This is a genomic window from Marivivens donghaensis (assembly GCF_030410045.1).
Lineage (GTDB): Bacteria > Pseudomonadota > Alphaproteobacteria > Rhodobacterales > Rhodobacteraceae > Marivivens > Marivivens donghaensis.
The window spans coordinates 111,420-167,827 of sequence record NZ_JAUFRA010000006.1 but is presented as its reverse complement, the minus strand read 5'-3'; the positions used below and the strand labels follow the sequence as shown (position 1 = coordinate 167,827).

General features: G+C 56.0%; 56 protein-coding genes and 1 tRNA gene (2 of these 57 cut by a window edge). 19 read left to right on the top strand and 38 right to left on the bottom strand.

Going from position 1 to position 56,408, the window contains the following annotated elements; translation table 11 throughout:
• A protein-coding gene (locus tag QWY83_RS10365) for a fibronectin type III domain-containing protein (RefSeq protein WP_249946244.1) crosses the window boundary here: on the top strand, window positions 1–668 show its end. The gene continues 1,537 nt to the left of window position 1, outside the view; only the last 668 of its 2,205 coding nucleotides appear in the window; its start codon lies off the left edge, out of view; it ends in the stop codon at window positions 666–668.
• Between the two features lie 176 nt (window positions 669–844).
• Window positions 845–2,095 (top strand): hypothetical protein, encoded by a 1,251-nt coding sequence (locus QWY83_RS10360; RefSeq protein WP_249945943.1) that lies wholly within the window; start codon window positions 845–847, stop codon window positions 2,093–2,095.
• Window positions 2,096–2,111: 16 nt separating this feature from the next.
• On the opposite strand, the gene QWY83_RS10355 is transcribed toward QWY83_RS10360, so the two are convergent.
• From QWY83_RS10355 to hemC, 3 genes are all read right to left on the bottom strand, one after another.
• Window positions 2,112–3,218 carry a site-specific integrase gene (locus tag QWY83_RS10355; protein ID WP_249945944.1) on the bottom strand — a complete coding sequence of 369 codons (1,107 nt, stop codon included), beginning with the start codon at window positions 3,216–3,218 and terminating at the stop codon, window positions 2,112–2,114.
• Between the two features lie 69 nt (window positions 3,219–3,287).
• Window positions 3,288–3,364, bottom strand: a tRNA-Met gene (locus QWY83_RS10350).
• A 115-nt stretch (window positions 3,365–3,479) separates the two neighbouring features.
• Window positions 3,480–4,427 (bottom strand): hydroxymethylbilane synthase, encoded by a 948-nt coding sequence (gene hemC, locus QWY83_RS10345; RefSeq protein WP_249945945.1) that lies wholly within the window; start codon window positions 4,425–4,427, stop codon window positions 3,480–3,482.
• Between the two features lie 86 nt (window positions 4,428–4,513).
• Between hemC and hemE the strand changes: the two genes are divergently transcribed.
• Window positions 4,514–5,548: a uroporphyrinogen decarboxylase gene (gene hemE / locus QWY83_RS10340; RefSeq protein ID WP_249945946.1), complete on the top strand. Its 1,035-nt coding sequence runs from the start codon at window positions 4,514–4,516 to the stop codon at window positions 5,546–5,548.
• Window positions 5,549–5,599: 51 nt separating this feature from the next.
• Here the strand turns inward: hemE and QWY83_RS10335 are convergent, their stop codons facing one another.
• Window positions 5,600–6,220, bottom strand: a complete 621-nt coding sequence (locus QWY83_RS10335) for a LysE family translocator (protein WP_249945947.1) — start codon at window positions 6,218–6,220, stop codon at window positions 5,600–5,602.
• Window positions 6,211–7,089: an oxygen-dependent coproporphyrinogen oxidase gene (hemF, locus tag QWY83_RS10330; RefSeq protein ID WP_435404517.1), complete on the bottom strand. Its 879-nt coding sequence runs from the start codon at window positions 7,087–7,089 to the stop codon at window positions 6,211–6,213. Before hemF ends, QWY83_RS10335 begins: the two co-directional genes overlap by 10 nt.
• Window positions 7,090–7,202: 113 nt before the next feature.
• On the opposite strand from hemF, the gene QWY83_RS10325 reads away from it, so the two are divergent.
• Window positions 7,203–7,589: a hypothetical protein gene (locus QWY83_RS10325; RefSeq protein WP_249945949.1), complete on the top strand. Its 387-nt coding sequence runs from the start codon at window positions 7,203–7,205 to the stop codon at window positions 7,587–7,589.
• A 6-nt stretch (window positions 7,590–7,595) separates the two neighbouring features.
• Here QWY83_RS10325 and QWY83_RS10320 read toward each other — a convergent pair whose 3' ends face one another.
• The 3 genes from QWY83_RS10320 to clpS are packed head-to-tail and all read right to left on the bottom strand — an operon-like array spanning window position 7,596 to window position 9,738.
• Window positions 7,596–8,402, bottom strand: a complete 807-nt coding sequence (locus QWY83_RS10320) for an SDR family NAD(P)-dependent oxidoreductase (protein ID WP_249945950.1) — start codon at window positions 8,400–8,402, stop codon at window positions 7,596–7,598.
• Between the two features lie 30 nt (window positions 8,403–8,432).
• Complete coding sequence (locus QWY83_RS10315; protein ID WP_249945951.1) at window positions 8,433–9,395, bottom strand: class I SAM-dependent methyltransferase; 963 nt, start codon at window positions 9,393–9,395, stop codon at window positions 8,433–8,435.
• Between the two features lie 22 nt (window positions 9,396–9,417).
• Complete coding sequence (clpS, locus tag QWY83_RS10310) at window positions 9,418–9,738, bottom strand: ATP-dependent Clp protease adapter ClpS (protein WP_435404524.1); 321 nt, start codon at window positions 9,736–9,738, stop codon at window positions 9,418–9,420.
• A 99-nt stretch (window positions 9,739–9,837) separates the two neighbouring features.
• On the opposite strand from clpS, the gene QWY83_RS10305 reads away from it, so the two are divergent.
• Window positions 9,838–10,527 carry an HAD family hydrolase gene (locus QWY83_RS10305; RefSeq protein ID WP_249945952.1) on the top strand — a complete coding sequence of 230 codons (690 nt, stop codon included), beginning with the start codon at window positions 9,838–9,840 and terminating at the stop codon, window positions 10,525–10,527.
• A 189-nt stretch (window positions 10,528–10,716) separates the two neighbouring features.
• A complete protein-coding gene (locus QWY83_RS10300) occupies window positions 10,717–12,252 on the top strand; it encodes a D-alanyl-D-alanine carboxypeptidase family protein (RefSeq protein ID WP_435404515.1) in 1,536 nt (511 codons plus the stop codon).
• Here QWY83_RS10300 and QWY83_RS10295 read toward each other — a convergent pair.
• The 5 genes from QWY83_RS10295 to QWY83_RS10275 form a co-directional block, all read right to left on the bottom strand.
• Window positions 12,249–13,844, bottom strand: coding sequence for an ABC transporter ATP-binding protein (locus QWY83_RS10295; protein ID WP_249945953.1), 1,596 nt, complete (start codon window positions 13,842–13,844; stop codon window positions 12,249–12,251). The two genes, QWY83_RS10300 and QWY83_RS10295, sit on opposite strands and share 4 nt — an antisense overlap.
• Window positions 13,841–14,950: an ABC transporter permease gene (locus QWY83_RS10290; protein WP_249945954.1), complete on the bottom strand. Its 1,110-nt coding sequence runs from the start codon at window positions 14,948–14,950 to the stop codon at window positions 13,841–13,843. The genes QWY83_RS10295 and QWY83_RS10290 overlap by 4 nt, the downstream gene beginning before the upstream one ends.
• Before the next feature lie 3 nt (window positions 14,951–14,953).
• Window positions 14,954–16,042, bottom strand: coding sequence for a microcin C ABC transporter permease YejB (locus QWY83_RS10285; RefSeq protein ID WP_249945955.1), 1,089 nt, complete (start codon window positions 16,040–16,042; stop codon window positions 14,954–14,956).
• A gap of 19 nt (window positions 16,043–16,061) precedes the next feature.
• Window positions 16,062–17,957, bottom strand: a complete 1,896-nt coding sequence (locus tag QWY83_RS10280) for an extracellular solute-binding protein (protein ID WP_249945956.1) — start codon at window positions 17,955–17,957, stop codon at window positions 16,062–16,064.
• A 139-nt stretch (window positions 17,958–18,096) separates the two neighbouring features.
• Window positions 18,097–18,618 carry a c-type cytochrome gene (locus QWY83_RS10275; protein WP_249943869.1) on the bottom strand — a complete coding sequence of 174 codons (522 nt, stop codon included), beginning with the start codon at window positions 18,616–18,618 and terminating at the stop codon, window positions 18,097–18,099.
• A gap of 120 nt (window positions 18,619–18,738) precedes the next feature.
• Between QWY83_RS10275 and QWY83_RS10270 the strand changes: the two genes are divergently transcribed.
• A complete protein-coding gene (locus QWY83_RS10270) occupies window positions 18,739–19,581 on the top strand; it encodes a prephenate dehydratase (RefSeq protein WP_249945957.1) in 843 nt (280 codons plus the stop codon).
• Here the strand turns inward: QWY83_RS10270 and QWY83_RS10265 are convergent.
• The 3 genes from QWY83_RS10265 to pheT all read right to left on the bottom strand — a co-directional run bounded on the left by QWY83_RS10265 (window position 19,578) and on the right by pheT (window position 23,520).
• On the bottom strand, window positions 19,578–20,042 hold the full coding sequence (locus QWY83_RS10265) for an SRPBCC family protein (protein ID WP_249945958.1): 465 nt from the start codon (window positions 20,040–20,042) through the stop codon (window positions 19,578–19,580). The genes QWY83_RS10270 and QWY83_RS10265 overlap by 4 nt on opposite strands.
• 52 nt (window positions 20,043–20,094) lie before the next feature.
• Window positions 20,095–21,036, bottom strand: a complete 942-nt coding sequence (gene nudC, locus QWY83_RS10260; RefSeq protein ID WP_249945959.1) for an NAD(+) diphosphatase — start codon at window positions 21,034–21,036, stop codon at window positions 20,095–20,097.
• 87 nt (window positions 21,037–21,123) lie between these two features.
• Window positions 21,124–23,520, bottom strand: coding sequence for a phenylalanine--tRNA ligase subunit beta (pheT, locus tag QWY83_RS10255; protein ID WP_249945960.1), 2,397 nt, complete (start codon window positions 23,518–23,520; stop codon window positions 21,124–21,126).
• Between the two features lie 159 nt (window positions 23,521–23,679).
• Here pheT and QWY83_RS10250 point away from each other — a divergent pair, with 159 nt between their 5' ends.
• Window positions 23,680–23,841, top strand: coding sequence for a hypothetical protein (locus tag QWY83_RS10250; protein WP_158664548.1), 162 nt, complete (start codon window positions 23,680–23,682; stop codon window positions 23,839–23,841).
• Between the two features lie 71 nt (window positions 23,842–23,912).
• Here QWY83_RS10250 and pheS read toward each other — a convergent pair whose 3' ends face one another.
• The 4 genes from pheS to pyk form a co-directional block, all read right to left on the bottom strand.
• Window positions 23,913–24,977 (bottom strand): phenylalanine--tRNA ligase subunit alpha, encoded by a 1,065-nt coding sequence (pheS, locus tag QWY83_RS10245; protein WP_249945961.1) that lies wholly within the window; start codon window positions 24,975–24,977, stop codon window positions 23,913–23,915.
• Between the two features lie 145 nt (window positions 24,978–25,122).
• On the bottom strand, window positions 25,123–25,485 hold the full coding sequence (gene rplT, locus QWY83_RS10240; protein WP_067550208.1) for a 50S ribosomal protein L20: 363 nt from the start codon (window positions 25,483–25,485) through the stop codon (window positions 25,123–25,125).
• Between the two features lie 13 nt (window positions 25,486–25,498).
• Window positions 25,499–25,699 carry a 50S ribosomal protein L35 gene (gene rpmI, locus QWY83_RS10235; protein WP_067550210.1) on the bottom strand — a complete coding sequence of 67 codons (201 nt, stop codon included), beginning with the start codon at window positions 25,697–25,699 and terminating at the stop codon, window positions 25,499–25,501.
• Between the two features lie 363 nt (window positions 25,700–26,062).
• Entirely contained in the window at window positions 26,063–27,508 is a 1,446-nt protein-coding gene (gene pyk / locus QWY83_RS10230; RefSeq protein ID WP_105235823.1) for a pyruvate kinase, read from the bottom strand.
• A gap of 188 nt (window positions 27,509–27,696) precedes the next feature.
• On the opposite strand from pyk, the gene QWY83_RS10225 reads away from it, so the two are divergent.
• Both QWY83_RS10225 and QWY83_RS10220 read left to right on the top strand, forming a co-directional pair.
• Window positions 27,697–28,011 carry a DUF1244 domain-containing protein gene (locus QWY83_RS10225; RefSeq protein ID WP_105235824.1) on the top strand — a complete coding sequence of 105 codons (315 nt, stop codon included), beginning with the start codon at window positions 27,697–27,699 and terminating at the stop codon, window positions 28,009–28,011.
• 80 nt (window positions 28,012–28,091) lie between these two features.
• Window positions 28,092–28,988: a calcium-binding protein gene (locus QWY83_RS10220; RefSeq protein WP_249945962.1), complete on the top strand. Its 897-nt coding sequence runs from the start codon at window positions 28,092–28,094 to the stop codon at window positions 28,986–28,988.
• Here QWY83_RS10220 and QWY83_RS10215 read toward each other — a convergent pair whose 3' ends face one another.
• Window positions 28,989–29,849, bottom strand: a complete 861-nt coding sequence (locus tag QWY83_RS10215) for a D-amino-acid transaminase (protein WP_249945963.1) — start codon at window positions 29,847–29,849, stop codon at window positions 28,989–28,991.
• A gap of 215 nt (window positions 29,850–30,064) precedes the next feature.
• Here QWY83_RS10215 and QWY83_RS10210 point away from each other — a divergent pair, with 215 nt between their 5' ends.
• The gene (locus tag QWY83_RS10210; RefSeq protein WP_249945964.1) at window positions 30,065–31,024 is read left to right on the top strand and encodes an L-malyl-CoA/beta-methylmalyl-CoA lyase; all 960 of its coding nucleotides are present in this window, start codon (window positions 30,065–30,067) and stop codon (window positions 31,022–31,024) included.
• A 69-nt stretch (window positions 31,025–31,093) separates the two neighbouring features.
• On the opposite strand, the gene QWY83_RS10205 is transcribed toward QWY83_RS10210, so the two are convergent.
• Window positions 31,094–31,762, bottom strand: a complete 669-nt coding sequence (locus tag QWY83_RS10205; RefSeq protein WP_249945965.1) for a hypothetical protein — start codon at window positions 31,760–31,762, stop codon at window positions 31,094–31,096.
• Between the two features lie 143 nt (window positions 31,763–31,905).
• Between QWY83_RS10205 and QWY83_RS10200 the strand changes: the two genes are divergently transcribed.
• Window positions 31,906–32,868, top strand: coding sequence for an acetyl-CoA carboxylase carboxyltransferase subunit alpha (locus QWY83_RS10200; protein ID WP_067550224.1), 963 nt, complete (start codon window positions 31,906–31,908; stop codon window positions 32,866–32,868).
• A 61-nt stretch (window positions 32,869–32,929) separates the two neighbouring features.
• On the opposite strand, the gene QWY83_RS10195 is transcribed toward QWY83_RS10200, so the two are convergent.
• Genes QWY83_RS10195 through QWY83_RS10180 form a run of 4 tightly spaced genes read right to left on the bottom strand, consistent with a single transcriptional unit; the run spans window position 32,930 to window position 35,845 of the window.
• Complete coding sequence (locus tag QWY83_RS10195; RefSeq protein ID WP_249945966.1) at window positions 32,930–33,538, bottom strand: hypothetical protein; 609 nt, start codon at window positions 33,536–33,538, stop codon at window positions 32,930–32,932.
• Entirely contained in the window at window positions 33,535–34,272 is a 738-nt protein-coding gene (locus tag QWY83_RS10190; protein WP_249943327.1) for a lysophospholipid acyltransferase family protein, read from the bottom strand. The genes QWY83_RS10195 and QWY83_RS10190 overlap by 4 nt, the downstream gene beginning before the upstream one ends.
• Window positions 34,269–35,174, bottom strand: coding sequence for a cell division protein FtsX (locus QWY83_RS10185; RefSeq protein ID WP_249945967.1), 906 nt, complete (start codon window positions 35,172–35,174; stop codon window positions 34,269–34,271). Before QWY83_RS10185 ends, QWY83_RS10190 begins: the two co-directional genes overlap by 4 nt.
• On the bottom strand, window positions 35,171–35,845 hold the full coding sequence (locus tag QWY83_RS10180; protein ID WP_067550232.1) for a cell division ATP-binding protein FtsE: 675 nt from the start codon (window positions 35,843–35,845) through the stop codon (window positions 35,171–35,173). The genes QWY83_RS10185 and QWY83_RS10180 overlap by 4 nt, the downstream gene beginning before the upstream one ends.
• 171 nt (window positions 35,846–36,016) lie before the next feature.
• Between QWY83_RS10180 and QWY83_RS10175 the strand changes: the two genes are divergently transcribed.
• On the top strand, window positions 36,017–36,874 hold the full coding sequence (locus QWY83_RS10175; RefSeq protein WP_249945968.1) for a zinc-ribbon domain-containing protein: 858 nt from the start codon (window positions 36,017–36,019) through the stop codon (window positions 36,872–36,874).
• 4 nt (window positions 36,875–36,878) lie between these two features.
• Here the strand turns inward: QWY83_RS10175 and QWY83_RS10170 are convergent, their stop codons facing one another.
• The 5 genes from QWY83_RS10170 to argH form a co-directional block, all read right to left on the bottom strand.
• Entirely contained in the window at window positions 36,879–39,389 is a 2,511-nt protein-coding gene (locus tag QWY83_RS10170; protein ID WP_249945969.1) for a TIGR02302 family protein, read from the bottom strand.
• A gap of 48 nt (window positions 39,390–39,437) precedes the next feature.
• On the bottom strand, window positions 39,438–40,703 hold the full coding sequence (gene lysA / locus QWY83_RS10165; RefSeq protein WP_249945970.1) for a diaminopimelate decarboxylase: 1,266 nt from the start codon (window positions 40,701–40,703) through the stop codon (window positions 39,438–39,440).
• A gap of 69 nt (window positions 40,704–40,772) precedes the next feature.
• Entirely contained in the window at window positions 40,773–41,090 is a 318-nt protein-coding gene (locus QWY83_RS10160) for a DUF2834 domain-containing protein (RefSeq protein WP_249945971.1), read from the bottom strand.
• A complete protein-coding gene (locus QWY83_RS10155) occupies window positions 41,090–41,263 on the bottom strand; it encodes a hypothetical protein (RefSeq protein WP_158664550.1) in 174 nt (57 codons plus the stop codon). The genes QWY83_RS10160 and QWY83_RS10155 overlap by 1 nt, the downstream gene beginning before the upstream one ends.
• Window positions 41,260–42,648 carry an argininosuccinate lyase gene (argH, locus tag QWY83_RS10150; RefSeq protein ID WP_105235835.1) on the bottom strand — a complete coding sequence of 463 codons (1,389 nt, stop codon included), beginning with the start codon at window positions 42,646–42,648 and terminating at the stop codon, window positions 41,260–41,262. The genes QWY83_RS10155 and argH overlap by 4 nt, the downstream gene beginning before the upstream one ends.
• 12 nt (window positions 42,649–42,660) lie before the next feature.
• On the opposite strand from argH, the gene QWY83_RS10145 reads away from it, so the two are divergent.
• Window positions 42,661–43,191 carry a TlpA family protein disulfide reductase gene (locus tag QWY83_RS10145; protein ID WP_249945972.1) on the top strand — a complete coding sequence of 177 codons (531 nt, stop codon included), beginning with the start codon at window positions 42,661–42,663 and terminating at the stop codon, window positions 43,189–43,191.
• Here QWY83_RS10145 and QWY83_RS10140 read toward each other — a convergent pair whose 3' ends face one another.
• Complete coding sequence (locus QWY83_RS10140) at window positions 43,192–43,761, bottom strand: YqgE/AlgH family protein (RefSeq protein WP_249945973.1); 570 nt, start codon at window positions 43,759–43,761, stop codon at window positions 43,192–43,194.
• Window positions 43,762–43,864: 103 nt separating this feature from the next.
• On the opposite strand from QWY83_RS10140, the gene QWY83_RS10135 reads away from it, so the two are divergent.
• Window positions 43,865–44,644, top strand: coding sequence for a protein-disulfide reductase DsbD domain-containing protein (locus QWY83_RS10135; RefSeq protein ID WP_249945974.1), 780 nt, complete (start codon window positions 43,865–43,867; stop codon window positions 44,642–44,644).
• On the opposite strand, the gene QWY83_RS10130 is transcribed toward QWY83_RS10135, so the two are convergent.
• From QWY83_RS10130 to QWY83_RS10115, 4 genes are all read right to left on the bottom strand, one after another.
• Window positions 44,641–48,009, bottom strand: a complete 3,369-nt coding sequence (locus tag QWY83_RS10130) for an efflux RND transporter permease subunit (protein WP_249945975.1) — start codon at window positions 48,007–48,009, stop codon at window positions 44,641–44,643. The two genes, QWY83_RS10135 and QWY83_RS10130, sit on opposite strands and share 4 nt — an antisense overlap.
• A 3-nt stretch (window positions 48,010–48,012) precedes the next feature.
• On the bottom strand, window positions 48,013–49,464 hold the full coding sequence (locus QWY83_RS10125; RefSeq protein ID WP_249945976.1) for an efflux RND transporter periplasmic adaptor subunit: 1,452 nt from the start codon (window positions 49,462–49,464) through the stop codon (window positions 48,013–48,015).
• An 81-nt stretch (window positions 49,465–49,545) separates the two neighbouring features.
• On the bottom strand, window positions 49,546–50,085 hold the full coding sequence (gene moaB, locus QWY83_RS10120) for a molybdenum cofactor biosynthesis protein B (protein WP_105235841.1): 540 nt from the start codon (window positions 50,083–50,085) through the stop codon (window positions 49,546–49,548).
• Window positions 50,082–50,870: a uracil-DNA glycosylase gene (locus QWY83_RS10115; RefSeq protein WP_249945977.1), complete on the bottom strand. Its 789-nt coding sequence runs from the start codon at window positions 50,868–50,870 to the stop codon at window positions 50,082–50,084. Before QWY83_RS10115 ends, moaB begins: the two co-directional genes overlap by 4 nt.
• Window positions 50,871–50,989: 119 nt before the next feature.
• On the opposite strand from QWY83_RS10115, the gene QWY83_RS10110 reads away from it, so the two are divergent.
• From QWY83_RS10110 to plsY, 4 genes are all read left to right on the top strand, one after another.
• A complete protein-coding gene (locus QWY83_RS10110) occupies window positions 50,990–51,949 on the top strand; it encodes an aspartate carbamoyltransferase catalytic subunit (RefSeq protein WP_249945978.1) in 960 nt (319 codons plus the stop codon).
• A 166-nt stretch (window positions 51,950–52,115) separates the two neighbouring features.
• Entirely contained in the window at window positions 52,116–52,595 is a 480-nt protein-coding gene (locus tag QWY83_RS10105) for a hypothetical protein (RefSeq protein WP_249945979.1), read from the top strand.
• A gap of 64 nt (window positions 52,596–52,659) precedes the next feature.
• Window positions 52,660–53,937, top strand: a complete 1,278-nt coding sequence (gene pyrC / locus QWY83_RS10100; protein ID WP_249945980.1) for a dihydroorotase — start codon at window positions 52,660–52,662, stop codon at window positions 53,935–53,937.
• 3 nt (window positions 53,938–53,940) lie between these two features.
• On the top strand, window positions 53,941–54,549 hold the full coding sequence (gene plsY, locus QWY83_RS10095) for a glycerol-3-phosphate 1-O-acyltransferase PlsY (protein ID WP_249945981.1): 609 nt from the start codon (window positions 53,941–53,943) through the stop codon (window positions 54,547–54,549).
• Here the strand turns inward: plsY and QWY83_RS10090 are convergent, their stop codons facing one another.
• Entirely contained in the window at window positions 54,550–55,920 is a 1,371-nt protein-coding gene (locus QWY83_RS10090) for a glutamate--cysteine ligase (protein WP_249945982.1), read from the bottom strand. It lies immediately after the preceding gene.
• 74 nt (window positions 55,921–55,994) lie between these two features.
• On the bottom strand, window positions 55,995–56,408 hold the 3' portion of the coding sequence (locus tag QWY83_RS10085; RefSeq protein WP_249945983.1) for a hypothetical protein. Its footprint extends 120 nt past the window's final position; only the last 414 of its 534 coding nucleotides appear in the window; its start codon lies off the right edge, out of view; the stop codon is at window positions 55,995–55,997.

The following is a 56,408-nucleotide window of genomic DNA, read 5'->3' as shown; positions in this document are numbered from 1 at the left end:
TGCTGGGTTGGTTTGTAGGTGCCGAGTATATTCAGTCCGACATGACTGGCACCTTTACAGGTGATCAGACCTCTTTCGGGGCCTCAATCGGTGGTTACTTCGTAACCGAACTACAAAACCAGCTGTACCTAGATGGTCACCTCACGATTAAGCAGAACGAACATGATCTGCAGTTAACAAACGGGACACTTGATCTCGATAGTATCTACCATAGCACGTCTGTTCTAAGTGGCCTGACGCTGACTGGTGTGACTACCATTGATGAGAGTTCTGAACTTTGGCCAACGTTCTCGATCAATGCTGCTCGTGCAGACCTCGGCACCATTGGTTTTACTGGCACAGCCTATGGCCTGACAGACAGCACACTTTCGATGGACGGTGGCCTCGTGTCGTATGCAGATGTCTCCGTAGCACCCAAGTACCGTGCAGCCATGGACGGTCAGACACTGGCCAATAGTCTGCTGGTGGCTACTGTGACACCTAAAGCAATGTGTGAGTACACGGAGTTAAGCAGCTCTACCTCTCGTAACTGCGGCACAGGTCTCCTGCTCGGCCTCCTAGGCACGACCAAGGACGGCAACGGGACCCTCGAACTCGAGTTGGGCCTCGACAGCATTGGTGGGGCTACACGGCATTCAGTGGCTCTGAACGCAGACCTGAGATACTGACTTAGATCACATTTTGAAGATACAGGAGGCGGCCTTTAGGCCGTCTCTTTTTGTTTATACAGCACTTGAAATTATACTCTAAACCCCCATCTAAAAAAGGTCCCAGTATACCTTTAAAGATGAACCCTCAAAGTAGTAACCCTACTAGTCCACATATTTACTCAGGTTAGACCGATATGATCGATATAGACTTATCCAAAGGTACCTTTGTTAGACCTGTCTGGACAGAACAAACTGGTCAACTTGAGGGTATATTCTCACAGCTAAACTTCTCGACAAAAGGTGCGAAGCATAACGAGAAAAGACGGATAGTGTTTGGCTCTATAGTCAGAGCAGCTTCGATCGATCCTGATCATCAGGTGTATTGGATTACCAATCGAAGTAAGCATCAATCTGAGAACTATCCAGTTTCCCTAAAAGTCATGACCACTGTAGTTGAAGCCATGCAAATGGCTGGCTGGATATCGTTGGTGCCAAATCAGTTAGCTAAGGACGGATATGCCAGACGTTGGACTGTATCGTCTGAACTCATAGCATCCATTCCTGACGGTTTGCTCTGGTTTGATACTATGCCAGAAAGGCCAAGACTGGCTAAACACCAACTTATAAAAATCAATCATCGTACACTTAAGAAATATCACCTTCAGGCAGGTTACAGACTGCCTGCCAAACGACATACGACAGAGCAGTTAGAAGCAATCCAATCTGAACTTGAAGAACTCAACACTCTGGCTATGACCCATAGTTTCGACGGCCTCTTTTCCAACAAAGGAGAACCCAGAACTTTCAGAGGATTTTACAGAACATTTGCTCATGACCTCTTTGGGGCAGGCAGAACCTATGGAGGTTGTGAGCAGATGTCTGAATCCAAGAGGCTCAATATCATGATCGATGGTGAGCCAGTATCTGAGGTAGACATAACCTCATGCCAACCGACTATCCTATTCAGCCGAAGCCGATCCAATCTACAAATGCAAGCACTCGAAGAATCCCCTTCGGGAGAAGACTACTACCAAAACGTCGTGAATGGCCTGAACAATTTATTAACGAGAGAGCAGGTAAAAGCTATCGTCACCAAGGCTCTTGGCAATGCCAATTTCCCTCGGGATAGATGGCCTCATGGTATGAAAGTGAAAGGTGTGAAGTGGCAATCTGTAGCTAACATCTTTCTAGAACAAATGCCTTTTCTTGACCTGCTAGAGCCAGTCAAAGAGGACACCTTTACCCTCCAACACACGGAGGCAGATATCCTCTTTCGAACCCTTTATGGATTGTACAAATACAAGAACATTGCTGCCCTACCAGTCCATGATTCACTAGTGGTCCCAGCTATACATGCAGAGACGACAGCAGCTGCACTGAGATCAACTTTTTGGTACAAAACGGGTGTGGTACCTCGAATAAAAGTGAAGACCGCACAATCGTAATCAGGCCCAATTCTGACTACTTTAGTGTGACCCGATCCATCCAAGTGGTTAACTGATCAACCTCATAACCACGTCCATATTTGGAACCCATGGTGTTGACAGAGGACCACCCACCAACCTGATCAATCATTTCCAATGGTGCCTCAACAGCCCTCAGTCGATCTCTCATGGTATGCCTTAAGCAGTGTGCAGTTAGCCCACCAAACCTTGCTTTGATCCATTTGTTAAGGGCATTGCTTGCATGTGTAGGTACGAACCCACTAGGCCTGCAATACCGAGGGAATACAAACATTCCATCAGAGCCACGTAGAGCCTCTCTCATGGCCTTCTCTGCATAACCCAGCAACGGGAGGCTTCGTTCACTACCAGCCGTCTTAAGCCTTCTGTGAGGGTGTGGACGTATGTGAATGACACCCTGATCCAGATCGACATCCTCAAGCCTCAAGCCAACAATCTCTCCGATACGGCAACCTGTTTCTCCGAGGATAGGGAAAAGCAGTCTTACAGTGCTCTTCGAAGCCAATGTTTCTTCATACCCCTCACGAAGCTGATCAATCGTGAACGTACCTCGTCGTTTGACGTCCAACCCCTCGCCCGAGATTACAACACGAGAGAACGGATTACGTTTCTCAATATCCAACTCGGCATAAGCGTAGTTCAAAACTGCACAGATGGAGTTGATACGTTTGCGGATGGTTGCCGTCATAACACCCCGAGCATGGAGTTGTCCGACCATCATTCTTGCGTCTTCTCTTTTGTAGCTAGCAACCTCTTTGTCACCAGCTACGGAGAACAACTCACGTGCTGCTAGGTCATGTAACTTGGGGTTTATCCTTCTGATCTCAACATACTCTTCCATAAGGTCTGAATACCTGAGCAGCCTAGGCTTGAGGTTTTCGATGATGGCTTTGTAGTTAAGCAAACAGCCAGTATCAAAGCTGCCACGTAGTAACGGCACCAACTGGTTAGTTAGATTCTGAGCAACTTCAGGATCATCGGACAATCGACAACGTATCAGCTTGCCGTATTGACCCTGTGCCTTTTCAGGAACACGTATATTCAGGTTATAGAAACCGTCACGGTACAAAGTGTGCCGTATGACTGTGTGAGTAGATGTGTGCATTTCGGGCACCTTTCCAAGAGAACAATCTCGGAAAAACCCATGCTTTTCATCAACGTATATCTGGGGGTTTGGTGGCGGTGCAGGGACTCGAACCCCGGACACAAGGATTATGATTCCTCTGCTCTAACCAACTGAGCTACACCGCCGAAAGTGCGGGCGGAATATTATTGGCTGGGGTCCGCGTCAAGAGGCAAAGCCAGCTTTTTTCATTCCGACCGACGAAAAAACAAAGCCGCCATTTTTGGCGGCCTTGAAACTCTATTAAAAGAAGCGTCCGCCCGCCCTATCGAGCAAGGTTTTAGCCAAGGCTTGGCCCAAAGCGGGACCTTCGCTGATCGGACCAGAGACTTCATCGCTCAGGGATTGCGAACCGTCGATGCGCAAAATCTCTCCGCGAAGGCGCAGAGTGTCGCCCTTTAGTTCTGCCAAACCGCCAATGGGTGTTTCACACGACCCGTCCAGAGCCGCTAGAAACGCCCGCTCAGCAGCGAGCCGCTGCCCTGTCGGGGTGTGGTGGATCGCAGCCAGCATCATAGCTGCGCGTTCATCATCTACGCGGCGTTCGATCCCGATTGCACCCTGCGCAACGGCGGGCAGCATTTCTTCGACTTCGATGGCCACGCGCGGCACGTCGGTCATGTTCAAACGATTCAAACCTGCCATCGCGAGGAAAGTCGCATCCGCAACTCCATCGCCCAATTTCTTCAACCGCGTCTGAACGTTACCACGAAATTCCACGATTCTCAGATCGGGACGGCGATTCAAAAGCTGTGCTTTACGGCGCAGGGATGACGTCCCAACCAAGGCACCTTCGGGCAGAGCGGCCAAGCCACCCTCTTTCAACGACACAAAGGCGTCACGCACATCTTCACGCGGGAGATAACAATCGAGCACAAGCCCATCAGGCTGTGCGACAGGCATGTCTTTCATCGAATGAACCGCGATATCGATCCGACCATCCAACATGGCCTCTTCGATTTCTTTGGTAAACAGACCCTTATTGCCGATTTCCTTGAGCGGACGATCCGCATCGATCATCGAACGATCATCGCCTGTGGTCTTAATCACAACGATCTCAAAGGCACCCTCGGGCAGATCAAAGGCCGCCATCAAACGAGCGCGGGTTTCGTAGGCTTGCGCCAGCGCCAGTGGCGAACCACGGGTTCCGATCATAAGCGGTTCAGCGGGTGTGGGCAAAATCATGGTCATATGCGCTTTCTAGCCGCGCCTTTGCGTGCCAGCAATGGCTTGACTTGCCCTGCGTCATTGGCGACCAACCACGGGAACGAAAAGGAATGACCATGACAAAGACGATCTTGCGCGCTCTTGCCGGTGAAAAACTGCCTACCCCGCCAATTTGGATGATGCGGCAAGCAGGACGGTATCTCCCTGAATATCGCGCAACCCGTGCGCAAGCAGGGGATTTCCTGTCACTTTGCTACAATTCGGAACTCGCCGCAGAGGTCACCTTGCAACCGATCCGCCGTTACGGATTCGACGCAGCGATTCTTTTTGCAGACATTTTGCTTTTGCCGCAGGCCTTGGGCGTCGATCTTTGGTTTGAAACGGGCGAGGGTCCGCGAATGACAACGGTCACGACACCTGCGGAACTCAAGGCGCTCAAGCCGATTGATCAGATCGATGAAGTTCTGAACCCTGTTTACGAAACAGTCAAAATTCTCTCGCGTGAATTGCCCAAGGAAACGACGCTGATCGGTTTCGCTGGCGCACCATGGACGGTTGCGACCTATATGATCGCAGGCCGCGGGACGCCGGATCAGGGCCCTGCACACGCTTTGAAAGCCGCCGACCGTGCGACCTTTGCGGCGCTCATCGACCTTCTGACAGATGCGACCATCGAATACCTGTCCAAACAGGTCGTCGCAGGGGCAGAGGTCGTTAAGATTTTCGACAGTTGGGCTTGCAGCCTTCAGGGTCAGGACTTCTACGATTTCGCGGTTGAACCCGCCCGACGGATTACCGCAGCGCTGAAAAACCGCTACCCTGATTTGCCCGTCATCGCCTTCCCGCGTGGTGCCGGTGAACGCTATGAGGGGCTGCACGAAAAGATCGGCGCCGATTGTATTGCGCTCGACGACGGCGTTTCGCCTGAATGGGCGGCAGCTCACGTGCAAACAGGCGGCTGCGTTCAAGGCAACCTCGCCTCTCATCACATGGTCACGGGTGGCGACGACCTGATCCGCGAAACGCGCAAAGTTGTGGATGCGCTGTCTAATGGGCCGCACATCTTTAACCTCGGTCACGGGATCACACCTGATGCGAGCCCTGACAACGTTCAATTGATGATCGATACGGTGCGCGGCGCATAATCTGATCGTTCGACACTCTTCAAACGGGGGCCTTCGGGTCCCCGTTTTGCGCTAACCCCGCGTTTTCCACGCAAACCAAAACGCGACCAAGGCCAGAGCGACCGACAAGACTCGCCGCAGGACCAACCTTTTTCTCGGGTTTTCGAGAAGGGTCTGTGCCGTCCCTGCCAAGCCGACAATCGCCGCATGGATCGCCGTCGCGACGACCACATAGACAATGGACAACGTAACTGTCTGCGGCATCACCGCGACGCCATCTACGACAAAACCCGGCAAAACGGCGATGTAGAATACGGCTGCTTTGGGGTTCAGAAGGTTCGTGATCAGACCGCGCCGAAAGAACAACACCAACGGCGAGCCGAGCGCGGCGTGTTCGATCTCTTCCTCAGAATCGCGCCAACCATCATAGGCCAACCACAGTAGATAGAGCACACCGCCCCAGCGTAAAGTTTGATACAGAACGGCCGAGGCATTGATCATCGCCCCAACGCCCAGCGCCGCCGCGATCCCGACCAAGGCCAGTCCGAGCGCAACGCCTGCCACAGCCGCAAAGCCATAACGCCGCCCCTCACAGGCCGCGACAACGGCAAGATAGGCCATGTTCGGCCCAGGCGTCAGTTCAATCAGAAACGACGCTAGGGCAAATTGCAGGATCGACTGGGTTAGATCCATTTCGCCATCGGAGGTAGGCTCATCAGAACCGCGTTAGCATCGTGACCAGTGGCGAGGCCGAATTTGGTGCCGCGATCGTAAACAAGATTATACTCGGCATAGAGGCCACGGTGGATCAATTGCGTATCCTTATCCGCCTCAGTCCACGGCGTGTTGCGCCGTTTTTCGGTCACCGGAAGATACGCGGGCAAAAACGCACGACCGATGTCTTGGGTCAGTGCGAAATCGGCTTCCCAATCGCCAGAATTGCGGTCGTCCATAAAGATACCGCCAACACCACGTGCGCGACCACGGTGTGGAACGTAGAAATACTCATCCGCCCAAGCCTTTAGTTCGGGGTAGAGGTGGTCGCCATGCGGGTCGAGATGCTGTTTTTGCACGTCGTGGAAATGCTGGGTGTCCTCGGAATACTCGATGCATGGGTTGAGGTCCGAGCCGCCGCCAAACCACCACGCCGCAGGGGTCCAGAACATCCGTGTATTCATGTGGACAGCGGGCGCATGTGGGTTTTGCATGTGCGCCACGAGCGAAATTCCCGACGCCCAGAAACGCGGGTCATCTTCAACGCCGGGAACGCCTCGGGCTGCCATCGATTTCTGTGCGGCCACACCCAAGGAACCATAAACAGTCGACACGTTCACGCCGACCTTTTCGAACACGCGACCACCGCGCATCACGCTCATAAGACCGCCGCCTGCATCCTCGCCTGCGTCGCCCTGACGTTTCGTTTCCGTGACTTCAAAACGGCCAACAGGTAGCGAAGCCGTCGGGCCTTCAGTCTGGGTGTCTTCAAGGTTTTCAAAAGCCGCGACGATGTCGTCTCTTAATTGACGGAACCATGCGGATGCGCGTGCTTTTTCATCAGCCATTTGCTCTGTCATCGGGACACCTTTCGTCGTGCTATTGAATATCACTCGGCCATAGCATTGATATGAAGGCGAAACCACACCGCAGATGTGTGACCAATTGACGGAGATTCGATATGCGTGCTGCCCTGATCCTTTTGCCACTCGTTGCTTTGGCAGCCTGTGGCACACCTCGCGAACGTTGCATCAACGAGGTGACCTCGAACCAGCGCACATTGAACGCACTGATCGCAGAAACCCAAGCGAACATTGATCGCGGCTATGCGCTCGCTGAACGGTCCGAAGTTGTGACGATTGATCGGACTTGCACGCAAACGCTCGAGTCTGGCGAAGAGGTTCGTTTCCCCTGCGACGAAGTGATGACCCGCGAATACAAAGTGCCTGTGGCGATTGACCTGAACGCAGAACAGGCAAAGCTTCAGTCGCTCATTCAGCGCCGCGAGGCTATGGCCTCAACCGTTCAAGACGGCATCAACCAGTGCGTTGCTATTCACCCTGAATAAACGGGTTTAGTGGGCGGCGCATCCGACGGGATCGATCAGGGTGCGCCCGCCGTCCACGGTGATAATCTGCCCCGTGACAAAGCCAGACGCCTCGCACGCGAGATACTGAACGGCATCGCAAACCTCAGAAGCGCTCGCGATGCGATTCAGCGGCGTGTGACACAGGATGTCTTCGCGGTATCCATCATGCTCTTTCAACGCACCCTTTAGGCTCGCGCTCATGACGCTGCCGAAGGCAACAGAGTTAACGCGAATACGATGCGGAGCCAGCGCAACAGCCAGCGACCGTGTCATTTGATCCGCCGCAGCCGTCGATACCGAATAGGCCAAAAGATCAGGATGCGTGCGTCGTGCCGCAATGGACGACAAGTTGATGATCGCGCCGACTTGCTGTTTATCCTGCCCCTCAGCCAGTTTCACCATCCGACGCGCTACTGCCTGCGACAACCGTAGACCAGCGAGCATGTTCTGCTCTAGCAGCATCGAAACGCTGTCATCATCAGGGTTGAGCGGGTCCGTCAGGACGATCTGACGGGCCGCATTCACGAGGATGTCGATCTGTTCGAACGCATCCACTGTCGCAGAGAGCAGGTTTTTGATCGTAAGCTTCTTACGAAGATCACCCGCAAAGATACGAGCAGGCCCGCTGTCAGCCTCGATCTCCACGCCGATCTCGCGCTGAAGTGCGGCTTCGTCCATGTCCGCGAACACCACATTCGCGCCCTGTTCGATGAAATGCCGTCCGATTGCCAAACCGACGCCATTCGCGGCGCCCGTCACAATCGCGGTTTTACCTTCGATGGAAAAAGACATTGGACTCTCCCGAGTGTCGACTGTCAGAGCTTAGCGGATTGGGCGGAAGGCGTGGAACAATTTAAATGCACCATCGCCACCGATCTCTTTGACTTCTTTGAAATGGTCATTGAGCGCAGCCTCATAAGGCAGGTGTCGGTTCGCAACCATCCACAAGTGCCCAGAGGTCGTGAGGTTCCGCGCGGCATTGGCGATAAAGGCACGGCCCAATGAAGGGCTTCCTTCGCGGCCAATGTGGAACGGCGGGTTAATGACGATGCCACCATAACTGTCGGGCGCCTTCCATGTAGTGGCATCCGCCCAATGGAACGCCGCACGATCATCAGGCACATTGAGACGCGCACAATCGAGGGCGACTTTTTCCGCCTCAATCAGATCGATGCTCTCAACCCCTTCGCGTTTCAGAACCGTGTCAGACAGATAGCCCCAGCCTGCGCCAAAATCGGCCATCCGTTTGGGCAATTTATCAGGCAAAGCAGAGGCAAGCTGTTTCGAGCCGCGATCCACCTGACCATCAGAGAACACACCTGCGCTGGTATAGAACCCGTTCTCGCCTTTGATCGGATCGCCCAGCGCCCAATCTGCGAATTGGTTTTCGCCGCCAAACCAGAAAAGACGGCCATGCGATTTGGTCACGCTCGGCAGATCGCCCAGCGCCTTGCGGCATTCTTTGAACAGACTGTCGATCCCATCGGTCTTCTGACCGTCGATCAGAACCAAGGACGATTTCGCAGCCTCAGCAACCATCGCACGCGCCAGAGCCTTGGCCCGCGGCACAACGACAATCGTCACCGGCGCCTCAACTGGATCGAGGCTATAGCCCGCTCCTGACCACGAAACCGCATCTGGTTTGAACCCTGTATCAATCCACAGGTTATCACGAGCGAACATCGACAAGTCGTAATCCGCCGCGGGACGCATGACGCGAATTGGACCTTCGGGCAGGACGATGAGCCCATCATTCAGGGCAGTAGCTAATCTGGATTTGGACATCTGTGAACGGTGACGCGGGGCGTCACTCTTTCTCCATTGTGCATTGCAACGGGTGCTGATGACGCTGCGCGAAATCCATCACTTGCGTCACTTTGGTTTCAGCAATTTCGTAGGAATAAACGCCGACGACGGCGACGCCTTTTTTGTGAACGGTGAGCATTAGCTCGAACGCTTGGGCATGGTTCATACCAAAGAAACGTTCCAACACGTGCACGACGAATTCCATCGGCGTGTAGTCGTCGTTCAGGATGAGCACCTTATACAACGGCGGACGCTTGGTCTTGGGCCGCACGTCAAGTTTGACGCCGATATCATTATCGTCGTCATTCCCCTCGGCCATCATAAAGAAGTCAGTTCGCTTCATGCTCTCACTAGTCGTAACTGTCCGCTGCGTTATATAATCTTATTAGGGCCTAAGAAAACCCCCAGCAGGAGCTAAGGCATGCCACACCGTTGGACGATCGCATTCGACGCAGATGATACCCTTTGGCACAACGAAAAGTTCTTTCAAATGAGCCAAGAGCGATTTGCCGAATTGCTGGCAGATTATGTTGATCCTCATGACCTTCGGGCGCGGCTTTTGGCGGCCGAACGCAGAAATTTGCGGTTCTATGGGTATGGGATCAAAGGGTTCACCCTTTCGATGATCGAAACCGCTCTTGCTGTGACAGATGCAAAACTCCCTGGGCATATCACTTTGGCGCTGATTGATATGGGGCGCGATATGCTGGCGCATCCGATCAATTTGCTGCCTCACGTTGAGAAGGTGATCCCCGAACTGGCAAATTCAACGCAGATCGTCCTAATCACCAAAGGCGATCTCTTGGATCAAGAGCGCAAACTCGCCCAATCCAACCTTGGGGACTACTTCTCGTCCGTCGAAATTGTCAGCGACAAGACCGCCGCCGTGTATCAACGTATTTTTGCACGATTTGAGACCCCTCGCGTTATGATGGTCGGCAATTCGTTGAAGTCCGACATTATCCCCGCGATCGAGGCAGGTGGCTGGGGCATTTACGTTCGACACGAGCTGACGTGGGAATTAGAACACGCTGAAGAGCCTGAACACGCCCGATATCACCGACTCGAAAGTCTGGGCGACCTACCCAAGTTGATAGCCGAACTCGCCTGACGCGCCGCCCCATTTCCGCCACAATCGCCGATATAGCGGATCACCAACAATCGACCACCAGATATGGCGTTGCAGTTCAACCACCCGATGAAAGTGCTTTGAAATAAGGTGTTTTCGGCTGAATCCGACCGTGTTACTCTCTCCTTAATCAATAAGGCATCCAGCGTCAGATTGGAGCCATGAGGCAGTATGAGGCAAACCGTGGCAGGTCGTCCGAAATTTCGGGCCCTAATGGGTCTATTTGTGTCAGTCGCATTGGTCTTTGCGATGTGGGTTCCGCAGACTGCTGTCGCAGGCCCTGGTGCAACCTATGTGATGGACGCGCGCACTGGCGAAGTGATCCAGTCCTATAACGCAGACACGCCACTTCACCCAGCCTCACTCACCAAAATGATGACCCTCTACATCGCGTTCCAAGCCATCGAACGCGGAGAGATCAGCCCCGACACGATGGTCAAAATCACGTCTGAGGCAGCCGCGGAGCCACCCAGCAAGCTCGGCCTGCGCACGGGTCAGGAAATCCGACTTCGGTATTTGATCCGCGCTGCGGCTGTGAAGTCTGCAAACGATGCGGCGACTGCGATCGGTATCGCGCTCGAAGGGTCCGAAGCAGCTTTTGCGCGTCGTATGAACCGTATGGCCCAATCTATGGGCATGTCGCGGTCGTCGTTCCGCAATGCGAACGGCCTCACTCAGAACGGTCACATGTCCACCGCGCACGACATGGCTATTCTTGGCCGTCACCTCGTCTACGATTTCCCGCAGTATTATAACATCTTCTCGCGCCGCTCGACCGATGCTGGCATGGCAGAAGTGTATAACACCAACCGCCGTTTCCTGAATGCCTACGAGGGCGCGGACGGCATTAAGACCGGCTTTACCAGCGCTGCTGGTTACAACCTTGTCGCTTCTGCACAGCGCGGCAACGTGCGCATCATTGCATCCGTCTTTGGCGCGTCGTCTGTCGCCGCACGCAACGCCCGTGCTGCAGAACTCCTCGACATGGGCTTTGCTCAAGCGCCGCGTAACGCACGCATCCAACGCCCACCCCTGCCCGCCTATCAGCCTGGTAGCAGCTCGAATGATGAACCGCAGATGATCGCCGCAAACGTGACCGATGTTCCGGGCGCAGCGGGCCGCACCATTCGCGTAACCGGTGCCGTGACATCCAGCCCACGTCCGACCCCGCGCCCAGTATCCGAACAAGCGGTTGTGGCCGTTGTCGCAGACGCCGAGGACATCGAGAACGCTCTAGCTGCCGCGATGGAAGTCGCCACGATCGAACCTGTGGCTGAAGTCATCGAAGAAGCCCCACAAGTCGTCGTTGCCCAAGCGGTCCCGCGTCCCGAAGCACGCCCCGCAGCCTTTATCCAAGCCTCCGCTCCAGTTGAAATCGAAGAGGTCGTCACTGATCCCGCCGATGTTGCCGTGGCTGTGGCTGCAGCGACAGGTCCCGAAGTTGTAACCCGTGTATCCACATCAGGTGGCCGTCACTGGGGCATCAACGTAGGTCGTTTTGGATCGCGCTATGAGGCGGAACGTATTCTCGTCCGTGTTGCCCTGAACGAAATGGCGACCCTCGATGGATCGCTACGCCGCGTGGTGCAAAGCCCCCGTGGGTTCGACGCCAACTTTATGGGCATGTCACGCGAAACGGCTGAACTCGCCTGTCGTCGCCTACAAGCACGTGGTCAAAACTGCTTTATGATCGGCAGCGAAGGTTAAGTCGCTGCCCGACCTTCAAAGGCAGCAGCCATGAGCGCACGGGTGTAGTCCGACTGCGGAGCGTCAAAGATTTGCGCCGCAATGCCTGCCTCTACAACATCGCCAGCACGCATCACCATGATCTTGTGGGACAATGCACGCACGACCTTGAGGTCGTGGCTGATGAACAAATAGGCCAGCCCGTGCTTGCACTGAAGGTCGCGCAACAGGTCTACGATTTGCACCTGCACCGTCATATCCAGCGCAGAGGTCGGTTCGTCCAAGACCACAAGTTTCGGCCGCAAGATCATCGCCCGTGCAATTGCGATACGCTGCCGTTGACCACCCGAAAATTCGTGCGGGTATCGGTGCATCATCTCAGGGTCCAACCCAACCTCAGCCATGATCTCAGCAACCATCTCGCGCGGGCTTTGACCACGTTCGACACCGTGTACGGTTAGACCTTCGGCGATGATTTGTTCGACGGTCATACGCGGCGAGAGAGAGCCAAAGGGGTCTTGGAACACGATCTGCATGCCGCTGCGCAAGGGCCGCATTTGCTTCTGGTTCAACCCATCAACAGCCTGACCCATGAACACGATCCGCCCTTCAGATCGGATCAATCGCATGATTGCGAGAGCGAGGGTCGTTTTCCCCGATCCTGATTCACCCACGATCCCCAATGTTTCGCCCGCATGGACGGTTAGGGTCGCATCGTTCACAGCTTTGACGTAGCCCGTGGTGCGCCGCATCAATCCGCGTTTGATCGGGAACCAAATCTTGAGGTTTTGGGTCTCTGCAATGACAGGCGCGTTCTCTGGCACAGGCGCTGGCTCACCAGCCGCCTCAGCCGCCAAGAGCATCTGAGTGTAAGGATGCTGCGGATTGCTGAAAATCTCAGCCGTCGGTCCCGTCTCAACGATCTCACCGTCTTTCATCACACAGACCTTGTCCGCGATTTTTCGAACGATCGTCAGGTCATGCGTGATAAAGAGCATCGCCATGCCCTCTTTGCGCTTTAGGTCCTCCATCAGGTCGAGGATCTGCGCCTGAATGGTCACGTCCAACGCGGTCGTAGGTTCGTCAGCGATCAGCAGGTCAGGCCCGTTGGCAAGTGCCATTGCGATCATGACCCTCTGTCGCTGCCCCCCCGAAAGCTCGTGCGGATAGCTCGTCAATCGCGACTCAGCATCGCGGATACCCACACGGTCGAGCAACTCGATGATGCGGTCGCGCACCTTTGGACCACGCAAACCTTGGTGCAGTTCAATGGACTCGCCCAACTGCTTCTCAATCGTGTGCAGCGGGTTGAGCGAGGTCATCGGCTCTTGGAAGATGAAGCTGATGTCATTGCCCCGTACGCGGCGCAAAGTGGCATCTGATGCGCCCACCATTTCTTCGCCATTGTAGCGGATCGACCCCGACACCTGAGCACTATCCGCCAACAGGTCTACCGTCGACAAAGCCGTCACCGATTTGCCAGAGCCCGACTCACCGACCAGCGCAACAGTCTCGCCCTTTTCAACGGTAAAGGACACGCCACAGACAGCCCGCGTTGTTTGGCTGTCCTGTCGGAAATCGACGCAGAGGTTTGTGACCTCGAGCAAACTCATGAGAAGGTCTTTCGCGGGTCAAAGGCATCGCGCACGCCCTCGAAGATAAACACGAGGAGCGAAAGCATAAATGCAAAGGTAAAGAACGCCGTAAAGCCAAGCCACGGCGCCTGAAGGTTCCGTTTGGCTTGAAGGGTCAAGTCACCTAGGGACGGCGCGGACGATGGCAGGCCAAAGCCAAGAAAATCGAGGCTGGCCAGCGTCGCGATTGCACCCGTGACCAAGAACGGCAACATCGTCACCGTCGCCACCATCGCATTGGGGAGCACGTGTCGGAACATGATTGTCCTGTCACCTACCCCGAGCGCACGCGCGGCACGCACGTATTCGAAATTTCGGGCGCGCAGGAATTCAGCCCGCACGACACCGACCAAGGCAGGCCAACCGAACAACACGGTGATAAAAACCAAAAGCCAGAAGGATTTTCCCAAAATCGCGACGAGGATGATCATCACATAGAGCGACGGCATCCCTCCCCAGATTTCAATGAACCGCTGAAAACCAAGGTCGACCCAGCCACCGAAGTATCCTTGGACCGCGCCAGCGACGATGCCGATGACCGAGGACACGCCGACCACCATCATTGCGAAAAAGATCGACAGTCGGAAACCATAGATCACGCGTGCCAGAACGTCGCGTTTGGTATCGTCTGTGCCCAAGAGGTTCGTGTCCGATGGAGGTGCAGGAGCGACGCCACGCACATCGACAATCGTATCGTAGGAATAAGGGATGACGGGCCAGACCATCCAACCCTTGGCGAAGTCCTCAACCTCGGGTGTGCCGCCTGTCGTTACTGTTTCGTAGATGCCTTCTGGGTCATCAAAACACTCTACCGCGCCGCCAGACACGATCAGGCATTTCACCTCGATTGAGGAGTAAATAGCCTCAGTCGCGAAATCGCCGCCAAAATCCTTTTCTGAATAAAAGGACAAAACGGGGCTTCGCAGTTCACCACGGTAGCTGACAAGGATCGGTTTATCGTTGGCGATGAACTCGGCAAAGAGGCTAAGCACGAAACATGCACCTAGGATGATCAGAGACCAAACCGCACGACGGTTTCGTTTGAAGTTGCGCCAGCGACGCTGATTGAGTGGAGACAGACGCATACCCTACCCCCTGCTTTCGAAATCGATCCGCGGATCGATAAACACGTAGGTGATGTCGGTGATAATCCCGACGACCAGCCCCATCAGCGAAAACGCATAAAGCGTCCCAAAGACCACGGGATAATCCCGCGCAATCGCCGCCTCGTACCCCATCCGCCCCAACCCATCGAGGCTGAACAGCGTTTCGATAATCACCGAACCACCAAAGAACACCGCGACGAAAAGCGCTGGAAACCCAGAGATCACGATCAGCATCGCGTTTCGGAACACATGGCCATAGAGGACGCGGTTTTCCGTCAGCCCTTTTGCCCGAGCGGTCATTACGTATTGCTTTTTGATCTCATCAAGGAAGCTGTTTTTGGTCAGCAAGGTCAGCGTCGCAAAAGCCGAAATCGTTGAGGCCAGCACGGGCAACGTGATGTGCCAAAGGTAGTCAATAACCTTGCCCCACATGGTCAGTTCTTCCCAGTTTGAACTGGTGAGGCCGCGCAATGGGAATATCCGCCAATAGCTACCGCCCGCGAAAAGAACGATCAGGAGGATTGCAAAGAGGAAGCCCGGGATCGCATATGCCACGATGATGGCCCCAGAGGTCCATGTGTCGAACTGCGATCCGTCTTTGATAGCTTTGCGGATGCCCAATGGGATCGACACAAGGTAAGCGATGATCGTCGACCAAAGACCAAGCGTGATCGAAACGGGCATCTTTTCCAGAACCAGATCGAGCACCGAAATTTTGCGGAAATAGCTTTCGCCGAAATCAAAGCGGACGTAGTTCCACATCATATTCAGGAACCGCTCAAGCGGTGGCTTGTCGAATCCAAACCGCTTTTCCAATTCAGCGAGGTAGCGTGGATCTAGCCCCTGCGCACCCGGATAGGCACCTTGGAGCTCAATGCCAGCACTTTGGAATTCGGCATCCCCTGCCCCGCCAGAGATGTTTTCGAACACATCCCCATTGCCCTGCATCCGCGCAATGACCTGCTCAATCGGACCACCCGGCATGAATTGGATGATCGCAAAATTGAGGATCATAATCCCGAGCAGCGTCGGGATCACGAGCAGCAATCTGCGAAGTATGTAAGCGCCCATCTACCTGCCTTATTAGTCCTTAGCGGAGGGCCCCTGCGGCCTTCAGTGCTTCGGCTTTTTCGGCGTTATACCACCAGAAGCTCATCTCGCCCAGCGCATAGGGCGGCAGAGTCTCGAGGTGTTCGTACATGTCGTAATAGGCCACCCAGTAATCGCCCAGATACCATGTCGGTACGACAAACAGGTCGCGACGCATGATGCGATCAATCGCACGGACATGGGCCACCATATCATCATAGGTTTCGACGTCCTTGATCGACTCGGCCAGTTTATCGACGGCTGGATTTGAATAGTGGGCGGGGTTAAATACATCGCCCAGACCATCCGATCCGAATTTCTGGCCCAAGCCTTCACCCTCGATCGGACCGACACGGTAACCGTCAAAGATCATGTCGAAATCGAAATTGCGGGTGCGTTCGGTGTATTGCGCAGGATCAATGCGGTTCCACTCGGCATCGACACCCAATTTCCGCAGGTTATCGACATAAGGCAGAATGATGCGGTCGAACGTCGGGCTGTAGCCCAAGAATTCGACCTTCAGCGGCTCACCGTCTTTTTCCAGCATCCCGTTGGCACCGGGCACCCAACCTGCTTCCTCCATCAGCGCCAAGGCCCTGCGGAGGTTCCGACGGTCGAGCTGCGATTCACCAGAGACGTGCGGCACGGTAACTTCATCCGTCAGGATCGACGGATCGATAAGTGAAGCAACCGATTGAAGCAGTTCCAACTCGCGGCCCTCAGGAACGCCGCGCGCCGCGAGATCCGCGTTCTGCCAAAAGCTCTCACGCTGTTTAAACAGCCCGTATTGCAGTTCTTCGTTGGTCCACGTGAAGTTATACATCAGGGCCAAGGCCTGACGGACGCGCAGATCGTCGAACTTGCCCGACTTCATGTTGAACATAAAGCCAGTCGCGCCAGGTACATTACCGTTTGGCAGAGTCTCTTTCACGACCCAACCATTTTGAATCGCGGGGAAATCATAGGAGGTCGCCCAAGACAGCGAGGAATTTTCCTGTCGGAAGGTGAACTCACCTGCCTTGAACCCCTCAAACGCGGCCGTGGTGTCCGCGAAGTATTCGATGCGGATCGAATCAAAGTTATTCTGACCGATGTTCAGCGGATGATCAGCGCCCCAGAAGTTGGGATTGCGAACGTAGATGATCTGGTGATTCACCTCGAAACTGCCGACCATATAAGGCCCGGTACCCGGCCCCGTTTCGAGACGGCTTTCGTCCAAACGCGCGCCCGTTTCCTCGTACCACTTCTGGCTAAAAACTGGCTGACCACCGACCTGTTCGATCACTGATTGCTTTGGATAATCGGCCGCAAAGGTGAATTTCACGGTGTAATCGTCCAGCGCCTCAACGCTTTCGACCATCTGCGCCACCGCGAAGCGATATGATTCGGTGGCCTGTTCCATCATCAGGTTATGGCTAAAGACTACATCTTTCGCAGTCATTGGAGTGCCATCCGAAAACACCACATCGTCGCGCAAATGGAAGATCACCCAATCTTTGGTCTCTGGGTATTCCATCGTTGTGCACAGATAGCAGTAATTCCCGTCCACATCGTCCGATGTGCCCTGCAGAACCGATTCGAACATGGACGATGACAGATAGGCGGGCTTACCCTCTTGGGTCGCGTAGGGGTTCAGGTTGTCGAACCCGCCTGTGAACCACGTCGAAAACTCACCGCCTTTGGGCGCGTCAGGGTTCACGTATTCGAGATGCGCGAAATCAGGGTTAGGGTATTTCAAATTGCCATAGGTCGAAATGGCATGGGTCTGAATGATGGGCGTTTCAGCAAACACCGAACTCGCCCATGATGCGCCCGCAATCAGCGCAGCACCTGCCAAAAGCACAACGCGACGCAGATCGGTGTCACGAACAGCAGCTTTGGTGGTGAAATTCGTCATGGTTTTCTCCCCTTTGAAACCCTGAGACAAAGCTACGGCGGGCAATACATAAAGGGCAAGACGAGAAAGCGTTATCGCATTGTGAAACGACAAAAGGCCGCCCCTTGGGACGGCCTTTGCCTAAGTGATATTCACTAAATTAGTTAGAGACGCTCTGCAGGTACGCAATCACGTCTGCACGGTCCTGAACTTTTGCCAGACCCGAGAACGACATTGCGGTGCCCGGTGCGTAGCCTTTGGGGTTCTCGAGGAAGCCATTGAGGTGCTCAGGCGACCAAACGTCAGCCACGGCCTCGAGAGCGCCCGAGTATGCAAAGCCCGCGATCGAGTCGACAGGACGGTTCACGACGCCATAGAGCGACGGGCCTGTGCCGTTCTCGCCTTCAGCAGCAGAGTGACATGCCGCACATTTGCGGAAAACACGCTCACCAGCAGCTGCGTCAGCATTTGCAAAGATTTCTTCGAAGGACGGGCCTTCTTCTACAACAGCAACTTCACCGTCGCCGTGCGAGATTACATATGCCTGAGCGTGCTCGCCCTCGTGGCCAGCACCTTCGCCAGCAGAGTAAATGCTTTCAGCAGCCCAGCCACCAAGCAAGAAAACGAGGAAAGTGCCGCAAACGCCGCCCAGCACCTTGGTCATCGTCATTGTGTCGAACATGTCGCGTTCCATTCCGTTCACAGTTTCGCGGCTATCTACAAGTTTCTTGTCCACTCTTGCAAGCAGTAGAACCGCGACTTATTGCCCAAAGTAGACAAAAGAACAGTGGAGGGGACAGAAATGACCCAGAAAATTGCGTTTCAGGGAGAACTTGGCGCCTATGGCCATCAGGCTTGCGTCGAAGCACGCCCCGATTTCGACCCGCTTCCCTGTGACACATTCGAAGACGCGATGGAGGCCGTTCGGTCTGGTGCGGCTGATTTGGGTATGATCGCGGTCGAGAACTCGACCTATGGCCGCGTGGCTGATGTCCATAGCCTGTTGCCAAAATCGGGCCTTCACATCGTTGATGAAGCCTTTGTTCGTGTGCACGTGAACCTTCTCGGCGTCAAAGGTGCAGCGCTGTCAGACGTTAAAGAAGCACATGGCCACGTCGTCATCCTCCCGCAATGCGCTGGATTTCTAAAGAATCACAACATCACGGGCAAAGTCAGCACCGATAACGCGCGTGCGGCTCGTGAAGTGGCCGAAGCAAACGACGTGACCAAAGCCGCGCTCGCCAGCGAACTCGCCGCCGAAATCTACGGCCTGGACGTCGTGGCGCGTCACATCGAGGACCATTCCCGCAACACGACCCGCTTTATCATTATGGCTCGTGATCCCGATACGACCCGCCGTGGCACCAATGGCATGATGATGAGCTTTGTCTTCCGCGTTCGGAACATCCCTGCCGCGCTCTACAAAGCGATGGGCGGTTTCGCGACCAATGGCGTCAACATGACCAAGCTAGAAAGCTACATGGTTGACGGCGAGTTCACCGCGACCGAGTTCTATGCGGAAATCGAGGGACATCCCGATGACGAAAACGTCCGTCTCGCCATGGAAGAGCTGGATTATTTCACCGATCATGTGCGTGTGATCGGCACCTTCCCTGCAGCGGCACGCCGCCACGAAACACGTTAAACGCCCGTATAGGACGTCTCAACATCCTCGGCAAAATCAGCGATCCGCGTTTTGAACTTTTGGGTCAGATTGCTCTTTGCCAGCTTGAGCGATTGCAGCAGAAGACGCGCAGCCAATGTGCGCGGTGCCATATCTAGACGAATGATCAGCCGTGTGCGCGCTGGCGACAGCGGCACCAATTCAATATTGGTGCTGCCTTCCACCCCACCCGAGGTAAAGCCGATATCAACGCCGTTTGGGTGATCAACCTTTTGCAAGGTCAATTCTGCCGCCCGCGATTTTCCACGAAACTTGAACCCGACATGCCAATTGGCGCCAACCTCAATGCCAGCAAGGCTATCCTTGCGTTCCACATCAATGCCACGGCGCATCGCCGAACGCTCAAACCCACCAAAATCAGTGATTTTGCCGTAAACGTAGTCGATCGGTGCTTCGATATCTTCTCTAGCGCTAAACCGCACTTGCTTGCCTCAAATTGAATCGCTCATTCGAACTTTGTTCTCTTTTGACCGTTTAATCTACGTTACTCAACCACCGCTTGAGCAGAAAACCCGCTATAGCGCCGTTTCTCGGCTGATTGATCAAAGGGTGTGTGCCCTCAAACACTTGTGCCAGTTCGCTACGATCAAGCCAGAGGGCATCTTCCAATTCGTTCGGGTCGATGGTGATTTGATCGGTCTCGGCCTCTGCTTCACATCCAAACATCAGGTTCGCTGGGAACGGCCATGGCTGGCTCGCCACATAGCGGACGTCTCCAACCTTCACGCCTGTCTCTTCGTTCACTTCGCGCCGAACGGCAGCCTCCATCGTTTCGCCCGGTTCAATAAATCCAGCCAAGACTGAATACATGCGATCGGGCCAACCTGGGGAACGCCCCAAAAGTACGCGATCGCCATGTGTGACGAGCATAATAACGACAGGGTCCGTGCGTGGGAAATGCTGCCCGCCACAGGCATCACACCCTCGCTGCCAGCCTCCCATAACGGGTTTTGATTCCGCCCCACAGCGGGAACAAAAACGGTGCGAGTCGTGCCACCCGATTATTGCCCGTGCTGTTGCGGCGAGTTCCGCATCAAGCGCGCTCAGCATCGTCATCACAGCCCGAAGTTCCGCAAAGCCCATGGAGTCGGGCAGGTCAGGGTGGTACTGTAACGACTGATCAAAGAACGAACCGAGCTCTGTCAGGTCGGCATCTGGTTCCCATTTCGAAATGTCGGTCGCAAAGACTGGACCCGACGGCGTGCGGCCCAAAAACACCTCAATCACTGGATCGGCTAACGCGACATGATCAAGTGGCAACTGGACCAAAGCATTGTTTTCAAAAAGGACTTTACCGCGCCACGTTACAATTGTTGTGGCTGTCGGGTTATTTCGGATCGGATCAAGATCGCCGCGCACTTCGGCTGCGCGATCATAGCCTGAACCAGAAAAAGAAAATGTGGGCTCGTGTGTCATAGCGAATGTCTGACACGCCGAACCCGACTGTGCAAACCCATCTGCAATGGCAAACAAAAAAGGCGGCCACTAAGGCCGCCTTTGTCGTTATCCGCGAAGGGTGCCGCCTGTCGCCTTGGTCACTTTCTCAACGATCTTGGCACTCACAGCCTCAATGTCTTTGTCTTTGAGGGTGTCCTCTTTGGGCTGCAAACGAACCGTAATCGCGAGGGATTTTTTGCCTTCGCCCAAGCTACCGCCCGAGAATTCGTCGAACACACGAACATCTTCGATCAGTGCCTTATCCGCGCCCGCCGCTGCGTTAACCAAGGTCAGTGCCTCCACCTCGGCATCGACAACGAACGCAAAGTCACGCTCAACCGCCTGCAGTTCGGAGATATCCATTGCAGGACGGCTGGCCGATGCGTTTTTCGGCAGCGGGATCTCTTCAGGGAAGAGAGTGAACGCAACGGCAGGACCTTTGATGTCCATCTCACGCAGGATTTTCGGGTGAAGTTCACCAAAGATGCCCAAGACCTTTTTCGGGCCAAGGCAGATTTTACCATGACGGCCGGGGTGGAACCACGCTGGACCGTCGCGCATGATCTGCACCTTGGCAGGCGCACCCATTGCGGCGAGGATCGCTTCGGCATCGGCTTTGGCGTCATAGACATCAACCGCACGAGACGCGCCATGCACGTCTTTGGGGCCAGTCCGACCGATGAGAACACCGCTTACCTGCAGCTGCTGTTCACCCGGTTTACCGCCAGCAAAGGCATGGCCGACCTCAAATAGGGCCAAATCGGCAAAGCCACGTGCCTGATTGCGTGCTGCTGCGCGAAGCAGGGCAGGCAAGAGGTCAGGACGCATGTGGCTCATGTCCGACGAAATCGGGTTTTCCAACTCGGTCGCCTCGGTACCGCCACCAAACAACGCAGCCGCTTCGCGGTCGATAAAGGTGTAGGTCACGCATTCATTGTAGCCGAGCGACGCAGTAGTGCGGCGCGCAGCGGACGATCGCACTTGAAGCGGTGTCAGCACAGGTTTCGGCACGCCTGCAGTGGCGCGAGGCAAAGGTTTGCCCTCAAGCTTTGTCAAAGACGCAATACGCGCGACTTCCTCAACGAGGTCCGCCTCACCTTGAACGTCAGAACGCCACGACGGGACGTGCGCCTGATCACCATCCATCCGGAAGCCCAACGCAGTCAGCGTCTGGCGCTGTTCGCTCTCTGGAATGTCCATGCCAACAAGGCTCTGCACACGCTTTGCGTCCAGCTTATACGAGCGCGCAAAATTCGGCACAGCGCCCGCAACAACAACCTCAGACGCCTCACCACCTGCGTGATCAACGATCATACGAACCGCATGTTCCAGACCTTCAGCAGTGAATTCAGGATCAACAGTGCGTTCAAAACGATAACGCGCATCCGAGTTGATCTTGAGCGCGCGGCCTGTGGTTGCGATCTGGATCGGGTCCCACCACGCAGATTCGACAAAGACGTTCACAGTCTCATCGGTGCAACCAGTGTGGTCGCCCCCCATGATGCCAGCAATACTCTCAACACCGTTATCATCAGAAATCACCATAGCGCCCGCCGGCAGCGTGTAGGTCTTTTCATCGAGCGCCACGATGGTTTCGCCACCAACCGCACGGTGAACACGCAGGTTGCCCGCGACCTTATCCGCGTCAAACACGTGAAGCGGACGGTTCTGGTCGTAGGTGAAGAAGTTGGTCACATCGACGAGGAACGAAATCGGACGCAGACCAATCGCTTTTAGACAGGTCTGAAGCCATTCGGGCGACGGACCGTTTTTCACGCCTTTGATCAGGCGACCACAGAATAGCGGGCAGCCGTCCAATGTGTCGTCATCAATGGTCAGGGTCAGGTCAGATTCAAACGATGCTGGCACAGGATCAACGGTGCGATCTTTGAGCTTGCCCAAGCCACGCGCGGCGAGGTCGCGGGCGATACCGCGAACGCCCAGCGCATCACCACGGTTCGGCGTGATCGCAATTTCGATCACTGGATCGACTTTAGACGCATCTTGTTTTGCCAGCCAATCGACAAAGCGCTCACCAACTTCGCCAGACGGAAGTTCGATGATGCCATTGTGTTCGTCTGACAGTTCCAGCTCGCGCTCGGAACACATCATACCGTGAGATTCGACACCGCGAATTTTCCCAACGGACAAGGTCACGTCGATACCAGGAACATAGTCACCAGGTTTCGCAACAACGACCGTGATGCCTTCGCGAGCGTTCGGTGCGCCGCAGACGATTTGCAGTTCGCCTTCGTTGGTCGCGACCTTGCACAGGCGCAGACGATCGGCGTCTGGGTGCTGAACGGCGCTGACCACTTTACCGATGGTAAAAGCCTTCAAACGGTCAGCAGGATTTTCGATGCCTTCCACCTCGAGACCGAGGTCGGTCAGGGCTTCAGAGATTTCGTCAACCGTGGCGGTGGTCTCAAGATGTTCCTTGAGCCAGGACAGCGTGAATTTCATGGCTTTAACCCGTCGTTTACATTTGAGGCGCTCTTACCGCATCTGTGGCAGCGGGGAAAGCAGTCCGAACGCAAAAGACCCTACTCATGCCCAATTGTTGCCCGAATGGAAACCTAGGGTGCCATTAGTCACGTAACAGTAAACAGTTGAGGCAAGTAAATGTATATTCGTGGAGAGATGTTGTTGGTTATGGGTCTGACCCTGCTTTTGTCGCCCTTCGCACTGAAAGGCGTCGAAGTTCAGATCCACAAAAACGACACAGGAGCGGCCGTCGCAATGCTAGAGACACCGCGCATGAACTTCATCAAAATCGGCAACTAACGTTCGATACCGAGAGCAGAATTGACGAAGGCCGCGCAGAGGAGCGCGGCCTTTGTATTTTGGGAACCAACTTAGCGGCTCAAGCCACCGTGCAAGGTCGGCACATCCAGCGGCGTAAAGCCGTAGTGGCGCAGCCAACGCAGATCGCTGTCAAAGAATGCACGCAGGTCAGGGATGCCGTATTTCAGCATCGCAATCCGGTCGATGCCGATACCAAAGGCAAAGCCCTGATATTCCTGTGGATCAACGCCAGGGTTTTGCAGAACCTTCGGGTGAACCATGCCCGACCCGAGAATTTCGAGCCAATCGTCGCCCTCGCCCACGGTGACGGAACCGTTGTTCCACTGGCACTGCACGTCGACTTCAGCCGACGGTTCTGTGAACGGGAAGTGCGATGCACGAAAACGGGTTTTCACGCGTTTGCCGAAATAGGCAGAAAGAAACTCTTCCAACACCCACTTCAGGTTCGCCATAGAGACGTCTTTGCCGATGCAAAGACCTTCGACTTGGTTGAACATCGGTGTGTGGGTCTGGTCGTAGTCCGCGCGATACACGCGACCCGGCGCGATGATACGGATCGGCGCACCTTCTTTTTCCAACGCACGAATCTGAACGGGCGAAGTGTGCGTGCGCAGTACCGGAGGACGCTCATCGCCTTCGGACTTCATGTAGAAGGTATCCATTTCAGCGCGTGCTGGGTGGTGACCCGGAATGTTCAGCGCGTCAAAGTTATACCAATCGGATTCGATCTGCGGACCTTCAGCAACGGCAAAGCCCATGTCTGCAAAGATCGCCATAACCTCTTCGGTCACTTGGCTAATCGGGTGAATGGTACCCGTGCGGCGCGGACGCGTCGGAAGCGTCACATCGAGCCACTCTGTTTTCAGACGTGCATCCAAGGCAGCATCTGCCAGCGCCGTCTTCTTTGCCACGATAGCATCGTTGATCTCATCCTTGAGCGCATTCAACGCAGGACCAGCGACCTGACGCTCTTCGGGGGTCATTTTGCCCAATTCACGCATCTGAAGGCTAATTTCGCCTTTCTTGCCGAGCGCGGCGAGGCGAACCTCTTCGATGGCTGCTTCGTCAGCGGCCTTAGCGATCAGGTCCAGATATTTGGCTTTGAGGTCGTCCATCACATGCCCTTTGCATCTTGCTTGCCCGCAATTACCGCGACACGCAGCGAGGGGCAAGCATTGGACGCCCGATTAACCATCCGAATGCCCAAACGAAAAAGGCCGCCCCTTTCGGAGCGGCCCTTCGTAATTCATTCGCTAAGGCTTATGCCAGAGCTTCACGTGCCTTAGCAGCGATAGCATTGAAAGCTTCCGGCTCGTGAACGGCCAGATCGGCCAGAACTTTGCGGTCAACTTCGATGCCAGCTTTTGCCAGACCGTTGATGAATTTCGAGTATGTCAGCGATTCGTCAAACGCACGGACAGCAGCGTTGATACGCTGGATCCACAGTGCGCGGAAATTACGCTTACGTGCCTTACGGTCACGAGTTGCGTATTGGTTGGCCTTGTCTACGGCCTGACGAGCGACTTTGAAGGTCCGGCTGCGGCGGTCATAATAACCTTTAGCAGCGTCAAGGACTTTCTTGTGACGACGATGGGTAACGGTACCACCTTTGGTGCGCGACATTGTTCAGGCCTCCTTAGCGGTCGTACGGCATGTAGGACTTAACGATCTTCGCATCCGGAGCGGACAGAGTCGTAGTCCCGCGTGCATCGCGGATGAACTTCGTGGTGCGCTTGATCATGCCGTGGCGCTTACCGGCCTGACCGCATTTTACCTTACCGGATGCAGTCATCTTAAAGCGCTTTTTGGCGCTCGACTTGGTCTTCATCTTGGGCATTTCCGTCTCCTTTGAAGAGGATTGGTTTTCGCACGACTCGGCATGCCACTGTCGGCCGGTCGCACGGTTAGAGCGCGCCGTATAGGGCTGATCCTGAATGATGGCAAGCGCTAGTTTATGAATCTTCCCACAACGCGGACAAAAGCATGAGGAATATCATCGAGCGTATATTGGCGGTCATTTAACGCCATAACGACAAGGCTACCACCAACCAGAACAACGATGGCCGCGGCGCGGGGTGCACGACCCTCGGTCAATGCACCTAGAATGGGTGGGAGAGCGAAAGCCAACAGCACTAACCCTATCGTTAGATAAAGGTCTGCATCCATGTTTCGCACTCCCACAATTCGATTTGTGGAAACGTTACTCTGTTTCAGAGCTGTGAATCAAACGTTCCTCGCAGGGCGCAACGCGAAGGATGTTCGTCGAACCCGGCGTGTTAAACGGAACGCCCGCGGTCACGACAACCATGTCTTTCTCAGTTGCAAGTCCTTCGGCCTTTGCAGCGCGGACTGCGTAGATAACCGCAGTCTTAAAGCGGTCTACTTCGCCCGACATCACAGTGTTCACACCCCAGCTGAGGCACAAGCGACCTGCGGTCTTGGGCTTTGTGGTCAGGGCAATGATCGGAACACGGGGACGTTCACGGGCGACGCGCAGCGCAGTGGTGCCAGATTCGGAGTAGCAGCAGATCGCTTTCACGTCGGTCTTTTCTGCGATCTCGCGCGCGGCGGATACGATACCGTCAGCAACGGTCGAGTGATCAATACGGCGCGAGGCTTCGATGATCTCTGTGTAGTTCGGATCGCATTCGACCTCCATCGCCACGTTGTTCATCGTGCGGACGGCTTCGATAGGGTACTGACCAGCAGCCGATTCGGCGGACAACATGATCGCGTCAGTGCCTTCATAGATCGCGTTCGCAACGTCAGAGACTTCTGCGCGGGTCGGCATCGGGCTTTCGATCATCGACTCGAGCATCTGCGTCGCAACAATCACAGGCTTCGCAGCGGTGCGGCACTTGCGGATCAGACGTTTCTGGATCGGCGGAACGCTGGACACGGGCAGCTCAACGCCCAAGTCGCCACGGGCAACCATGATGCCATCAGATACAGCAAGGATGTCGTCGAAGGCTTTAACTGCGGCAGGCTTTTCGATTTTCGCCAGAACTGCAGCACGACCTTTGGCCAGCGCACGCGCTTCATCAACGTCAGCAGGACGCTGAACGAACGACAGAGCGAGCCAATCCACACCGAGTTCGCAAACGAACTCGAGGTCCTTGCGGTCTTTGTCAGACAGTGCAGCTACAGGCAGCACAACGTCAGGCACGTTTACGCCCTTGCGGTTCGAGATCACGCCGCCAACGGTCACTTCACAGTTTGCAAAATCACGACCGCAGTCTTTGACGCGGAGGCGAATTTTACCGTCGTTGACTAGAAGGTTTGCACCAGGTTCCAACGCATCAAAAATCTCTTTGTGCGGAAGCTGCACGCGATTGATGTCACCCTCTTCGTCGCTCAGGTCCAGACGGAAGTCCTGACCTTCGACGAGCAGCTCTTCACCGTTCGCGAATTTACCAACGCGCAATTTCGGCCCCTGAAGGTCGGCCAAGATACCGATCGGGCTGTTACAATCTTTTTCGACCTGACGGATGATTTCGTGACGCTCACGAATTTCGGCGTGCTCACCATGGCTCATGTTCAGGCGAAAGACGTCTGCCCCCGCTTCGTGCAAAGCACGGATCATCTCGTAGCTGCTGGAAGCAGGGCCCAGCGTAGCAACGATTTTTACGTTGCGTTGGCGTCTCATGGTGCAGTCCTCATTCTAAACATCTGGAGCGTCCGTTACCGCTAACGCTCATTTCGGTCCCTTATTACCGAATTCATTCCATTCCTCAACTATTCTGTTGGCGATCACGTGATATTCACATCAACGGACGGTGACATTCCCGCGAAATGTGGGCAGTTTGTCGGAGTAATTCGACTTTGGAGGCTAAAATGGATGACCAAACCCGTATCGAACTCGAAGCAGCAGCCTTCCGCGCCATGCGTCATCACCTCATGGAAAAACGCACAGACGTCCAAAACATCGACATGATGAACCTCGCTGGATTCTGTCGGAATTGCCTGTCGCGTTGGTATCAAGAGGCCGCAAACGAACGCGGCATCGACATGACCAAAGACGAAGCCCGTGAGATTTTCTACGGCATGCCCTACGAAGAGTGGCGCGATCAGTTCCAAACCGAAGCGACAGCCGAAACTCAAAAGGCGTTCGAGAAGTCATTTGCCGAAAACGTCGGCACAAAAGTCTAACAAATAAATTTCTGCCAGAGACTCAGATAGCCCGCTTTCATGCCGTTAAGGGGAGTGAAGGTGTAATTAGGCTTGCAAAAATGCTTCTGGCGCTCCTCCTCGCATCGGTCGGCGCTGCCCTGTTAAGCGGGGTGGTTATCCCCAATGCTGAAAACAACACAACTGATGTCTTCGGTACCGGAACCGAGGGCGACGATATCGTGCGCACTTGGGCTGGCGACGACAGCATGACGGGTGAAGACGGGAACGACAGCCTATTTATGGGCGAAGGTGACGACTTCGCGGACGGCGGCGCAGGAAGCGACATCATCGTCGGCGGTCCAGGCGATGACGTGTTGCTCGGCGGTGCCGACAGTGACCTCATCCACGCGGGCAAAGACCAAGACTGGGTTTCTGGCGGCGCAGGCGACGACACGATCAATGGCCAAGACGGCGCTGATACTCTGTTCGGCGACGGCGACAACGACCTCATCCACGGTGGCAACGGCAACGACCGCATCTACGGCGGCAATGGCAATGACATCATGTTCGGCGGTGGCGGCGATGACCTGATTGAAGGTGGCGAGGGCAACGACAAACTGATCGACACCTTTGGCACGAACACCCTTCATGGCGGTGACGGGAACGATATCCTTCGGGGCGCAGGAACGACTGCGATGTTCGGCGACGATGGTGACGACGTATTTTACATGATGCGGGGTGCGGTTGCTGCAGGTGGCGCGGGCGCTGATGAATTCAACGTCGAAGTCGATTGGCTGAACCAGCCCGTTGGCATTGCAGACTATGACCCGACGGAAGACGCGATTGTCATCACAGTCGAAGAAGGCACGCCGATTTCACTGACCATCACCGAAACTGCCGATGGCTGGATGGTTGAACTGAACGCCGTTCAAATCCTTTTGGTGCAGGGGTCGGCAACCTTTACAGTTGCCGACCTCAATATCGTCGAAGTGCCTCCGATTACGGAAGCCGTCTAGTCAGACGGCCGTTTTCAGGCTCTCTTCGATGTAAATCTCACGCAAACGCAGCGCCATTTTGCCCGGTACGCCGTCACCAATTTTTGCCCCGTCGATCTCAACAACTGGCTGAACAAAGGTAGTCGCCGAGGTAATAAATGCCTCATCGGCATCCTGAGCTTCTGCGATGGTAAAGTTACGCTCTTCGACTTCCATCTGTGCCTCTGCTGCAAACCGCAGAACAGCAGCGCGCGTGATCCCGTGGAGGATGTCATTCGACAGGCCGCGCGTGATGATCTTGTTGCCTTTGACGATATACGCGTTGTTTGAGGTACCTTCGGTCACATATCCGTCTTCGACCATCCACGCGTCATCGCAACCCTCTTTCTTTGCCATCATCTTGCCCATCGACGGGTAGAGTAGTTGAACGGTTTTGATGTCACGGCGGCCCCAGCGGATATCTTCGATCGAGATCACTTTGATCCCCGTTTTGATCGACGGCATATCCACGAGTTTTTTCGCAAACGTGAACAACACGATGCCCGAGGGGACCTTTGCAGGATCAGGCCACGCGAAATCGCGGTCAGCGGGCGCACCACGGGTGATCTGAAGGTAGATACCACCCTCAACGAGGTCGTTCTTTTCGATCAGGTCACGGTGGATTTGCAGCAGTTCATCCATAGTCACTGGCGACGCCATCTCGAGTTCGCTCAGCGAGCGTTCGAGACGCTTTGCGTGACCAGCAAAATCAACCAGCTTTCCACCGATGACCGAGGTCACCTCGTAGACGCCGTCCGCCATCAGGAACCCACGGTCGAAAATAGAAACCTTGGCTTCGGTTTCGGGAACGTAGTCGCCGTTGACGTAGACAATGCGGGTCATGGTGGGATCCTCCAGAAAATGACGTGATCGGTCTTGGGTCATGCCTCGCGTTACGTCAAGTCCACAGCCGTCCTGCCGCGCAAAATTACGTCGCACTGCAGATGGAACGCCCTAATGTCGCATGCTGCAGGTGCAGAATATCCTTGCAGACAATCGCGCAATTTCCTAACCAATCAATCAAGACAAACGTAATTTCATTACCGAGAGGAATCGAAATGTCCTTCCGCATTCAGCCTGCCGCTCCGGCTCGTCCGAACCGTTGCCAATTGTTTGGCCCCGCATCGAACACCAAACTTTTTGCGAAAATGGCTGCCAGCGCCGCAGACGTGATCAACATCGACCTCGAAGATTCCGTTGCTCCGACCGACAAAGACATGGCACGCGCCAATGCGATTGAGGCCATTAACGCCGTTGATTGGGGCAACAAATACCTCTCCGTACGGATTAACGGCTTGGATACACCTTACTGGTATCGTGATGTGGTCGACCTGCTGGAACAAGCTGGCGATCGCCTCGACCAGATCATGATCCCCAAAGTGGGCTGCGCCGAAGACGTCTATGCTGTCGACGCGCTCGTAACCGCAATCGAACGCGCAAAAGGCCGGACCAAGCCGATTTCGTTCGAAGTCATCATCGAATCCGCTGCTGGTATCGCCCATGTTGAGGCCATCGCAGCCTCTTCACCGCGTATGCAAGCGATCAGCCTCGGCGCTGCGGACTTTGCTGCCTCGATGGGCATGCAGACCACGGGCATCGGCGGCACGCAGGAAGATTACTACATGCTGCGCGACGGCGCGAAATACTGGTCGGACCCGTGGCACTGGGCGCAGACCGCTATCGTTGCCGCTTGCCGCACACATGGCCTACTGCCAGTCGACGGTCCGTTCGGTGACTTCTCGGATGACGAAGGCTATATCGCGCAGTCCAAGCGCTCTGCGACCCTCGGCATGGTCGGCAAATGGGCGATCCACCCGAAACAGATCGCATTGGCCAATGAAGTGTTCACTCCGTCTGAAGCCAAAGTGACCGAAGCCCGCGAAATTCTCGCAGCTATGGAAGAGGCTAAAGCCCGCGGCGAAGGCGCAACTGTCTACAAAGGCCGTCTGGTCGACATCGCGTCGATCAAACAGGCCGAAGTCATTGTCCGCCAGTCCGAGATGATTGCTGGCAGCTAAGGCAAACCTACAAAATGCAAACGGCCGGCTCTGATTGAGCCGGCCGTTTTTGTTTGAACGCCCTCGCGATTAGTAGTCGCGGATGAACACCACACCGAATGCGCAGAGCTTCGCACAATCGCTCGCATCGTGGCCGAGGTTTTCAATCGCGACTGACATAGCGGATGCCGGCCCTTCAAAGCGTGGATCATCGCACTCCATATCCTGCGGATACTCGCCATTGTCGTCGCCAAAATCGACGGCCGCGCAGTTGGTCATGGCCTTCGCGTCGTTGAAGTCCCAAAGTTTTACGTCACCGTTGAGATAAGCCACCGAACAATCGGTCGCGTCAGCACCAACGTAGGTCCAGCTCACACTACTGGCCATCGCTGTTCCATAGAACCGACGGTCATCACATTCGCCATCCATCGACCATTCACCACTGTCATCGCCGAAGTTAATACCATCCACGATCACAGGTTCAGGCGCCGTAACGCGTCCGCCCTTCACGCCTGCTTGTGCAGAGGCCGATAGTGTAATCGTGCCGGCATTAAACGCGGCTTCGCAGTCGCTCGCGTCATGCATAATGTCCGAGTCCAAAAGCGGGGTCGTCGTCATCCCCTTCCCCTCGAAACGAGGGTCGTCACATTCGCCGTCATTCGACCACTGGCTGGCATCATCGCCAAAGTTGATAGACTGCGCGACCAATGGGTTCGCGGCCAAAAGTGCAATCGCTGCTGCTGTTAAAACTACTCGCATGAGAATCTCCAAAATCAATCAACTCACCTTTGCAAATGCCCGTGTTCGGCGCAACAAACAGCCTCAACGCGACAAGGCGAGTTGCAAAGCACCGCCATGCGGCCTTATATCCAGACGAAACGTAACGTCCCGAGAGGCAAGAGATGACGATTTACCTCGAGTTCGAAAAACCCCTCGCCGAGATTGAGGGCAAAGTCGAAGAATTGCGCGCCCTTGCCCGTGCAAATCCAGAGATGGACGTCGAAAAAGAAGCCGCAGGCCTTCAAAAAAAGGCCGAAGACATGCTGAGCCAACTGTATGGCTCGCTGACACCTTGGCGCAAATGTCAGGTCGCCCGTCATGCGGAACGCCCGCATTGCCGCGATTATATCGAGACGCTTTTCACCGATTACACCCCGCTTGCGGGTGACCGTAACTTTGCCGAAGACAACGCTGTTTTGGGTGGTCTTGCACGGATCAACGGTCGTTCGGTGATGGTGATCGGTCACGAAAAAGGCAGCGACACCAAGAGCCGCATTGAACACAATTTTGGCATGGCACGCCCCGAAGGCTATCGCAAAGCGATCCGCCTAATGGACCTCGCTGACCGTTTTGGCATTCCGGTGATCACGCTTGTCGACACCCCAGGCGCTTACCCTGGTAAAGGTGCTGAAGAGCGCGGCCAGTCCGAAGCTATCGCCCGTTCGACCGAAAAATGCTTGTCGCTCAAAGTTCCGCTAATCTCTGTCGTGATCGGCGAGGGCGGCTCTGGTGGTGCGGTTGCATTTGCGACCGCGAACCGTGTCGCGATGCTCGAACATTCGATCTATTCCGTGATTTCGCCTGAGGGCTGCGCATCGATCCTCTGGAAAGATGCAGAAAAAATGCGTGAAGCGGCAGAGGCGCTGCGTCTGACCGCGCAAGACCTTAACGAACTCGGCATCATCGACAAAATCATCAAAGAGCCGCTTGGTGGCGCGCATCGCGATCCCAAAACCGCGATCAAAGCTGTCGGTGCTGCAATCGAAAAAATGCTCGACGATCTTTCTGGTCAGACGGGCGAAGAAGTCCGCAACAATCGCCGCAAGAAATTCCTTGCAATGGGCGCCAAAGGCTTGGCCGCCTAATCAGCGGGATTGCTACATGCATTTGAAAAGGCAGCGTGGGAAACCCCGCTGCCTTTTTCGTTTAGGATAATTCAAAGGTCTCGAAGACTTCGATCGGATCAGCCAGTCTATGCAAGGCCGACCAAAGGAACGGATCGGTATCGTCAGCATCGAACCTAACAGCCTTCGCACCGATTTCATGGGCTTTGGCGCGGCACCAACGGATACCCTCTTCGACCTCGGACTTATTTCCGCCAATCCACCCTGCCTCGCTCACCCCTGCAGTCATACCGCGGAGGGAGGCAAAGCCTGATCCAATGAAGACAGCGGTTCCGTCCTCAATGGCAACTCCGAACGCACGGCGCAGATCAACGGGTCGGGCAGGAGGATTGTCGGAATGACAATCACGGTAATATTCCCAGTGCGCCTCAAACCACGCAGCCCACTCAGCAGGTTTTACGAGAACCGCATTGGGGCAAAGTTCATTATGCGGGGGCAGTTCGAACACAGCAGAGCGGCGCACGACCTGCCAGTTCTTCGGCCGCAGGTCAGACCCTTCAGGCAGGATCAGACGCACACGTTCGTAGCCATCGGGGAGACCTAGTTCATCCAGATCATCACCCACCCCCAACGCATCCTCATCGACAAAAGCCGATTCAGGATGCAGTGGGTTTTGAACCAAGCGGATCATTTTTGGCGGTCGTAATATCCAGACTCGACCAGCAATTCTTCTGACCTCGTTTCGACCACATTTTCGAGCTCTTCCATGAAATCGCTCAAGGATTTGCCCGCAGGTATGGTCGGCAGAAATTCAATCACCGCAGTGCCTGGCGTCCGCATGATCCCATGGGCCGGCCAAAACGCACCAACGTTCACCGCAACGGGCACGCAGTCTTGCTTGAGTTCTTTATAAAGAATGCCCGCGCCGATCTTGTAGGGCAACTTTTCCGTCGGAGGCACGCGCGTCCCTTGGGCAAAGATAATCAGCTGACCGGGGTTGCCGATTCCTGCAACAACTTGGGCAACCATTTTACGGATCGCCGCACCGCGTTTACCACGATCCACAGGAACGCAGCCCATCCGCAGACCGTAAATCCCGATCACCGGCGTGTAGATCAGTTCCTTTTTCATTATGAATTTGCCACGCGGAAGCGAGGCATAAATCATGATGATATCGAGGAATGACTGGTGTTTTGCCGCGACGATAACCTCACCCGTCGGTGGCGTGCCACGGACTTCTGTCTTGATGCCAACCATCCAACCTGCAAGCCACATCGTAGACCGACACCAAGTATGGGCCGCCGCAAATGCACCGGATCGAGAAACCAACGCCCATGGCAGGAACACAATCCCCACGACCATTAGGTTGAAATAGATCAAACCGAGGAAGATGACGGAACGGACCCACTGGATCGACTGTTTCATGACTGGGTCCTTAGTGTGCGCAGCGCCGCTGCACGGGTTGCAAAAAATGCGACCACCGCCGCAAGCACAGGAATACACAGCGGTGCAAACCACCCTGCGCCTTGGAAACCGAGCCCCGTGAGGAAACCACCTGCGACTTCGGTGCTGGGCAACAATAGAACAGCCAGCATACCCACGATAGACCCTGCTGCAGCCCCCGCAAAGGCGCGGATGGTAAAGCGACGGACAAACGCGCCCGCGATGTAAAGGTCGCGCGCACCAACAAGGCGCATCACACGAATGACCTGCGCATTCGCCGACAACGCCGCCTGTGCGGCCAAGGTGATCATCGCCCCCATCGCCGCTGCAATCAAAAGGATCGCCGTAACCGCCAATAACCGCAGCCGACCAGCCGCATCAATCAACGGCTCCCGCCAGCGCGTGTGATCGTCCAAGATCGCACCCGGCACCTCAGCCTGAAGTCGCGCACGAAGGCCCGTTGGATCATAGCCGTCGCCCTCTTCGATGATTTCGATAAGGCGAGGGATGGGAAGGCTGGCAATGGGGATGTCAGGACCAAACCACGGCTCGAGAAGCTCTTGCTGTTCTTCGGCGCTCAATGCACGGGCGGAAGCGACACCTGGTGTGGTTTCCAACAGCTTAATCGCGGCGGCCTGTTGTGCGTCCAATTGATCCGCAGGCGCCGAAATCCGAAGGGTCGAGGTCCGCGCCAGTTCTGCAGACCAACGATCGGCCAGACGGCCCGTTGCCAAGGAGAGCGCCAAAGCGAACACCGCGAGAAACGCCATAGCGCCCGAGGTGAACAAGGTCAGGCGTGCCGTATAGCCCGTCGGCGGCACTGAACGATCGGCAAGCGGGTCGCCTGCCAACATAGCAATAAAACGTCCAAATGCGGTGATCATAGGTCGACCCCCGCTGCTTGAAGGCGGCGATTGTTGAGACGCAGAACACGCGATTGAACCTGCGTTTTCGCGGCCCGAATGAGGTTCATATCGTGGGTCGCGATCAGCACGGCCTTGCCCATTTTGTTCAACTCGATCAGCAACCGCAAAAGCCGCTGTGACATTTCCCAATCGATATTCCCTGTCGGCTCGTCCGCAATGATAACGTCAGGCGAGATGATCACTGCCCGTGCCAATGCAGCACGCTGGCGTTCGCCGCCCGACAGTTCCGGTGGCAATTGTCCTGCCTGATGCGCGAGGCCGACCCAGCGCAGCAGGTCTTCGAGGTAGTCACCCGCCTCTTGGGCACGACCCGCGACCGTAAGCGGCAAGGCGATGTTCTCCGCCACGGGGAGGTGATCCAAAAACTGGCAATCCTGATGCACTACGCCGATTTTACGCCGCGCCAATGCGACCTCATCGCGCCCCATTTCACGAGCGTTTTGACCGAACAAACGTACGTGCCCAGAGGTCGCACGCAGTTCGCCGTAGCAGAGTTTGAGCAAAGTTGTTTTGCCCGCACCCGATGGGCCGGTCAAAAATTGGAACGACCCCGGCGCGAGGTTGAGCGAAACGTCTGAAAACAATTCGCCCCCGCCGTAGGAATAGGCCACACGGTCTAATTCGATCACAGAAAGATCCTTTCACGCCCCCACCGCTGTGTTCTGCCGAAAACACTCGCAGAATTCAATCGCACTTGACGGGCATGGGCGTGCTTTTGCTTTTCCATTTCCTCTCAGATTGTTACTAATACTCGAACAAAGACTTACTGTTCGGACAAACCGGACGGCGGAGATGGTATAATGCGGCTGATCTGCCCCAATTGCGGCGCCCAATACGAAGTCCCAGATGACGTCATTCCGGAGGCCGGACGTGACGTTCAGTGTTCGAACTGTGGCTCAACGTGGTTTGAACGACCCGGAGACTCTGACCGCGAAGAAAACGATGCAGTTTTCACGACTGATATCCCCGTAGCTCAGGCCGCTCCAGAACCCGAAGGCGTTCAAGAAGACGACGAATTGGTGATGCCCGAACCAGACTTTGGTCCGGAGCCAGCACCTGTGTTTGGATCATCAGACGACTACGACGAAGACTATGAGGACGACCTTCCGCCGCCGACACTGTCGCCGCGCCGCCCTCGTCGAACCATTGACCCAGAAATCGCCAGTATTCTGCAAGAAGAAGCAGACCGAGCCGAAGAACGCCGTCGAGAGTCGCAACAAGACCCGATGGAAAGCCAGCCCGATCTGGGCCTAGATGAACCGCCGAGCCCCGAAGCAAAGCGCGCCGAAGAAGCACGACGTCGCATGTCGCTGCTCAAAGGGGAAACTGAACTTAACGATGCCGGACCGCGGAGCGACCGCCTCCCCGACATTGATGAGATCAATTCCACCCTGCGGTCGGCATCAGAGCGTCCTGACAATGCTGTAGCACAAACCGCGCAGGTCGTTCGCCGTAAGAGCGGGTTCAAAACGGGTTTCCTAGGGGTGCTCTTGATCGCGGTTATTGGTGCTGGCGGTTATGTGTTCGCCGACCGCATCGCAGCGATGGTTCCGCAATCTCAGCCTGCGTTAGAGACCTACGTTGCTTGGGTTGATGGGCAACGGATTGCGTTGGATGAAACCGTGCAGGGCATGCTCGCCAATCTTGGCAACGATTGATCGATCAGAACCGATCTAGAAGCCGCCGCAAATAGTTGCGTTCGTCCTCTGGGCGATCCAATTCTGCAGAACGACGGCGAATTTCGTCCAAGAGTTCGCCTGCGCGACGATAAATATCTTCGCCCTGCAAGAGGTTCTGGTCCGTGCCGGATTGCCCTTCGGTGCCCAGCTGTCGTCCCAGTGGATCGCTCTGACGTGGGGCCGCTTGTGCGGTTTGGTCCCCTTGCTGTTGACCTTGCCCGCTCTCATCGCGCTCAGACTGGGCAATCGCACGACCAAGTTCGCGCAGCCCTTCGCGTAATGCGTCCATCGCTTCGGCCTGACGGTCAATCGCCTCTGCCATATCGCCACGGCGTAGCGCGTCCTCGGCACGGTCCATAGACCGCTCTGCCTGTTCGATGGCGCGACGCGCAGCTTCGGCCTCGTCACCTGACAGGTTCGGCAAATTACGGCGCTGCTCTTCCAGCATCTGCCGCAAGGCTTCTTGACGGTCCGCTAGGTTCTGCTGACCCGGATCGCCGTTCGTGCCGTCCCCGTCACGCGGGGTTTCGCCAGGTCGTTGCTCCGTCTCTTGCTGGCCACCGTTGAACTGATCCTGCAGATCGCGGAAGGCATCGTCGGACAGTTGCTGTTGGTCGCGAAGTGTTTCGCCCAAATCTTCCATGGATTTTTGACCTGGAGAGCGAGGACCACCCTGCCCTTCGCCTTGGGTCATTTTCATGTTTTCCATGAGCTGATTGAGCTGTTCCATCAGGACCGCAGCTTCGGGCATACGGCCTTCTTCCATCATTTCTTGGATACGATCCATGAGGGCGTTCAGCTCGTCCTGTGTGAACTGCATCGTCTCGCCGCCACCATCTGGCTGATCCGTCGAGTTCTCGTTGGGGTCCATCTGATCGGCGAGCATCTGCATGTAGTCGTTGGTTGCGTCGCGCAGCTCGTCCATCAGTTCCTGAATTTCAGCCGCACTCGCACCGTTACGCATCGCTTCGGCCAGACGATCTTGGGCCCGCTGGAGCCGTTCGCGAGCATCGGCAAGCGCGCCTTCTTCGAATTCAATCGCGAGGTCCCACATGAGAGCCGCAACCTCATCGCGCTCTTCATCTGTCAAACCACCTTCGTATTTCGCTTCGAGCGTTTCAACGACACCGCGCACCATCGGGAAATGCGTCTCGTTTCGAAAGAAACCATCAGGGCGGTTTGAAATCGCTCGCAACAACTGCGCGACACGCGGTGCATTAGCCGTCGACCACAGCAGATCTCGGCGCTGTTCGATGATCACGCGGGCAACAGGTTGAAAGAAACGACGCCCTGGTAAAACCATCTGGGTCTCGACGGACTGTCCCGCCTGCCCCTTAGCGTCTGTCACTTCCAGACGCACTTTCACAGGGAGGTTCGCCATGACTGATTGGCTGAAGTTGTCGATCAACGCCTCATCAAATGCCGCTCTGTCGCCCGTAATCGGAATGGGTAGATCAACAATCAGAGGCGCAATCGGGTCTGGATCGATCGCTAGGCCGTGACGGCGGTCGATCTGGGCAAGGTCAATCGACACCGTCGCGGACCCACCTGTTACACCGTAGTCGTCAGTCGCGCGAAACGGCAGGGTCATTTGGCCTTCTGCATTCGAAAGAGCCGGCCCTGTCAATTCGACCGAAGGTATGCCATCAGTCACAATGGAAACGTCCCACGCCTGACCGCCCGAGCCATCAATGCGCAATTCGCCCTGCTGCAGCGCGTCAAAAACCTGATGCTGATCCGACGCAGGCGGCAGTTCGTCAGCACGACGCCCCGACACGGTTTCCGACAACGTTAACGCGCCAATGTCGCCATAAAACCGTACAGTGAAGCGCGACCCTTCGGGCACCTCGATCCGATCTTCGTCCAGATCAGGTAGATAGAGCGTCGGTTTGCCCGTGTAAGCTGGCGGCTCAATCCATCCCTCCCACGTTGGCCCTGTCGCAGCGGTGGAAGCCGATCCCACGGGCGAGGCTTGAGCCACGGTTCCGATACGTGTGACAGAACCGAACAAAAGCCCAACCATCAAGAACAACAGCGCAATATAGCGAAGGCCGAACGGGTCGGCTTGGGACACACGCAGGTCGGGCGAAACATAACGCGCTGCCTTGGTTCGATCTTGCATCCGCTGGAGGTGCGCAATCCAAACGGCCTCTGATGCGGGATCACCCGCGCCGACCGCTTGGGCATCGCCAAGCGCCAAAATTGGCCGCCCAGGAAGACGCGCATCGACACGAGCAAGAGCCTCAGCCCGCAGCGGCCAGCGGAAACGCCGCCACCCGCGCCATGTGAACACGGCAATACCGATCAGCCCAGCAACCGCGAGAGTCCAGACGATTTCCAAAGGCATGTCATTGTGAACGCCCAGCAAAAGCGGCGCGAGCATGAGGAACAGGATTGTCCAAACGGGCCAAAATGCACGCACCAAACGCTCGGCCACGATCCCCGCAAAGGTCGCGAGGATTGGGAACCGTAGATGCGGCAAGCTTTCGGTCACGTCGGCCAGCTGTTCACTCCTATGCGTCGTGCTCTGACCTTAACGTGCTCAGAGCCACTCGGGAACGATATCGCGGGCAATCATTTCTTCATAGGTGGGACGTCGGCGGATAACCGCAAATTTATCACCCTGAACGAGAACTTCGGGCACCAAGGGACGCGAGTTATATTCGCTCGCCATCACGGCGCCATAAGCGCCAGCCGAACGGAACGAAACCAGATCACCAGCCTTCAGCGGCGGAAGGTTCCGCCCTTTGGCAAAGGTATCGCCCGTCTCACAGATACCTCCGACAACGTCGTAGGTTTCTGGCTCAACACCCGGTTCAGCCTCGATCACTGGGTCGATGTCATGGTGGGCGTCATACATCGACGGACGGACGAGATCGTTCATCGCAGCATCAAGGATCAGGAACCTACGATCCTCGCCCTCTTTCACATAGATAACTTCCGACACGAGTTGACCTGCATTGCCTGCGATCAGACGACCGGGTTCGATTTCGACCTCACAGCCCAGATGTCCAACTTCTTCGCGGATCACTTGCCCGAGTTCGACGGGCAGCGGCGGTGCCTCGTTCGAGCGGGTGTATGGAATACCCAAACCACCACCGAGGTCGAGACGGCGGATGTTGTGACCATCTTCGCGCAGGACTTCGGTCAGCTCGGCTACCTTGCGATAGGCGAGGCGGAACGGCTCAAGATCGGTCAACTGACTACCGATGTGCACGTCGATACCAACAACATCGAGACCTTTAAGCTCAGCGGCGCGGGCATACACTTCGCGGGCACGGCTGATCGGGATACCGAATTTATTTTCCTTTTTACCCGTCGCGATTTTCGCATGGGTTTTAGCGTCCACGTCAGGGTTCACGCGCACAGTGATTGGCGCGACCTTGCCCAATGACAATGCAACCTCGGACAGGACTTCCAATTCCGGCTCGGATTCGACGTTGAACTGACGAATGCCACCTTCCAACGCGATCTTCATTTCTTCGCGCGTCTTTGCCACGCCCGAAAACACAATCTTATCGCCCGACACGCCCGCAGCTTTGGCGCGGAGGTATTCCCCGATGGACACAACGTCGATACCAGCGCCCGCTTGCCCCAGCATCTTCAGGACCGCGACGTTCGACAACGACTTCATCGCGAAACAAACTAGGTGTTCACCCCACGCAAGGGATTCATCAAAAACTTGGAAGTGACGCAGCAGAGTCGCCGCAGAATATACGTAAAACGGAGTTCCAACCTGCGCCGCAATTTCGGTCAGGGGAACGTCTTCGGCGTGCAAAACACCGTCACGATAAATGAAATGATCCATTGCAGCCTCCGGTCTCGGGTCAGGGCGTCATACCAAATCCGCGCAAAACCCCAAGCCCTTATTGCGAATTTACCGCGCGGGCCGTGTGCGCAGGAACAGGTAGAGGGGCAAACCGCAGCTCACGCCGATGCAGAATGTCGCTGGAATGGCGATCAAGGCCGACCAATTGCGACGGACAGCCGTTTCGGCAATGACCCAGACCGTCAGCGCAATAGCGGCAATCGTTAGGTCCCACGTGAGGCCGACCGTGGATTGATTGACATACCACGCGTCAATCAATCCGCTCAGCCCTGTTCCCGTCTCCTCCATATAGGCAAGGAAATGGGACATCGGTTTGATGGTGCCCCAAATCGCCAGCGCGAGATAAAGAAGACGGAGGAATGACATCAGCAGTTCACGTTGATCTGGACGGTTTCATTCGCACCGCCGACCTGACAATTCCGAACCACTTGCCCTTGCTCGTTCACATTGAACCCAAGGTTCGCGATGGGCCGCAGCGGAAATCCATCCGCGCCACATCCCGACAAAACCAAAACCGCCAAAACGACCGCTTTTTTCACGAAAGAGCCTCTTTCCAACGCGCAATTTGTTCGCGCACACGCACCGGTGAGGTGCCACCATAACTTTGACGGGACATGACCGATGCTTCGACGGTCAGCACACCAAAGACGCCATCTGTAATACCCTGATGCACGCTCTGCATGTCGGCAAGGCTAAGATCGGGGAGATCACATCCTTTTTTCTCAGCCATTGCGACCAGAGCACCCGTCACGTGGTGCGCATCACGGAACGGGAGGTTCAGCTCACGCACCAACCAGTCCGCCAAATCGGTCGCAGTCGAGAAGCCGCTCGCCGCTGCCGCGCGCAAATTGTCTTTCATCGGGGTCATGGTTTCGACCATGCCCGTCATCGCAGCAATCGCCAGCATCAGGTTGTCCGCCGCATCAAAGACTTGCTCTTTGTCTTCCTGCATGTCCTTCGAGTAGGTCAGCGGAAGGCCTTTCATCACGGTCATCAGGGCAACGTTCGCACCAAAGATACGTCCGATTTTAGCGCGGATCAGCTCTGCTGCGTCAGGGTTTTTCTTCTGCGGCATGATCGACGAACCTGTAGACCATTGGTCGGACATCGACACGAAACGGAACTGAGCGGAGGACCAGATCACCAGTTCTTCGGCGAAACGGGACAGGTGCATTGCGCAGATCGACGCCGCCGCGAGGAATTCCAGCGCAAAGTCACGATCCGATGTCGAATCGAGGCTGTTCGCCGTCGGACGATCAAACCGCAGAGCCTCTGCCGTCATGTGGCGATCAATCGGGAAACCTGTGCCAGCAAGTGCCGCAGCGCCCAGCGGGCTTTCGTTCATCCGCTTGCGCGCATCGGCGAAACGCGAACGGTCACGGTTCAACATTTCGACATAGGCCAGCATATGGTGGCCCCATGTCACTGGCTGCGCGACCTGAAGGTGGGTAAAGCCCGGCATGACCCAATCAGCGCCAGCTTCGGCCTGACCGAGCAGGGCTTTCATCAACGCCTCAATGGCACCATCGACCGCGTCACATTGGTCACGAACCCAAAGGCGGAAATCGACAGCAACCTGATCGTTACGGCTGCGGGCAGTGTGCAGACGGCCCGCAGGCTCGCCTACGATTTCTTTCAGACGCGCTTCGACGTTCATGTGAATGTCTTCGAGCGATTTCGAAAACGCGAAGTTTCCGCTTTCGATCTCTGACAAAACGGTGAGCAGGCCTTCACGAATGGCCTCTGCATCTTTATCGGTAATGATACCAGTCGCGGCGAGCATCGCAGCGTGGGCGCGGGATCCTTCGATGTCCTGCTGGGCGAGACGCTTGTCAAAGTCGATCGAGGCGTTAATTGCCTCCATGATGGCGTCCGGTCCGGCGGAAAAACGTCCGCCCCACATCGCGTTCGAAGTCTTGGTCATATTGGAGGCCCCATGCGGAAACTTGTGTCAGCGTTGCTTTATACGGCGTTTGCCTGCGTTGCAAATGCCGCCCTCGCAGAAGACAGCGTTTCAGACAAATTGATCTGGCACGATAGCCCCATGCAAAGCTCGGACACGAGCTTTGTGACCGAGGACGGCGCGGAAACGACCTTGGAGCCATATCGCGGCAAAGTTCTGCTCGTAAACTTCTGGGCGACATGGTGCATTCCCTGCCGCGAAGAGATGCCTGCGTTGTCCGCTCTCCAAGACGAATTGGGTGGGGACGCGTTTGAAGTCCTCACTATCGCGACGGGCCGCAATCCCGCGCCCGCAATAGATCGATTCTTTGAAGAGATCGGGGTCACGAACCTGCCAAAACACAACGACGCCAACATGCGGTTTGCACGCTCCATGATGGTCGCGGGGCTACCTGTAACGGTTCTGATCAATCGGGACGGTCAGGAAATCGCGCGTCTGACTGGCGGGGCCGATTGGCATAGTGCTGAGGCGGTCGAGCTGATCAAAGGCGTTATTGCGCAGTAATCACGCGTGTCCAGCGGTCGACGACAGGGTGATCGGATCGATCCCCAATTGCTTGAGCGCTGCAGTCCATTTCAACTCGTGGGCGCGACCAAACAAGATGTCGTCCTTGGGATCGCAGGTTAACCAACCGTTGTGGGCAATCTCTGCCTCTAACTGCCCCGGCCCCCAACCCGCATAACCCAGCGCCAGTAGGGACATCGAAGGGCCACCTCCGCTCGCCAAATCGCGTAAAACATCTGTCGTGGCCGTCATTGAGGTGTGATCATCAACTTCCAACGTACCAGTCTCTGACGCGTAGTCCGACGAATGAAGGACGAACCCGCGACCGTGTTCTACAGGGCCGCCGAAATGGACGCGAATGTCACGCACACTATCGCCCGTCGGAATCTCTAGCTGTGACAGCAGATCGCGAAATGGAATGTCTGGCGCAGGTTTATTGACAATCAGGCCCATCGCCCCCTCGTCAGAGTGCGCACACATATAGATGACCGCATGTTCAAAACGCGGGTCGCCCATATCGGGCATCGCAATCAGGAGTTTTCCCGACAAATTGGTAGATGAAAGGTCCATAAGGCGATGATGGGTCGCGAACGAGGCAGGTTCAAGCCCTCTGCTACAAGGACTCTCCGGAACGTGACTTCCCATTACATGCATTGTCCGTAATTTAGGCGCAATGAGAGTCGCAGCAGCCATCATCGCCTTATTCGGAATTGCCTCCCCTGCCTTCGCCGAAGCGCCACAGGGCGTGGCCGCTGTTGATATTATCCCCGGTTGGCAGACGCCATCCGGAACGCGGATGGTTGGGTTAAAGATCACATTGGCCGACGGTTGGAAAACCTACTGGCGGGCACCGGGTGACGCAGGCATCCCACCACAGTTCGAATGGACGGGGTCAGAGAATATCTCTAGCGCGGCGTTCCATTGGCCTACCCCCGAACTCTTCGAAACGAACGGCGCGGTGACAATCGGCTATCACGGAACCGTGGTGATCCCCATCGAACTCACGGGAGATGGCGATACCATGCACCTCAGCGGCGAGGTTGATATGGGCGTCTGCAATGACATCTGCGTGCCTGTGTCCCTGAACTTTGACGCTCTATTGGCCGATAAGGGCGGACCAAACGCCGCCATTGCTGGTGCGCTCATCGACCAACCCATGACGGCAGATCGTGCGAATGTTTCAAAGGTTCAATGCTCGGCAGTTCCCATTCGTGACGGCCTCCGCCTGACGGCTTCAATCGAAATGCCCACCTTCGATGACAACGAATTCGTCGTGATCGAGGCACCGGGCGCGTGGGTTTCAGAGTCCCACAGCACCCGCGAAGGGGGCATCCTCACAGCGACAGTCGATGTGGTGCCGATGGTCCAAGGATACATGCTCGACCGATCCAAAATTCGACTAACCGTGTTGGGATCTGGTCGTGCCGTCGATATTCAAGGCTGCACGGGTTAACCTCGCCGTGCACGCCCGATCATAATCCCTGACACCGCATAAATGGCGAGCGTTCCAAGAGCCAAGACACCTGCATAAAGCGCAAAGGCAGCGCCCAGACTTGCCGGCAACGCGGCAACTAGTGGCGCGCCAGACACGATCAGGGGCAGCACAACCACACCAAAGGCCGCGATCATTGCAACAAGGGCGACACCCACGGGCACACGAATAGAGTTTGCTCGCGCGATTGCACCCCGACGCGCCGCAGTGAACAGCCCTCCAATATCGGCCTGAACGGCGATCAGCGACGGCACAACGACCAACACCATCACCATGCCAAAGGACAGACCATAGACCAGCGTGACCACGGTCGGCTTCAAAAATTCAGCCTGACTGGACCCTTCGTATAGGAGCGGCAGAAGGCCCAAAACCGTCGTGGCCGTCGTCAGCATCACAGCCCGCAAACGGTCAGCCGTCCCGTCAATAATCGCAGGGATCAAGCCGCGTTCTTTGGCGTAGTCGTCGATGGTCGTGACCAGAACAATCGAGTCGTTGATCACGATGCCGACCATGCCCAAAAGGCCCACGACGGTGAACATGCTCATCGGAATGCCCCACGCATTATGGCCATAGATCGTGCCCACCAATGCGAACGGAATGATCGACATCACTACGAGCGGGCGGGTCCAGCTCGCGAAAATCCACGCAAGCGTCAGGTAAATCCCGACAAGGATAAAGGCCAAGCCCGCCTTTGCATCGTCAAGAAACGCGTTTTCCTGTTCACTCAATCCCCCCAGATCTGTCGAAACGCCATAGCGGCTCTCCACATCGGGAAGGATATCTTCGTTGATCGAGAGTTTGACCTCAGCCGCACGATCCGCGTCTTTGTCATCCAAATCACCCGTCACAGAAATGAGCATGAGGCCATTTTCACGACGCACGGTGCTAAACCCAGTTTCCCGTTGCACCGTCACAATGTCAGCCAGTGGCACATAAACGCCCGCGGTCGAACGCAACAACATGCGGTCGAGGAAGTCCGCCGTCAGTTCTTCTTCGGGGATTTCAACACGGATCGACGCGCTACGGGTGCCGTCTGGATAGGTCGCAGCCTCAACCCCACCCAACCTGCGGCGCAGTTCGGTGCCCAGCGTATCAATCGTAAAGCCCAGCGCCTGACCCTGTGGCGTCAATTCGAGGATCAACTCTTCCTTATCGTAGGACAGCGAATCTTCGAGCCCTGATATCTCGGGGAAACGGGCGAGCTCTGTTTTCAGAGCTTCCGCAGCGGCCTTGAGCGTATCCGCATCCGCGCCGTAAATCTGCACCTCAAGCGAATTGCCTCCTGGCCCAGCGCCCCATGACCGGAAGGAGAGCGTTTCAGTCATCGGCGTTTGAACGACCTCTTGCTGAACGGCTGACACAAATTCACTCGACGAAATTGACCGAAGGTCGGCATCGATTAGCTCAATCGTAATCGCGCCGAGTTGATAGCTCTCTTTGGTATCCGCACCAGACAATCCACGGCCCGAATTGCCGCCGATCTGGGTCAGAACATAGTTCACCGGATTGATGCCATCCTCGGCCTCATATCGCGCAGCCACGGCATTGGTCGCGCGTTCCAACTCATCGAGCATCGCCAGAGTATCTTGGCGCGTTGCGGCGGGCAGCATAGCGATATTGCCGCTGACCTGACCCTGCTCTGGCGACGAGAAGAACCGCCACTGAACATCACCGCGGATAAAGAGCGATACTTGACCGGCAAGGATCACCAACGCACCCGCCAACACAGCGTATCGCGCCTTAACGATCAGGGACATCAACGGGCGGAAAACCCGATCCCGCACCCAACCAAAGCCACGATTCACGACCCTAGATGGGGCGTCATACCAATGCTGCTTTAACCCTGTGTCGACAGAATGGGACAAGTGGTTCGGTAGGATCACAAAGCATTCAACCAAGCTCGCTGTGAGCACAACGATCACGGTAAACGGAATATCCGCAATCATATTCCCAAAACGGCCACCAATCACCAAGAGCCCGAAAAATGCGATGTTCGTTGTAATGGTCGCCGAAAACACGGGGCTGAACATTCGTCGCGCCGCGTTTTCTGCAGCAACCGCACCCGTTTCGCCCAGCCGTCGGGCCCGAAAATCAGCGTGTTCACCCACAACAATCGCATCATCGACCACGATGCCCAACGTTATGATCAGCGCAAAGAGCGAAATCATGTTGATCGTGATGCCAGACATATACATCAGCGAAATCGCGGCGAGCATTGAGACGGGGATGCCCATCGCCACCCAAACCGCCGTGCGTGCGTTCAAGAATAAGAACAGGAGCAGCAGCACGAGAGCCAAGCCCTGCGCACCGTTCTCCATCAGGATATTCAGGCGGCCAGTAATCATTTCAGCGCGGGTGTTGATCAGATCGACGCTCACGCCTTCGGGCAAGGTCGACCGCATCTCAGCAGCGACCTCTTCGACAGAGCGTTGCAGACCAATGGCGTCGCCAGATGCCGACCTAACGACCGAGATTTGAACCGCAGGATTTTCACCAACGAAATAGGCACGGTCGCGATCTGGGCCTTCGACGGTGATCGTCGCAACATCGCCAACGGTAAGTTCCGAATTGTCGTCATTGGTACGTAGAACAATCGCCGACAAGGCATCTGCGCTTCGTTTTTCGGTGCCGGCCCGAACGCGCGAGGCCCCACCGATATCGCCCACGGGATCAGCGTTGACCTCGGACGCAATCGCAGCCGCAATTTCGCTGATCGTCACATCGTGCTGGATGAGAGACAGCGAGGTTACTTCGATCAATGTCTCAGGCGCCGCGACCCCTCGGATCGTGGTCCGTGTCACACCTGCCGCAAAGAGACGTGCGACCATCTCATCCGCAAAGCGCGACAGTTGATCGACACCCACAGGCCCCGTGATGATCAAATCGCTCACGCCATCCGACCAGCCTGCTCGACGGATCACGGGGTCATCGGCCTCTTCGGGCAGAGAGCTAATCGCGCTCAACGCGGCATCAATGTCTTTCTCTGCCTGATCGAGGTCGTAGTCAGTCTCAAACTCCAAATCGATCCGCGCGGCCCCTTCGGAGGAACGGCTTTCGCTCGACGTTACACCTTCAACACCGAGGAGAACGGGTTCAAGAACCTGAACCACGGCCCGATCGACGTCCTCAGCCCCTGCCCCATCCCACGCCACGCTAACGCGGATGGTTTCCGAGACGACGTCAGGAAAGAACTGGGCACGCATTTTGGGAAACGCGACCAATCCCGCGATGACCATAATGACCATCAACAAATTCGCGGCAGTGCGGTGGCGTGTGAAATACGACAAAATCCCGCCTGCCCCACGATCTAGAAGCGTGCGCGACATGGCTTAGCTCCCCATCCGCGATTCAATCCGCTGCACCGTTTCGGCAGGGACCGTGTCTTGTTCGAGCTGAGCGATCAGGCGAGCTTTGACGGCGTCGGGCATTTGGCTGCCCGTCACAAAGCTCACCAGTTTCTGGCGACGATCCGCGTCGAGTTCGATCATCTCTGGCGCTGCGGCTTCGTCGCCCGCTTCGCCCAGCGGATTCACCTTAATCCCCGCACCGAGGAGCGGTGAGCGTTCGGCGACAATTCGACGGCCATTCAGGTCGCCAACCGCGAGAATGACGTCATCCCCCTGCCGGCGCAGAACCGTGACAGGAACAGTTTCTAAGCGGTCCTCGTCGTCCAAAGCCAAAACGGCACCATCGGAACCAACCGCCGTTGCGGGAGCAAGCACCACATTATCAAGAGGGGGTTCTACAATACGCACCATCACGAAATCACCGGGCCGCAAACCAGGAGCGGAATCAATCGACGCATAAAGCAAACGCCCTGTCTGACCATCTGCAACGGTCGGGCTTTCGCGTGTCACGCGGCCTTGGGCTTCGAGTGTAAATCCAGACACATCCAGCGTTGCCTGAACGGGCAGGTCGAGAAGATCACCGTTCGCATCAATCAGACGCGCGTATTGCGCTGTGGAAACACGAAAAGCGACTTCCAACGCGGACGGATCAATAAGCTGCGCGATCTGTTCGTTCGCCGTTACGCGACCGCCTTCGACAACGGATACATCCGAAAGGGTTCCGTCAAAGCTGGCCGTTATCGTGGTGTCGCTCAAGGTCCGCTCTGCATCCGCAACAGACAGACGCACGCGGTCGAGGCTTGTGCCTGCCTGATCAACACGCGCCTCGGCTTGAGCTAACGACTGACGCTGACTTAGGACCGAACTATTGGCCGCGGCCACGGCAAGTTCGGCAGTCTCTACATCAGACGCAGTAACTGTCCCGCGTTCGCGCAAGGCACGAGACCGCTCGAGCGCAGCTTGGCGAAGGTTCGCCTGCGCTTGTGCTTCGGTGAGGCTGTCGCGCGCAATGTCCAGCGCGCCCTCAGCTTCACGCAGTTCCGCCTCGGCGTCTTTTAGGTCAGCCTGCGCAAGGGCAAGGCTCGTCTGAGCTTCAGTCGGATCGATCTGCAGGAGCGTCTGCCCCGCCTTTACCGCGCCACCCTCAACAAAGACAGGATCGGCGCTGATCACGTTGCCGCCGACGGGACTACGCAGAACAAGCGTTCTCTGACTACGAACCTCACCGAAAACCGTGATCTCAGGTTGGAGTGTCGCGGCCTGAACGGTGAGGACATTCACCGAAGCAATGCGCTCTCGCTGGCCATAGTTCGGCGCTTCTTGGGACAGTCGCGCTTGGATTGCGCTACGAACACTGTTGCCAGCAATCGCAAGCAGAGCCAGCGTCAAACCAAGAAGAAAAACACCCGTGAGGCTCCGGCGTAAAAAGCGCATGATCGCGTCCCATTAAAGTTCAGACATGTTTTAGTGCAAACCCCACGAAGGTCCACAACATAGGTCTAACGGACGTCGATCCTATTTCCGTCGCTTATGTTCTTCGAGACGTGGGAAAATCTCGACAAAGTTACAGGGCATGTGTCGATAGTCGAGTTGTTTCACGAGGATTTCATCCCAAGCATCCTTGCAGGCGCCCGTGCTACCGGGCAGCGCAAAGAGATATGTCCCCATCGCCACGCCCGCGGTTGCACGACTTTGGATCGCTGAGGTGCCGATCTTTTGCATCGATACGATGGTGAACACCGTTGAGAACGCGTCGATCTCCTTCTCGTAGACATCGCGGTGAGCCTCGACGGTCACATCCCGCCCCGTCAAACCCGTGCCACCTGTAGAAATGATCACGTCTACGTCTTTGCTTTCGCACCACTCCCGCAAAATCGCGGCAATATCGTCGCGGTCGTCCCGAATGATTTTACGATCGGCTAGAATATGACCCGCGTCAGCAATGCGCGCGACAAGGGTATCGCCCGATTTATCTTCGGCCAATGTGCGCGTATCGCTCACCGTCAGTACGGCAATTCGTACGGGGATGAATTCGCGGACGGTGGTTTGGGTCATTGGTTTGACAGCCGTGCTTTCAGGTCAAGTAAATCCGCCCAAGCATCACGCTTGGCCGTAGGGTTTTTCATCAATTGTTCAGGGTGCGCCATCGGCAGAACGGGCTTACCCAAAACAGTGGTCCATTGCCCGCGCAGCCTCGAAATGCCCGCTTTGCCGAGCAAGGCCTGACACGGACTATTGCCCATCAGAACAATAATCGCAGGGTCCACGAGTTCAATATGGCGGGTCAAAAACGGCAACATCATCGCGAGCTCAGCCGCTTCGGGCACGCGGTTTGCTGGGGGGCGCCACGGCATAACGGTTGTCACATAGACGGAAGAGGCAGGATCAGGGTGGCTGCGGCTCAGCCCGATGGCACCGATCATTTTATCAAACAGATCGCCCACTGGCCCAGAAAACGGTTTGCCATGTTGGTCATCATCGCGGTTCGGCGCTTCGCCAATGATCATCACATTTGCGTTCACGGCCCCGTCGCCAAAGACAAAGTTCCGCGCACCTTTTTTCAATTCGCAAAGCTCGAACGCCCGCATCGCACCAGCGAGCGATTCCAGCGTCTCTGCTGACTTAGCGGCGGCCTTGGCAACAGCGACAGGATCGACCTTTTCCTTCACTGGAATCGGTGGCGGCGCGGCTTTGCCCAAAGGCGACACTTTGGCCGCTGGCTTTTCATCAACAAGCTCATACCGGTTCAAGGGTGCGTCGAGGATTGCCTCGTCCGCTCCCATTTCGACCTGCCATTCAAGCAGGGCATGTGCCGTCCAGTAGTCTTGTGCAGATTCCATGGGGCAGACCCTAATGCCTTCTGCGCCAGATGTGCAGAGGTAATCTCACGGCGTTAGGCTCCCTTGCCGCCTGCCCGCCCCTTACCTATAAGCAACCCAAGGCTCGACCGGAGGATTTCATGACATTCAATGCCGCGCACCTGCTGGGGATCGAACACCTCCACCCGACAGAAATCACCACGCTCTTGGATTTGGCGGATCGTTACGCCGAAGAAAGCCGTCAGGGCATCCAGCACAAAGACGTTTTGGCAGGTCTGACCCAAATCAACATGTTCTTTGAAAACTCGACCCGCACTCAGTCGAGCTTTGAGCTGGCAGGCAAACGGTTAGGCGCGGACGTGATGAACATGTCCATGGCCACATCGAGTGTGAAGAAAGGCGAGACGCTGATTGATACGGCACTGACCCTCAACGCGATGCATCCCGACCTTCTGGTCGTGCGTCACGGGGCATCGGGTGCTGTCGATCTGCTCGCCCAAAAGGTCAATTGCGCCGTGTTGAACGCCGGTGACGGTCGCCACGAACACCCGACCCAAGCGCTCTTGGATGCGCTGACCATTCGCCGTGCAAAAGGCCGTCTTCACCGCCTGTCGATCGCGATTTGCGGCGATATTGCGCATAGCCGCGTCGCACGATCGAACATCATGCTTTTGGGTAAGATGGAGAACCGAGTTCGCCTGATCGCTCCGCCCACGCTGATGCCATCCGGCATGCAAGAGTTTGGCGTCGAAGTGTTCGAAGACATGCGTGAAGGCCTGCAGGACGTGGACGTCGTGATGATGCTGCGCCTTCAAAAGGAACGTATGGACGGTGGGTTTATCCCGTCCGAGCGCGAATATTTCCACCGCTACGGTCTCAACGCGGAAAAACTGTCCTATGCCAAAGACGACGCAATCGTTATGCACCCTGGCCCGATGAATCGCGGCGTCGAAATCGATGGCACCATTGCCGACGACATCAACCGCTCTGTAATCCAGACGCAGGTCGAAATGGGTGTGGCAGTGCGCATGGCGGCAATGGACCTCTTAGCTCGGAACCTTCGGGCAAAACGCGCTGCTCAAACCAACGTCGCCGTTTGACCTGAAACAAACCGAAGGGCGCAAAACTGCGATACTGCGGGTTTTGAAAGGAACGACCGATGAGTGACAAACGGAAATCAGATGCGCGAATGGGCGGCATGGTGGCAATGGCCGCACTCGCTGTGATGGCGCTTTTGGTAGTGGTCATGGTCGTAGTAGCTGGCTGATGGCAAATCGCGAACACCAACCTGACAATGCCATTTTGGGCATGAACCGAAACTTCGTTCCGACGCTCCCTCTCGACGACGGCGAAGCAGAGATCATGCGCATGACGGCTGACACCGTCACATTTTGGCGATCACAGGCTTGGATGGCGCTGTTTTTCTCAGTCGTCGGCGCGGGCATTCTGATCGGCATGGGCAATCCGCACTGGTGGACTGCGGCCGTCGGGGCTGTTTTGGCGATTGGGGTGCGGGCACTTTACCTTGGCCCAGATGAACGAAAATCAGTCTGGGTTCTGACCAATCAGCGCATGATGGGCCCACAAAACAAGGTCACGACCTTGGACAACATCACCAAGGTCAACGTGATTTGGACCGCCGTCCAAGTTGTGACCTTGAACGGTGATAAACATCTGATCCGTTATCAAGCCGATCCCGACGCTGTGAAAGACGCGATTGAGGCTGCACAGGCCACTTCCCACTGACACCGCTTGCGCCCTGCGTTTGTTCGCTTATACCCAAAGACCAAAGGCGGCCTGAGGGACGGACATGGACGATATTCTTTTTCACAACGCACGACTGATTGATCCGGTCACACTGACCGATAGCCTCGGGGCGATCACGGTCAAAGATGGCAAAATCACAGCCATCCTCGAAAAAGGCGAAACGCGTCCAGCTAAACAGACGATTGATTGCGGCGGGCTATGCCTCGCGCCCGGCATCGTGGACATGGGCGTGAAAGTCGGCGAACCCGGCGAACGTCATAAAGAATCCTACCGCACCGCAGGCCGTGCCGCTGCGGCCGGTGGCGTGACAACCATTGTCACCCGCCCGGACACCACAGCTGCGATTGATACACCTGAAACGCTCGAGTTCGTTGCGCGTCGTGCGCAGGCCGATGCAAAGGTCAACGTTTGCCATATGGCCGCGCTGACCAAAGGGCGCGATGGCCGCGAGATGACAGAGATCGGGTTCCTTTTGGATGCGGGGGCCGTCGCATTTACGGACGGCGATCACGTGGTCACCGACGCTAAGATTTACAGCCGCGCCCTGACCTACGCCAAAAGCCTTGGCGCACTGGTGATCGGTCATGTCCAAGAACCAACGCTTTCCGCTGGTTCGTCGGTCACATCTGGTAAATTCGCATCTCTGCGCGGTCTGCCGGGCGTCAACCCGATTGCAGAGCGCATGGGCCTCGACCGTGATATTTCGCTGATCGAAATGACAGGTGCACGATATCACGTTGACCAGATCACGACCGCCCGCGCACTCCCCGCGCTTGAACGTGCAAAGCGCAACGGTCTGGACGTCACCGCGGGGGTCGGCATCCACCACCTGACGTTAAACGAATTCGACGTCGCGGACTATCGCACCTTCTTTAAGTTCAAACCGCCTCTGCGCAGCGAAGAAGATCGGATCGCTGTCATTCAAGCTGTTGAGAGCGGGTTGATCGACGTGATTTGTTCGATGCACACCCCCCAAGACGAAGAATCCAAACGCCTGCCGTTTGAGGATGCGGCGAGCGGTGCGGTCGGGCTAGAAACCTTGCTGCCCGCCTCGCTCCGTCTGGTACATGCTGGGCATATTACGCTGCCCAAACTGTTCCGCGCCCTATCGCTGAACCCTGCGCGTCGACTCGGCCTCGACTGTGGTCGTTTGATTGCCGATGCGCCTGCAGACCTCGTTTTGTTCGACCCAGATGCGCCGTTTATCCTTGATCGGTCAAAACTCCGCTCGAAATCCAAAAATACCCCCTTTGATGGTGCCCGACTTCAAGGCACAGTCGCAGGCACATGGGTCGCGGGTCGCCGCGTCGATCAGGAGTAACCGATGCCCGACTTCAGCCAAGCCCCGACCGCCGTCATCCTTTGGGCCGTTATCGGCTATCTTTTGGGGTCCATACCCTTTGGCATGATCCTCGCCAAAGCGATGAACCTTGGCGATCTGCGCAAAATCGGGTCGGGCAACATCGGTGCGACGAACGTTCTACGGACTGGCAACAAAAAAGCCGCTGCGCTTACGCTGATCTTTGATGGTGGCAAGGGTGCTGTGGCTGTTCTACTCGCTCGCGCTTTTGCTGGCGAAGGTGCTGCGCAGGCGGCCGCGCTTTTTGCGTTCTTTGGCCACTGTTTCCCTGTTTGGCTAGGTTTTAAGGGCGGCAAAGGTGTTGCGACCTTTATCGGCATCATGCTCGCCATCTCTTGGCCGATTGGCCTCATGGTCTGCGCAACATGGCTTTTGACCGCCGTGATCAGCCGTTATTCGTCGCTGTCCGCGCTTTTGGCGTCTGGCCTATCGCCCGTCTACGCAGCCCTGACCGGACGCCATGACCTGTTCATGCTCTGCGTTCTACTGGCAGTCCTGATTTACTGGCGCCATTGGGCCAATATTCAGAGACTGCGCAGCGGAACCGAGGGTAAGATCGGCCAAAAAGGCTGATCAGTAGCTGTAATCGCCATAAATTTTTGTCAGATCGCCGTTCCAATCACCATTGTAACGGGCGATCAGTTCGTCCGCAGGCGCTTGACCCGTTTCAAGGCTCTCTTTGAGGGCATTCAGGAAATGGGTCTCATCGGGAATGAGGCCATTCGCGCCGACCTTAGCGCGGGCTTTCAAACCAGCCTCGGAAATAGCGACGACTTCTTTGGCGAGGTCCATCATTTTGATGTTGCCGACCTGCGCATGCAGACCGTCGACGGATGCAGCAACGCGCAGAGCTTCGCGTGTTTCAGCATCAAACCCTTTGGCCAAGTCCCAAGCGGCGTCGAGCGCGGATTGGTCATACATCATGCCAACCCAAAGCGCAGGCAACGCACACAGGCGACGCCACGGACCGCCATCCGCACCGCGCATTTCCATGTACTTCTTAATACGCGCCTCGGGGAATGCCGTGGTCAAATGATCTGCCCAATCCGACAATGTGGGGGTTTCACCGGGCAATGCGGGCAATTGACCCTTCATGAAATCGCGGAACGACTGGCCCAGCGCGTTAATGTATTTGCCATCGCGGTAAACGAAGTACATCGGCACATCGAGCGCGTAGTCCACGTAACGCTCAAAGCCCATGCCGTCTTCGAACACGAAAGGCAGCATCCCCGTGCGGCTGTCATCAAGGTGCCGCCAAATCTGCGAACGCCACGATTTGTGACCGTTCAACTTGCCCTCAAAGAACGGCGAGTTCGCGAAGAGCGCCGTCGCTACAGGCTGCAGCGCCAGAGCCACGCGGAATTTCTGCACCATGTCGGCCTCAGACGCGAAGTCGAGGTTCACCTGAACCGTGCAGGTCCGATACATCATCTGCGTGCCACTTGTGCCAACGCGGCCCATGTATTCGGTCATCAATTTGTAACGCCCTTTGGGCATCACAGGCATATCTTCGTGCTTCCAAATCGGCGCGGCACCCAGACCAATAAAGCTGACGCCCACTTCATCCGCGATAGAGTGCACTTCACGCAGGTGCTCGTTCACCTCATCACACGTCTGGTGGATGGATTCCAGAGGCGCGCCCGAAAGTTCCAACTGCCCACCCGGTTCAAGGCTCACATTGGCGCCGTTGCGGGTCAGGCCGATCAGTTGCCCCGCTTCGAGAACGGGATCCCAGCCATAGCGATCACGCAACCCTTCGAGCATCGCTTTGACCGACCGTTCGCCCTCATAGGGGATCGGGCGCAGGCTATCACGGCAGTAGCCGAACTTTTCGTGTTCGGTGCCAATGCGCCAATCTTCCTTAGGTTTGCACCCAGAGGCTAGGTATTCCGCCAGCTGGTCATGGCTTTCGATCGGGCCTCCGCCGGATTGTGGTATAGACATGGGGTCGCCTCGATCTGTTGAATTCGTAATGAAGCTTTGAGGTGGACTTGTTAGCGGGTCAAGTCAAGGGATGGTCAGACCTGTTTTTCCACGTGCAAATCACCTGCGCGCCAAAGCACAAAACGTTGTTCTTTTTTCGCCTCTAGCGCCTTGAGGGCCGTTGCGAAATCGAACCCTTTTAGCGCCGCAAGCGCATCGATAAGTTTCTCAGCGCCCTGAGCCGCAGATGGCACAGCCAACCTCTGGCCGTCCGTCTGGGTGAAAATCCAAAGCGCCTTTGCGCCCGCAGTCACCTGAACCTCGACCATTTTCAGCAGGTCCATATCTACGGCCCCGCCAAAATGCGCCGACATCCAAGAAATCCGACGTTCGTCAATCTCGACGATCCCCGGACCGTCACCTGAGGCCGCTTTGCTAAACCGTGCCCGACGAAGCCCATCGATAGCCACAACGAAACCGACCAGAGTGACCGCATAAGCGAACCAAAG

Excerpts from the sequence above, each read along its gene's own strand:
- QWY83_RS10360 (WP_249945943.1), top strand. The coding sequence starts at position 845 with ATGATCGATATAGACTTATCCAAAGGTACCTTTGTTAGACCTGTCTGG.
- QWY83_RS10355 (WP_249945944.1), bottom strand. The coding sequence starts at position 3,218 with ATGCACACATCTACTCACACAGTCATACGGCACACTTTGTACCGTGAC.
- hemC (WP_249945945.1), bottom strand. The coding sequence starts at position 4,427 with ATGACCATGATTTTGCCCACACCCGCTGAACCGCTTATGATCGGAACC.
- hemE (WP_249945946.1), top strand. The coding sequence starts at position 4,514 with ATGACCATGACAAAGACGATCTTGCGCGCTCTTGCCGGTGAAAAACTG.
- QWY83_RS10335 (WP_249945947.1), bottom strand. The coding sequence starts at position 6,220 with ATGGATCTAACCCAGTCGATCCTGCAATTTGCCCTAGCGTCGTTTCTG.
- hemF (WP_435404517.1), bottom strand. The coding sequence starts at position 7,089 with ATGGCTGATGAAAAAGCACGCGCATCCGCATGGTTCCGTCAATTAAGA.
- QWY83_RS10325 (WP_249945949.1), top strand. The coding sequence starts at position 7,203 with ATGCGTGCTGCCCTGATCCTTTTGCCACTCGTTGCTTTGGCAGCCTGT.
- QWY83_RS10320 (WP_249945950.1), bottom strand. The coding sequence starts at position 8,402 with ATGTCTTTTTCCATCGAAGGTAAAACCGCGATTGTGACGGGCGCCGCG.
- QWY83_RS10315 (WP_249945951.1), bottom strand. The coding sequence starts at position 9,395 with ATGTCCAAATCCAGATTAGCTACTGCCCTGAATGATGGGCTCATCGTC.
- clpS (WP_435404524.1), bottom strand. The coding sequence starts at position 9,738 with ATGATGGCCGAGGGGAATGACGACGATAATGATATCGGCGTCAAACTT.
- QWY83_RS10305 (WP_249945952.1), top strand. The coding sequence starts at position 9,838 with ATGCCACACCGTTGGACGATCGCATTCGACGCAGATGATACCCTTTGG.
- QWY83_RS10300 (WP_435404515.1), top strand. The coding sequence starts at position 10,717 with ATGAGGCAAACCGTGGCAGGTCGTCCGAAATTTCGGGCCCTAATGGGT.
- QWY83_RS10295 (WP_249945953.1), bottom strand. The coding sequence starts at position 13,844 with ATGAGTTTGCTCGAGGTCACAAACCTCTGCGTCGATTTCCGACAGGAC.
- QWY83_RS10290 (WP_249945954.1), bottom strand. The coding sequence starts at position 14,950 with ATGCGTCTGTCTCCACTCAATCAGCGTCGCTGGCGCAACTTCAAACGA.
- QWY83_RS10285 (WP_249945955.1), bottom strand. The coding sequence starts at position 16,042 with ATGGGCGCTTACATACTTCGCAGATTGCTGCTCGTGATCCCGACGCTG.
- QWY83_RS10280 (WP_249945956.1), bottom strand. The coding sequence starts at position 17,957 with ATGACGAATTTCACCACCAAAGCTGCTGTTCGTGACACCGATCTGCGT.
- QWY83_RS10275 (WP_249943869.1), bottom strand. The coding sequence starts at position 18,618 with ATGTTCGACACAATGACGATGACCAAGGTGCTGGGCGGCGTTTGCGGC.
- QWY83_RS10270 (WP_249945957.1), top strand. The coding sequence starts at position 18,739 with ATGACCCAGAAAATTGCGTTTCAGGGAGAACTTGGCGCCTATGGCCAT.
- nudC (WP_249945959.1), bottom strand. The coding sequence starts at position 21,036 with ATGACACACGAGCCCACATTTTCTTTTTCTGGTTCAGGCTATGATCGC.
- pheT (WP_249945960.1), bottom strand. The coding sequence starts at position 23,520 with ATGAAATTCACGCTGTCCTGGCTCAAGGAACATCTTGAGACCACCGCC.
- QWY83_RS10250 (WP_158664548.1), top strand. The coding sequence starts at position 23,680 with ATGTATATTCGTGGAGAGATGTTGTTGGTTATGGGTCTGACCCTGCTT.
- pheS (WP_249945961.1), bottom strand. The coding sequence starts at position 24,977 with ATGGACGACCTCAAAGCCAAATATCTGGACCTGATCGCTAAGGCCGCT.
- rplT (WP_067550208.1), bottom strand. The coding sequence starts at position 25,485 with ATGTCGCGCACCAAAGGTGGTACCGTTACCCATCGTCGTCACAAGAAA.
- rpmI (WP_067550210.1), bottom strand. The coding sequence starts at position 25,699 with ATGCCCAAGATGAAGACCAAGTCGAGCGCCAAAAAGCGCTTTAAGATG.
- pyk (WP_105235823.1), bottom strand. The coding sequence starts at position 27,508 with ATGAGACGCCAACGCAACGTAAAAATCGTTGCTACGCTGGGCCCTGCT.
- QWY83_RS10225 (WP_105235824.1), top strand. The coding sequence starts at position 27,697 with ATGGATGACCAAACCCGTATCGAACTCGAAGCAGCAGCCTTCCGCGCC.
- QWY83_RS10220 (WP_249945962.1), top strand. The coding sequence starts at position 28,092 with ATGCTTCTGGCGCTCCTCCTCGCATCGGTCGGCGCTGCCCTGTTAAGC.
- QWY83_RS10215 (WP_249945963.1), bottom strand. The coding sequence starts at position 29,849 with ATGACCCGCATTGTCTACGTCAACGGCGACTACGTTCCCGAAACCGAA.
- QWY83_RS10210 (WP_249945964.1), top strand. The coding sequence starts at position 30,065 with ATGTCCTTCCGCATTCAGCCTGCCGCTCCGGCTCGTCCGAACCGTTGC.
- QWY83_RS10205 (WP_249945965.1), bottom strand. The coding sequence starts at position 31,762 with ATGCGAGTAGTTTTAACAGCAGCAGCGATTGCACTTTTGGCCGCGAAC.
- QWY83_RS10200 (WP_067550224.1), top strand. The coding sequence starts at position 31,906 with ATGACGATTTACCTCGAGTTCGAAAAACCCCTCGCCGAGATTGAGGGC.
- QWY83_RS10195 (WP_249945966.1), bottom strand. The coding sequence starts at position 33,538 with ATGATCCGCTTGGTTCAAAACCCACTGCATCCTGAATCGGCTTTTGTC.
- QWY83_RS10190 (WP_249943327.1), bottom strand. The coding sequence starts at position 34,272 with ATGAAACAGTCGATCCAGTGGGTCCGTTCCGTCATCTTCCTCGGTTTG.
- QWY83_RS10185 (WP_249945967.1), bottom strand. The coding sequence starts at position 35,174 with ATGATCACCGCATTTGGACGTTTTATTGCTATGTTGGCAGGCGACCCG.
- QWY83_RS10175 (WP_249945968.1), top strand. The coding sequence starts at position 36,017 with ATGCGGCTGATCTGCCCCAATTGCGGCGCCCAATACGAAGTCCCAGAT.
- lysA (WP_249945970.1), bottom strand. The coding sequence starts at position 40,703 with ATGGATCATTTCATTTATCGTGACGGTGTTTTGCACGCCGAAGACGTT.
- QWY83_RS10160 (WP_249945971.1), bottom strand. The coding sequence starts at position 41,090 with ATGTCATTCCTCCGTCTTCTTTATCTCGCGCTGGCGATTTGGGGCACC.
- argH (WP_105235835.1), bottom strand. The coding sequence starts at position 42,648 with ATGACCAAGACTTCGAACGCGATGTGGGGCGGACGTTTTTCCGCCGGA.
- QWY83_RS10145 (WP_249945972.1), top strand. The coding sequence starts at position 42,661 with ATGCGGAAACTTGTGTCAGCGTTGCTTTATACGGCGTTTGCCTGCGTT.
- QWY83_RS10140 (WP_249945973.1), bottom strand. The coding sequence starts at position 43,761 with ATGGACCTTTCATCTACCAATTTGTCGGGAAAACTCCTGATTGCGATG.
- QWY83_RS10135 (WP_249945974.1), top strand. The coding sequence starts at position 43,865 with ATGAGAGTCGCAGCAGCCATCATCGCCTTATTCGGAATTGCCTCCCCT.
- QWY83_RS10130 (WP_249945975.1), bottom strand. The coding sequence starts at position 48,009 with ATGTCGCGCACGCTTCTAGATCGTGGGGCAGGCGGGATTTTGTCGTAT.
- QWY83_RS10125 (WP_249945976.1), bottom strand. The coding sequence starts at position 49,464 with ATGCGCTTTTTACGCCGGAGCCTCACGGGTGTTTTTCTTCTTGGTTTG.
- moaB (WP_105235841.1), bottom strand. The coding sequence starts at position 50,085 with ATGACCCAAACCACCGTCCGCGAATTCATCCCCGTACGAATTGCCGTA.
- QWY83_RS10115 (WP_249945977.1), bottom strand. The coding sequence starts at position 50,870 with ATGGAATCTGCACAAGACTACTGGACGGCACATGCCCTGCTTGAATGG.
- QWY83_RS10110 (WP_249945978.1), top strand. The coding sequence starts at position 50,990 with ATGACATTCAATGCCGCGCACCTGCTGGGGATCGAACACCTCCACCCG.
- QWY83_RS10105 (WP_249945979.1), top strand. The coding sequence starts at position 52,116 with ATGGCAAATCGCGAACACCAACCTGACAATGCCATTTTGGGCATGAAC.
- pyrC (WP_249945980.1), top strand. The coding sequence starts at position 52,660 with ATGGACGATATTCTTTTTCACAACGCACGACTGATTGATCCGGTCACA.
- plsY (WP_249945981.1), top strand. The coding sequence starts at position 53,941 with ATGCCCGACTTCAGCCAAGCCCCGACCGCCGTCATCCTTTGGGCCGTT.
- QWY83_RS10090 (WP_249945982.1), bottom strand. The coding sequence starts at position 55,920 with ATGTCTATACCACAATCCGGCGGAGGCCCGATCGAAAGCCATGACCAG.